We start from the raw sequence: 57,671 nt of genomic DNA, 5'->3' as shown, positions 1-57,671 counted from the left end.
GGGATGCATTTTGCCGGTTAATGACCCCGATCTGTTCCGGCTCAGTAAGTCCACGATCCAGTATTCCGCGCACAATGGCCTCGGCCATAGAACCCGCGCCGTAGAAGCATAATTGAAGAGCGCCGATTCCTGATTGCACTCCGGATGAAGAAAGCATCGTCACTATATATGAACCTCCCAAGTTGACAATCTGTCGTGCCCGATTGTCGGTGTTAGTTATTATAAGTATAGTATCAAATGAAAGGATTAACCGCGAACTTGCCCACTGCCATAAATGCGGTATTTGGTTGAAGTCAAAGCAGGCAGCCCCATAGGCCCTCTGGCATGCAGCTTCTGTGTGCTTATGCCGATCTCAGCGCCAAAACCGAATTCGAAGCCATCTGTAAACCGGGTGGAGGCGTTGTGGTATACAGCCGCTGCATCTACATCCTGCAGAAAACGGGCTGCATGCTCATTATTCTCTGTTACAATACATTCCGAATGCTGTGTTCCGTATTGTCTGATATGCTCCAATGCTTCATCGAGACCGGAGACAACCCGGATGTTCAGAATGTAGTCATTATATTCAGTCGCATAATCCTGCTCCGTTACTTCTCCCGCTTCAGGAATAAGCGCGATTGTCCGCGGGCAGCCGTGCAAGACTACATTAGCAGCCAGGAACCGATCTGCAATGGCCCGCAGATGCTGGTCGGCGAATGTCTCATGAACAAGCAGGGTTTCCATCGAATTGCAGACGGAGGGACGCTGAACCTTCGCATTGAAGGCGATATCCGAAGCCATTGCGAATACGGCGCTATCGTCGATATAGGTATGGCATATACCGGCCCCGGTTTCAATAACAGGAACGGTTGCGTTCGCTACAACGTTGCGGATTAGAGATGCGCCTCCACGCGGGATGACGACATCAAGCAGTCCGTTCAGCTTCAGCATTTCATCTACTGATGCGCGATCAGCATCTTCGATTAGCTGCAGAGCTTCGCTAGGCATCTCACTGCTCTCAAGCGCCTGCTTCAATACTTCGACGATTCTGCGATTGGATGCCAACGCGGCGGAGCCTCCGCGCAATACGACGGCATTGCCGGTCTTGAGACACAATCCAGCGGCATCTACTGTTACATTGGGACGCGCCTCATAGATCATTCCGATTACGCCGAGCGGAACTGAAATTTTTTCTACCCGCAAGCCGTTCGGACGGTCGAATTGCTCCAGTATTCGTCCTACTGGATCAGGTAGCTCCACAATCTCCCGCAAACCATCAGAGATAGCGGCAATACGGTTTTCGTTCAAAGTCAGACGGTCGAGCAGCGATTCACTTGTTCCATTCTCCCGACCGCGCTTAATATCAATCTCGTTGGCAGCGATAATGGACTGCTGTTCATTCACCAGCGCATCTGCCATAAGAAGCAGCGCTGCATTTTTCTGCTCTGTAGACAGCGAATTCAGGATTGCGGCAGCTCCTTTGGCTAAAGCGGCTTTCTGACGGACTTCACTCATCTATAATTCCTCCTAAGCAATTATGTTAAACTTTCAGGCTGACCCATTCATCGCGATGGATCACTTCGATCCGGTTAACCTCCACACGGCGGCGAACCTCGGAGGTGCTCAGGCCGGCGACTGCTTGAACCTCCCAAGCGGAATAGTTGACAACACCGCGTCCGAGCGTCTGCTGCTGCAGATTAACGACCTCTACTACATCACCGGGATGAAAGTCGCCTTCGATTGCCCGCACACCTACCGGCAGCAGACTTTTTCCACGCTGCAGCAGGGCGGACTCCGCGCCGTCATCGATTACAATCTTGCCTTTCGGCTGTGAATGGAAGCCGACCCATTGCTTCTTCATGGGCAAATTGTGCAAGCTCGTATCAAAGTATGTACCCTTGCCAGTTCCCTCTATGGCAAGCGCCATATCGCCAGGCTCCTGCACACGGCCGATAAAGGCAGGAACGCCTCCCCGCATCGCCATGCGTGCAGCTTCGATCTTGGATCGCATTCCTCCAGTACCGACAGAGGACCCGGAGTCTCCCGCGAACCTCATAATTTCCTCAGAGATCTGCTCGACACGGTCAATCCGCTTCGCATCGGGATTAAATCTCGGATCATCTGTATAAAGACCGTCCGTATCTGTCAGAATAAGCAAATGCTTCGCTTTGGCAAGATTGGCGACCAGAGCGGACAGCATATCATTATCGCTGAATTTTAGTTCATCCGTAGATACGGTATCATTCTCATTAATGATGGGGACAATACGCTGTTGAAGCAGCTCTTCTATTGTCATGAGCGCATTGGAAATTCGTTTGCGATTAGAGAAATCAGCACGAGTGAGCAGAATTTGCGCCACACCAATGCCGCCTTTATCCGGGCCATAGCTTGCAAAAGCTTCCTGATAGGCTTGCATGAGTAGCGCTTGGCCGACTGCCGCCGCCGCCTGCTTCTCGTGAATCAGCTTAGGCCGCGATTGATAGCCGATTCTGCGAAATCCTGCTGCTACAGCACCAGATGTAACGAGCAGCACCTGATGGCCTGCCCTATGAAGTCCGGCTATCTCATGGGAGAAGAATGCAATCCGTTCGCGGTTCAATCCGCCTTCATCGGATGTTAACGAGCTGCTCCCGATCTTGACGATGATACGTTCTGTCATGTCCCTTCACTTACCCTTTCCCAAGTAGAAAATAAAAAAACTTCCGCCCTTCATTAATACAAAGGGCGAAAGTATAACTTCCGCGGTACCACCTTTATTAACGGTCATGTGCTTCATAGTCGAAGTTCATGCCGCGTTCGCTTCATCAACCTGATAACAGCAGGCGCTGTTCGGCTCATCGCCGACCGTTCCGGGGTGGGTTCAGCTTCGTTCGCGGCAAATTCTTACAGCCAATGAAATTTGCTCTCTGGGCGCGATTCCTGAATGCTTACTAGCCCCTTCATGACGTTAATTGTTCAATTATGAAATCCTCATAATCATACCATGTCAGCAGGATAGGTGTAAAGTTAGCGGAATAATCCCAGCTGCCCGATGCGCATCACTGCTTCCTGGAGCCGTTCCTCGGGAGCCAGCAGGCCAAGCCGGACATAACCCTCGCCATGGCTCCCAAAGCCGATCCCCGGGGCGACGACGACATTCGCCTGTTCCAAGACAAGATCGGCGAATGAAGAGGAGGAATGTCCTGCAGGGACAGGAAGCCAACAGAAGAAGGAGCCGCCCGGCTTGGCCGCCTGCCAGCCAATGGTATTCATCGCGCCGAACAGTGCGTTGCGGCGGCGCTCGTAGGAAGCGGCAAGCTCTGCAACACAGTGCTGCGGTCCTGTCAGTGCGACAGCGGCAGCAGCTTGAATGCCGCCAAAAAGACTGCAGTAATAATGATCCTGGATCAAATTGATGAGCCGGACCACTTCCTTATTGCCGAGGGCAAATCCGACCCGCCATCCCGCCATATTATACGTTTTGGACAAGGTGTAGAACTCTACGCCGACTTCCTTCGCGCCGGGCGTCTGCAGAAAGCTGACGGGCTGCTGGCCATCAAAGCCGATTGCGCCATAGGCAAAATCACTAGCTACAACAATGCCGTGACGGGCAGCGAATTCAACTGTTCTTGCGTAGAATTCCGGGCTTGCGACTGCTCCGGTCGGATTGTTCGGATAGTTGATGAACATAAGCTTAGCTTGATCAGCAACAGATGCCGGTATGGCATCATAATCGGGCAGGAATGCATGATCCTTCAGCAGAGGCATATATTCCATGATGCCGCCTGCCAGCGCAACGCCCGACCAGTAATCGGGATATCCGGGATCAGGCACGAGGCAAATATCGCCGGGATTGAGCAGACATTGATTAATTTCAATAAGGCCTGTCTTGCCCCCGAACAGGATGGCAACCTCCGTCTCAGGATCCAGCTCTACACCATAATCCTCCTTATACCGCCAAGCGACTGCTTCCTTGAGGAAGGGATGGCCGCTGAAGGGCGGGTAACGGTGGTAGACAGGATTGGGTGCAGCTTCCTGCAGCGCTGTGACGATATGAGGCGGTGTTGGCCGATCTGGATTGCCTTGACCGAGATTAATGACATCATGGCCTTTGGCGACCTGCGTATTGGCTTTGCGAACAAGATCAGCGAAAAATTGCTTGGGCAGATCATTCATGCGGCTTGCCGGTCGTATGAATCGTTCAGTAGGGTTCGTATTCATTCTCTTCACTCCACATGTCTCGGGCTATATTTGGCATTATCTATGCCTAAATGTAGCATGATTCCGAATAGGTGTCGAGAAGCGGATGAACTGGCGGAAGGTACAAATGATGAAATCGTCAAGGGATCGCGATTGTTTTCAGAAACGGCCCGATATCGGCTTTGAACAGAAGCAAATACGGCTTTCGGTTCTCATCGAATATAAGCAGCAGCGGAGGCTTGTTCGGGCAATAAAATAGGAATACATCGCTTGTCTGCACAGCGAGGCCGGTTGTCTTGACTGACACAGGTTCCATTAATGGAATACGGTATACATAACCGCACTTTTCATTTGCACTGATCTGGGGCGCGAGGCCAGTTACTGAGTCCAGCCAAGACTTGGCAAAGGCTTGATATTCTTTGCTGTTGGGCACCGTCTTGACGACCTTGCCAGCTTCCACATCGAAAGCCTGAACGGGCTTGGGCTGCTCGGTTCCCTCACTTCCCGCATGCGCGGCAGCGGAATAAGGCAACAGCAGGCAAACCGCCAGTGAGAACAGAATCAATATTTTTGCTTTCATCGCTCATTCTCCTTCGAAAATGCCATAATGGTTACATCGATTAAGCTACCCATCTTGACAGTGAAGCATGAGGGGGTATCATAAGGGAAAACATTCTTCTTCGATTGCAGGAAGGAATGGTTGGAAGAGATGGAGGTTATTGCGTGAAGGCTCAAGGGAACAAGCTGAAGCTCGCTCTCGTGCAAATGCATGTAGAAGCGGGCAATCCGGATTACAATTTCGAGAAACTGGAAGAGAGGCTGGAGGAGGCGGTATCCGCCGGAGCGGATAAGCCGGATCTCATTATGCTGCCGGAGATGTGGAATACAGGGTATGCTCTGGAACAGATTCAAGAGCTTGCTGATGATGCAGGGGCAAGAACGAAAGCGATGCTGTCGGCATTCAGCCGCAAGCACGGCATACAATTGTTAGCAGGTTCGATAGCCGAAGGCAAACCTGACGGTGTATATAACACGAGCTACGTATTTGACGGGAATGGCGAGATTGGGGCGGAGTATTCCAAAATCCACTTGTTTCGGCTCATGGACGAGGAGAAGCATCTTCAGGCAGGGGACAGATTAGGCAAGCTGAACGTAGCTGGATCCCATGCCGGAATGATGATCTGCTACGATATCCGGTTCCCGGAGCTGGCCCGCAAGCTGGCGCTTGACGGCGCCAAGCTGCTATTCGTGCCAGCCCAGTGGCCCAATCCACGGCTCCATCATTGGCGGACGCTTCTTATGGCGCGGGCTATCGAGAATCAGATGTTCGTCATCGCTTGCAACCGCTGCGGGACAAGCGGCGCAAGCAGCTTTTTCGGCCACTCCATCATTATCGATCCTTGGGGCGAAATTGTTGCGGAAGCAGGGGAAGATGAAGTCATTGTCCGAGCCGAGATCGACCTGTCACTGGTGGATGCCGTGCGGGCCAAAATACCGGTATTCGAAGACAGAAGACCGTCGTTGTATTAGTCAGCTAGCTGAAATGCTGCTCCACCGTTGATTTCATTGTATCTATAAAAGCCTCGGCCGCCTTCGACAGATAGCGGCCTTTGCGGCTTGCGATAACAAGTGTCCTTGAAGGGGTCGGCGGGGCCAGCGACAAATAGACAGGAGCAAATTCACTCCACTTGGCGCGCGTAACCATCTTGGGCACGAAGGCGATGCCCATCCCGGCAGCAACAAGCGACTGGACGGTCTCGATATTGCCGCTCTCGAAGACGATCCGCGGCTCGAAGCCGGCTCCTTCGCACAGCTCCAGCACGATTTGCCGAAAGCCCTGCCCCTTCTTCAGAATAATGAAGGGTTCCGCAGCAAGATCGGTTAATTGCACGGGTTCGCTGCGATGAGCAAGACTATGCTCCGGCGGCACGGCCAGATTAATCTCCTCGTCAATGATCGGTTCCCAGGCCAGCGAGGGCTCCTGCAGCGGCAAGGAAAGCAGGCTGAGGTCGGTCTGGCCGCTGGCGGTCAGCTGCTCCAGCCGCGTTGAGCTGTCCTCGACAAGGACGACCTCGATCTCGGGATATCGTTTGCCGAACACGGGCAGCACGAGGGGAAGCACGTGCGATCCGGTAATGGGCAGACTTCCGACGACGAGCTTGCCTTTGCGCATATGGGCGAGATCGTCAAGCTCCTGCTTGAGCTGCTCGATGTTGTCTAGTATGTTTTGCGCTTTCTCCACGAAGACAGAGCCGGCATGAGTCAGCTCGACGGAATTAGTCGTGCGGCGGAACAGCAGCACGCCGATCTCCTTCTCCAGCTTGGACAGCTGCTGGCTTAACGAAGGCTGCGCGATGTGCAGCTTCTCGGCTGCTCGGGAGAAGTTCTTCTCCTTGGCGATTTGGATTACATATTGTAATTGGCGAAATTCCATAATGAGCGGCTCCTCGGGACATATTTTCCTCTATTGCCTGTCATAGGCCATACCTATTGCAGTTATAGATATTATATCTTGGTTCAATGAAGAAAGAAATGCTATGATGACATTATCAACTTTATTGATATCGACATTATTGAAATTTATAAGAGGTGAATCCAATGTCTAAAAAGACGATGTTTGAGAAAATTTGGGATAACCACGTTATTCATTCGGAAGAAGGCAAGCCGAGCATTTTGTATATCGATTTGCAATTGGTCCATGAAGTAACGTCCCCGCAAGCTTTTGAAGGGCTTCGCTTAAGCGGACGCAAAGTGCGCCGTCCTGATCTGACTTTTGCTACAATGGATCATAACGTTCCTACGAAAGACCGCTTCAACATTAAGGATCCGATCTCCAAGCAGCAGATCGATACGCTGACACAGAACTGCAAAGATTTCGGCGTAACGCTGTTCGACCTGGACAGCATTGATCAAGGCGTTGTACACGTTATGGGGCCTGAGCTTGGCTTGACGCATCCTGGCAAAACGATCGTGTGCGGCGACAGCCATACGTCCACGCATGGCGCGTTCGGCGCTCTTGCATTCGGTATCGGAACGTCCGAGGTTGAGCATGTAATGGCGACGCAATGTCTCCAGCAGGCGAAGCCTAAGACGATGGAAGTGAAGTTCATCGGCAGCCGCAAGGCAGGCGTTACAGCCAAGGATATGATTCTTGGTGTTATTGCGAAATATGGCACGGACTTTGCTACCGGTTATGTGCTTGAGTTCACAGGCGAAGCCATTCGCACCTTGTCGATGGAAGAGCGCATGACGGTATGTAATATGTCCATTGAAGCTGGTGCGCGTGCAGGTCTTATCGCGCCGGACGAGACGACGTTCAACTACCTTCGCGGCCGCGAGTACGCACCGCAAGGCGAAGCTTACGACCGCGCAGTTGCGGTATGGCAGCAATTAACGACTGACGAAGGCGCAACTTACGACGCTGTTGTTGACTTCGATGTTGATTCGCTGATCCCGCAAGTAACCTGGGGTACAAGCCCGGGCATGGGTACGGACATTACGTCCCGCGTACCTGTACCGTCCGAGCTGCCTACTGAGAACGAGCGCAAAGCTGCGGAAGCGGCATTGGAATACATGGGTCTTGCTCCAGGCACGCCAATGAACGAAATCGAGATTGACTATGTATTTATCGGTTCCTGTACGAACGGCCGGATTGAGGATCTCCGCGCCGCTGCAGAAATCGCCAAAGGCTATAAAGTCAGCGACCGTGTTACAGCAATCGTTGTACCGGGATCCGGCCGCGTTAAGATTCAAGCCGAGAAGGAAGGACTGGATCAAATCTTCGTTGACGCAGGCTTTGAATGGCGTGACGCAGGCTGCTCCATGTGCCTCGCTATGAACCCGGACGTGCTTGAGCCAGGCCAGCGCTGTGCTTCGACATCCAACCGTAACTTCGAAGGCCGTCAAGGCCGCGGCGGACGTACGCATCTTGTATCGCCTGCTATGGCTGCTGCTGCAGCAATTATGGGTAAATTTACTGACGTTCGCGACTGGAAGATCAAGTCCGAAGTATTGAACTAATAAGTTTGCTGTTATTTCGAGAGGAGCTGCAATTCGTATGGAACCATTCAAAAAGTTAACGGGCCTCGTTGCCCCGGTTGACCGTGTCAATGTTGATACCGACGCTATTATCCCCAAACAGTTCTTGAAGCGCATCGAGCGGAGCGGCTTTGGCCAATTCCTGTTCTTCGAATGGCGCTGGGACGAGAAGGGCAATACAATCGATGAGTTCAGCCTGAACCAACCGCGCTACCAAGGATCAAGCATCCTTATTTCCCGCGCGAACTTCGGCTGCGGCTCTTCCCGTGAGCATGCGCCATGGGCGATTCTTGACTACGGCTTTCAAGTTGTAATCGCGCCTTCGTTCGCTGATATTTTCTACAACAACTGCTTCAAGAACGGCATTCTGCCGATTCGCCTGAGCGAAGAGCAGGTAGAAGACCTGTTCCAGCGCACAGCTGCTACAGAAGGCTATCAATTGACGGTTAATCTGGAGAACAAGACGATTACCGACAATGCTGGATTGGAAATTGCGTTCGATCTTGACGAGCACCGCCGTCAGTTCCTGCTGCAAGGACTTGATGATATCGGTCTGACACTGCAGCATGAAGACAAGATCTCTGCCTATGAAGCGAGCCGTGTTGCTTACTAATAGGTGCTGATATACGGGTGCCGCGTTTGAAGCCCCGCTGTTAATGATGAAGCCTCCAGCCCACTTGTATAGTGGTTTGGAGGCTTCTCTATTTAGTTTTGCAGATAGGGTAGGTGAGGTGGAGTCGGAAGCCTGCGAAAGTGCGGGAATTTTGGTTGAAAGAGGCCGTTGGTGGTAGAATGCCTGCGAAAGTGCAGGAATTGGAGGCTGAAATCGCGGATATAGGGGGAATGCGGCGAAATTCCTGCGCTCTGGCAGGCATTTGCTCTTCAAGAGGATATAACGGGAAAAAGGATGCACTCTGGCAGGCATTTGCTCTTCAGGAGGATGCAACGGGAAAAAGGATGCACTCTGGCAGGCATTCGGTCTTCAGGAGGATGTAACGGGAAAAAGGATGCGCTTTAGCAGGCATTTGGACTTCGGGAGGATATAACGGGAAAACAGGATGCATTATCGATGGCATTCGGTCTTCAGGAAAGGAGGATGTAACGAGAGAAAGGGTGTACTCTGGCAGGCATTCAATCATCAGGAGAGGGAACGAAATAAAACCTGCATGTACGCAGGCACTTTCGTTTATAAAACTACTATTATTATGGGTGTTGGTGTGAGATCAGTTGGTTTCGGAGGCCCAATTGCCTCTCTATCTTGAACGATACATACGAGAGCTACAATATTCCTGTATTCGCAACTTTTTCTGTTTGTTTGCGTCTAATGATCGTCTGAGCGCATCGGCTAGTTCGGTCTGTTTTGAGGCGAAAAATCAGTCATCGAGGTGAAAGATGAAGAAGTTTGTAACCGCTGTATTGTTGTTGTCATTCCTTATCTCTATGCTTCCAAGTGTTTCCTTGGCCGCTGTTGTAACCCCTAAGCTTTATCTGAACGGGATCCAATTGCAGACGAAAGCAGAGCCTAAGTTGATTGGACAATCCACCTTTGTACCGATCCGAACAGTGACGGAAGGGCTGGGTTTCGATGTGACCTGGCAATCTCCACATGTCACGATCTTCAACGGAGAGACGAACATGAGGCTGACGATTGGCAGCAAGAAAGCGATTGTCAACGAAGCAGAGGTGTCACTCGACGCACCTGCCATCAATACTAACGATACCACGTTAGTACCGCTTCGATTCGTTAGTGAGCAGTTCGGGCTTGACGTGAATTGGGACAAGCAGACCAAATCCGTCTATCTCAATGAAAAGCAATCAGAAGTACTTCCTCCGGTGACCGAAACGGGGCCAGACGGTGACGGCTCCAGCGGCGAATCGCCTGCTCCGGACGGGAATGGAACCGGTAGCAATCCGGAGAATGGCGGAGAGACTCCAACTGGCGATACTGCCACATTGTCATCGATCAGCTACGACGGTCTAGGGAGCATCCGGTTGGACTATACGGGCCAAGCCGGACAAGTGAAGACTGAGGTGCTGCACAATCCGGAGCGGGTTGTCGTCGATGTGCCGAATATGAAATTCGATACCAACTTTTCTCCCGGCTTTCTGTCTTCTGCAAGCAACAGCACCAAGCTGGGCGAGATGCTGACAGACGGTCATGCTTCATTGCTCAAGGTGCGCTTTTCGCTTTATTCCCAGGAGACTTCCACGATTCGGGTCGTAATGGATTTAAATGCCCCGACGGCGTTTAATATTGTGGAAGAGGAGGGGGCGCTCCGAATTGATATGCTTGAGCCGACAGGGCCTATTACCGTGCCTGATCCTGGTACAGTTATCCCGCCGATCCCTGTAGAGAAAGGCGTGTATAAGGTTGTTATCGATGCAGGCCATGGCGATCATGACCCCGGTGCAATCAGTGTGAGCAAGCGGAAGGAAAAGGACTTCAATCTGGCTATTGCTCTTAAGGTACAGGCGCTTCTGTTGAAGGAGTCGAAGCTGAAGCCTTATTTGACAAGAGTTGACGATACGTTCATTCCGCTCGATGATCGGGTAAAATTCGCAAACGATTTGAAGGCGGATCTGTTCATCTCCATACATGCCAACAGCTACAAGCCGGAGACGAATGGAACGGAAACCTATTATAATCGGGATAACAGCAGGGCGCTTGCCGATATTATGCATAAGCATCTGGTTAAAGGCACTGGTCTTGTAGATCGCAAGGTGCGCAAGGCTTCCTTTAAGGTTATCAAATATACGACAATGCCAGCGGTTCTGCTTGAAGCAGGCTACCTGTCCAGCAAGAAGGACGAGCCTGTTCTATTCAATGAAACGACACAGAATCGAATTGCTGCTGAAATTGTAGCTGGGATAAAAGAATATTTAAAGATACAATAGAGTAGACAGATGCAGATAATAGAAATAGACCCAGAGTTAGAGAGCAGTGAAGGCTCACGCTATTTATTACCGTTTTCTGCGCTTGCTGAATCTGAGTGAAGAAGAAACGGCAGAAAACTTCTTAGGAGGGTGTCAATGAAACATTCATCGATCAAACGTTTATTGCTTCTTGGTCTTCTCGTCGTTATTGTCGCTATGCTGGCTGCTTGCGGAACTAATAAAGAAGAGAATACAAACAAGAATGCAGAAGTAAGTGCAGGGGGAAGCACACCGACAGAGCAGCCTCCAGTCACGGACAATGAACCAGTAGAGCCTGAGAAGCCTGAGGCAAAGACGGAGAAGATTAAAGTCTATTATCCTGATAACGAGCTTATCGAGCTTGGCGAGCAGACTGTGGAAATCCAATACGAGGATGATAGTAAACGGGCCGAAGCCGTTTTTCTGGCGCTGCAGAAGGATGGAGCCGGCGGCGAAGTATCGCTGTGGAAAGGCATTGAGTTGTTGAGCGCGAAAGTAGAGGATGGCGGAGCTGTCATATTGGACATCCATATCCCCGATGAAGCGCGTCTGGGTGCTCCGGGCGAGGTGCTGGCGATTGAAGCGATCCAGAAAACATTTTTCCAGTTCGATGCATTCAATTCACTGGATATTCTGGTAGACGGCAAGCAAATCGAAAGCTTGATGGGCCACGATATATTAGAGCATCCATACAAAAAATAAAGGAGGAGCCTCATCCATGCCACAGCAGCAGAAATGGTTCAAATTGATCACAACAATGATCGTATTCTCTCTATTATCGGGAATGTTCCTCTTTACAGGGAGCAGCGAGGTGTCGGCAGCGTCAAAAGGCCGCTTCTCGGATGTGCCGGTAACGCACTGGGCAGACAAGCATATTACGAAGCTGGCTCTTCAAGGCATTATTGAGGGCGGTACTGACGGTACCTTCAAGCCGGGAGACAATGTATCCCAGCAGGAAGCGGTCGTGATGGCGATCCGCTTCATGGGCAAGAAGAGCGAGGTTCAGCAAGACAGCCTGTTTGTCGGCAATGAGCATTTTAAAGTGGGCAATTTCTTTAAGCCTTATATCGCATATGCATTCCAGCATGGACTGCTCGATGAAGCCGAAGAATACAAGATTGCCGAAGCGGATACCAAGATTGAATGGGGCGCTCGCAAGGCGTCCAGGGAATGGATTACGAAGCTTATGATTCGGGCGATTGGGCAGAAGAAAATGGCGGATTCACTTGCAACGTCTCCAGTTGCGTTCAGTGATGCCAAGCAAGTGGCCGCAGCCTACCAGGGGTATGTCAATGCGGCGGTTTCACTCCAGCTTGTCAAAGGCATTACTGCGGACAAGTTCGATCCTAAAGGCTCTATTACGAGAGCTGCGCTCGCAACGATGTTCAGCCGTGCAGAAGGGCAGTTCGAGGTCGATTACATCGGGCAGCAAAGTGGAATTGCATCTGCTCTGAGCGGCAGCTCGCTTACTCTGTACAGGGGAAATGGCGAATCGACGTTCGGAATTACTTCCGATACCCGGATCTACCGTCATGATTCCGAGAAGGCAGTCTCTTTGGCCGATCTCAATCCCCATACCAATGTGATGATTATTGCCGATGGAGCTGCAGTGCTCTATGTGGAGCAGCTGGATAATGATGTGCAAATCGAGAAATTCGCTGCAACCTTCGATCGTCTGCTGCCTAACGAGCACATTATGTATGTATGGGTGGATAATAAGCCGGTGGAGATTGTCTATGACAACACACTTGTTGTGAAGGATGCCTCTGGCACGGCAATCGCAGTATCTGCGTTAACGAAGGACAGCAAGATCGAAATTACCCGCGACAAGTATCGTGCCAAGCCTTTGGCGGCATCGATAACGGTTCAGTCGGCGCCTGTCAACAAATCAGGGAGCGGCAAGGTGCAGTCCGTTCAGGCCAGCCCTCCGGCGTTAACTGTAGTTGATTCCGTGTATAACAAGGCAGAGACGCTGAATGTATCGGCTAACGCTGATATCATCTGGCAGGGTTCCATTCTGCAGGGCGGCATCACGCAAGTGCGCCAGGGAGATACGATCGCTTACGAGATGAAGGATAGTGTCGTTACCCGCATTGCGATTCAGCAGACGACTGCCAAGTCGGCGCAGGGCCATTTCTATTCCGCAAGCTCGGACAGCAAGACAATTCAATTCGTGAAGAGCCAAGGAACAGCGCAGGAAGCGCTGGAGGCCAAATTTATCGCGGATTCCATTGAAGTAACGATCGCAGGCCTGACGAATGCGACCATTGCCGATCTGGTGAAGGGCGATCAGCTTGAGTTGACGCTGAATGACCGTGATCAGGTTAGCGCTATTAAAGTGATCAGCCGCAAGGTTGAGATCATTAACGGAGCGGTTGTCGTCAGCTATGACGCGGATCTTAAGCTGCTTGTCGTGACGAACAATCTTAAGAAGCCTATTCCGGTCTATCTGAGCGACAAGACCAAGATCGAGTTCAACGGCAACACGATGACAGTGGATTCGATTGGCACTATGCTGACAAAGAATCGGAAGCTGACGCTCGGTTACACAGATGACAAAGCAGTGCTGCTGCAATTTGTATACCGATATACGGGTACAGTGTCAACGATCAATACGACCAGCAGTCAAATTACGATGGCTGTCAATGGAACTCCGGTAACGCTTGGGCTGGAGAGCTTTATGAATGTCGAGATCGCAGGCAAGACAACGGCTGCATTAGCTGATGTCAAGTCCGGCGATACGGTTACGGCGCTGCTGAATGCGAATCAGGATAAGACCTCGTCTATTCTGGTGCACACCTACTCGCAGTATGAAGTGACTGGCGTCGATGCCGCTGCAAAAAAAGTCAAGCTGAAAGGCTCGGATCAAGTGACAACTGAAGTGCTCGTCACCTCTGTTGATCTGTTCAATGAACGCGGAGAGAAGATTACAATCAACAACCTGTCGGCCGGACAAATTGTCAACGCCGCATACGTTGGCAAAACATTGTCATCGCTCAAAACCGTTGCCGTTTCCATAGGGACGCTGACCTCTCTTGCAGCGGACAAAATCGTGGTGACCGACTACAACGGCTCGTCCTTGACGGTGCCGCTCGGAGCCTCTTATTCGGTCATCAAGGATGGCGCAACGGGCGGTTCGGCATCGGTCTTGAAGATCGGCGACCGGATAGAAGTGCGCAATGATGCGAAGGATGCTGTCGTCATTACGGTTATTAGCGGACAGGCGAAGAAGTTCTGGAAGTATGACGCATCCAGCAAAGTTCTCTCTGTCAGACGGGCCAACGTGTCGGATAACAACTATCAGTTTAATGTAACGGATAATACGAAAGTAACGAGCGGTGGAACAGCAAGCAGCCTTTCCGGAATGAAGGACGGGGACAGTATTACCGTTTATGTGTACAAAGGTACACTTCTGGAGGTTGTAAAATAGCAATTTACCGAATTTTTACGAGGTTGTTCCGGTTATTTGGCTGGAACAGCCTTTTTACTGTTGCGCATTGTGACATTTTTCGCTACACTTTGATTCGATAGCCCAAATAGGGGAGAGAGATGGTTGAACGCAAAAGAGAAGACGAAGCATATTTTGCGAGTTATCGGAGAGATGTTTCCGGATGCTCATTGTGAGCTAAACCATAGCAATCCGTTTGACCTGACGATCGCTGTGCTGCTGTCTGCACAATGCACGGATGAGACGGTCAACAAAGTGACTGCCGATTTGTTTCAGAAGTACCGGTCGCCTGAGGATTATTTGGCTGTTCCGTTGAGTGAGCTTGAGCAGGACATTCGCAGAATCGGTTTATTCAGGAACAAAGCGGCGAACATTCAGAAGTTGTGCCGTATGGTCATCGATGAATACGGGGGCGAGCTTCCGCAGAGACATGAGGATTTGACGAGGCTGCCCGGTGTCGGACGCAAGACGGCCAATGTGGTCGTATCCAACGCTTTCGGCGTTCCGGCGATAGCAGTAGATACTCATGTTGAGCGTGTCTCCAAACGGCTTGGACTTGCAAAAAGTGATGACAGCGTGCTTGAGGTGGAGAAGAAGCTGATGAAGCTTGTTCCCCGAGAGCAGTGGACTGATACGCATCATCGTCTGATTTTCTTCGGAAGATATCATTGCAAAGCGCAAAATCCACAATGTCCTCTTTGTCCGCTTCTGGATTTATGCAGAGAGGGCAAGGGGCGCATGAAACCTGCCACAAACCGGCAGGCTAAGGAAATAAAGAAAAAACTAAACAGTAAAGGATGATCCAACCATGAAATGCATCTCCGTATACACCAGGGACTTTGCTTTGTTTTCCGATATCTATGAGCAGGTGATGGAAGCTCCGCCAGAAGAGAATGAAGAGATCATTATTGAAGGCGTTACTGTAAGCGGTGCGGGCGATGTGCCGGATCAATATATCGAACGGATGCGTCTGAAGCCTGAGGTTGTTGTGATGAAGGAGAAGGAACGGAATATTATGATCTTGCAGCATGGCGAAGTGTTCGAAATTTGCATGCCTTCCGATCAGTCCGCTTAGGGTTGGAAGTGGAATAACGGTTTGGAGTAGGGAGAGAGAGAAATGAACCACACGATGGAAACAACCGCTCATCCGCTCGATACCGCGCTTGACAAGATTGCGACAATGATGGAAGCCGCCGGGGACATGCTTAATGCCGAGCGGCTTCTTGAGCTGCGCAGCAAGCTATCGGAAGGCCAATTGACGGTCGCGTTCTGCGGTCACTTCTCCGCAGGCAAATCGACGCTGGTCAATCGGCTATGCGGTACGGAATTGCTGCCTTCGAGTCCAATCCCGACAAGCGCGAATGTAGTATCGATCATGAATGGAGAATCAAAAGCGACGATAAAGAAGCTGGTGGGCGGAGAAGAGCAAACGCTTGAAGTGCCTATTGCGGATATCAACAAGTATTGCAAGGACGGAGAGACGGTTCTGTCTGTATCGCTGTCCTACCCGATTCCTCGTCTGGGCGACCATACGGTGCTGCTCGATACGCCGGGCATCGATTCGACGGATGATGCGCACCGGATGTCTACGGAGTCAGCTCTTCATATGGCGGATGCCGTCTTCTATGTGATGGACTACAACCATGTGCAATCGGAGATTAATTTCACCTTTGCGAAGCAATTGAAGGAATGGGGCAAGCCGCTTTATCTGATTGTGAACCAGATTGATAAGCACCGTGACCGTGAGCTCAGCTTTGCCGAGTACCGCCGCAGTGTTGAAGAGGCGTTCGCCAATTGGCATTTGGAGCCAAGCGGGATCGTCTATTTGTCGTTGCGCGAACCGAATCATCCTTACAGTGAGTGGGGGAAGTTTGAGGAGCTGCTCGAGAAGCTGTCCGTGCTGCGTACCCCGCTTGCTCTGTGCAGTGTTGACGCATCGTCACGGCATCTTATACGAACCCATGGCAAAGTGATGGAGGATACTTCCCGGCAGGAACGCGAGCGTCTGCTGGAAGCCGCGGGCGGAGAAGGCGGTGCGGAGCAGGTCAGAGCGGAGATCGCGGGGATTGAAGAGAAGCTGGCTGCGGGGCTTGCGGAAGTGGACGGTTTGCGAACCCGGCTTCGGGTCGAGATGCAAAGCCTGCTCGACAACGCGAATATTACGCCAGCGCCGACACGGGACTTGGCGCAGGCGTTTCTGGAGAGCCGCAAGCCTGGCTTTAAGGCGGGGCTGCTCTTTGCGGGCGCCAAGACTGCTGCGGAGCAGCAGCGGCGTCTGGAGGCGTTCCGTGACGATCTGGCCGCACAAGTGAAGGCCGGGATCGAATGGCATTTGAATGATCTGCTGCGCAAGGCGGCAGATGCGATCGGCTGGCGCGATGAGTCGCTGGAGCGCCAGCTTGAGGCGGACATCCATTGGGAGATGGAGCCGGAGTTTCTTCTCTCGCACGTGAAGGCCGGCGCCGTGTTCGGCAATGAGTATACGATCAATTACTGCCGCGAGCTTGCCGCGGATGTGAAGGGGCTGTACCGCAAGCGGGCGATGTCGTGGATCGACACGCTTGCGCAGCGGGCTGCAGCGGCCGGCGAAGCTGCCGCTGCGCCACTGCGCGCGCGGCTGGGCGAGCTTGCCTCGCAAGCGGCGGCGCTGGCGGGGCTGGCCTCGCTGGCGGAGCGCGAGGCCGCGCATTTGGCGCGGCTGGCGGCGCTGCTGCCGCCAGCGCCGCCGCGCCCTGCGCTGCCGCAGCCGCAGGCAGCGGAGAGCGCTGCCGCCGCTGAGGCGGGCGCTGCAGCGCATGAGCGCAGCGCGGCGGCTGAGGCTGCTCCCGTGCAGGAGAGGCAGGCGGATGGCACATCCGCCCTCCCTGGTGCCGGAGCAAACGCAGAGCATGCCCGAACGAGCCAGCCGCCAGCTGGGCTGGTCGTTGACCACTCGGGCGAGAACAGCGCACTGGGGCCGCAGCGTGAAGCAGCTGAACGGCTGAGGCGTGCGGCCCAACTGCTGGCGCCGCATCCGGCGCTTGCCTCGACCGTCACAGCAATGCGGGACAAAGCGGACCGGCTGAGCCGCAGCCGCTTTACAATCGCCCTGTTCGGCGCGTTCAGCGCAGGCAAATCCTCGCTTGCCAATGCATTGCTTGGGGATTCGGTGCTGCCGGTATCGCCCAACCCGACAACAGCGGCTGTAAACCGCATTGTACCGCCCACTGACAGCCGTCCAAGCGGAACGGCGACCGTTCGGATGAAGTCACGGGAAGCGATGCTGGATGACCTGCGCTATTCACTGCAATTGCTTGGCGAAGATATGAGCCGAATTAGCGAGGACGGACTGCTGGATGTGATCGAGAAGCTGTCGCCGGACAATGTTCATGCAGGAGGAAGGCCTCATTACAGCTTCCTGAAGGCAGCGCTCAAAGGCTGGCAGGAGCATGAACCGCTGCTGGGCCGCCAGCTGGATGTCGATGGCGCACAATACCGCCGCTATGTTGCGGAAGAATCCCGTTCATGCTTTGTCAGTGAAATCGAGCTCTATCATCATAATGCTTTGACGGCGCAGGGCATCGTGCTTGTCGATACTCCCGGTGCCGATTCCGTCAATGCGCGGCATACAGGCGTCGCTTTCAACTACATCAAGAATGCGGACGCGATCTTGTTCGTTACTTATTACAATCATGCGTTCTCGCAGGCGGATCGCCAGTTTCTTCTGCAGCTTGGCCGTGTCAAAGATCAATTCGAGCTGGATAAAATGTTTTTTATCGTCAATGCGGCTGATCTTGCCTCAAGCGAAGAGGAGAAACAAGGCGTTCTGGCGCATGTCGAGCGCAATTTGCAGCAGCATGAAATCCGCTTCCCTCGCATGTACGCCGTATCGAGCATGGGGGCCCTGGAGGGCAAACAGGGCGGCGACCTTGGGATGGTTGAGGAATCAGGGATAGCGGCATTTGAAGCTTCGTTTATCGATTTTACGCGCAATGATCTGGGCAGGCTTGCTGTTGCATCTGCGGAGCAGGAGCTTGATCGGGCCAGACGCACCATTGAGGAGTGGCTGGATGCGGCATCTGGCGATGCGGCCACCCGCGAAGAGGAGCGCACGAAGCTTCTGGCTGATGGGGACAGGGCTCGCGGGCTTGCTGATGTTCTGCAGCAGCAGGGCAACCCGCAGCTTGAGCAGGAGCTCAAGGAGCTGCTGTTCTATGTCATTCAGAGGGTGCAGTTCCGCTTCGGCGATCATTATAATTTCGCCTTCAACCCCTCCTCGCTGCAAGATGACGGGCGGGATCTGAAGAAAGCGCTATGGACGTCATGGCTGGAGCTTCAACGGCTGCTGCAAATCGAGCTGGCGCAGGAGCTTGAAGCAACATCGCTTCGGCTGGACAATGCGGTTAACCGGCTGGCAGCCAAAAGATTCACCGACACAGCGGAAGAGGCTGCGGCGATCCTCTCGGGCTTCAGCCCCTCCGAATATAACCAAATGGAAATTGCAACCCCGGAGCAAGCAGAGCCTTGGCAAGCGAGCGTCGTGGAGGCCAAGTGGCTGTGGAGCCGGTTCAAGTCGCCGCGCCACTTCTTTGAAGGGGATGGCAAGGCTGTCCTGCGCGGAGCGCTGGAGGCGGAGCTGTCCGAGCCGATTCAAAGCTGGATTGCGTCTGTACAGCAGCAATGGAGCAGCCGGTACGAGCAATTGTGGAACGAAACCGCGCAGCTCTCGGCCGATCAGCTTCGCAAAGATATCAACGCCTTTGCCGAGGGCAAGCTGGCGTCGCTTAGCGGGGATGCCGATGTAGCGCAGCTTCAGCAGCTGCATTCGGCGTTGACCAGTCTGTAGCCGTATTGCAAGCTCTGGCAGCACCAACCAAGCACGCTAACCTTGCTGCCACAAGCAGCGCAGTGTAATGCTTTCATCTGCACGCCATTATTGAATTTGTTCAGAGGCCCCTGTTCTTTTGCCGCAGCGGGCCTCTTTTTGCTGTGCAATTTAGCTGCGTTCGATTTTTATCGGCATCTTTCTTGATTTTTCGATTCAGAACCTCCACAATAAAAAGAAAAACGAAATCGTCTGGTCAGCTGGAGAGAACATCTCCGCCTGCCATACACCGTTTCCAGGAGGCTCTAATTCTTATATGTCCTACGGATCACCACTATCGAATCAGGCTCGAAAAATTATGCTGCTAGGCTCCGGCGAGCTGGGCAAAGAAGTCATTATCGAAGCGCAGCGTCTCGGCGTGGAGACGATTGCTGTTGATCGTTATGCGTTGGCTCCGGCGATGCAGGTCGCCCACCGCTCCTATGTAATCGATATGCTGGATGCGGCAGCGCTGCGTGAGCTGATTGAGAAGGAGAAGCCCGATCTGATCGTTCCGGAGATCGAAGCTATAGCGACTGATGCGCTTGTCGAGCTGGAGAAGGAGGGCTTCCGGGTTATTCCGACTGCCCGTGCAGCGCGGCTGACGATGGACAGGGAAGGAATACGCCGTCTTGCGGCAGAAACGCTGGGACTTCCCACGGCGCCATACTTATTCGCCGATTCGCTGGAGGAATTGCAGCAGGCTGTTCGACAGCTGGGAACGCCTTGCGTGATCAAGCCGATCATGAGCTCATCCGGCAAAGGACAGAGCGTTTGCCGCTCAGAGGCGGAGATTGAAGGCTGCTGGCAGTATGCGATGGACGGCGGACGTGCGAAGAAGCAGCGTGTCATCGTAGAGGGCTTCGTTCATTTTGAATCGGAGATTACACTGCTGACGGTCCGTTCCGTCTCAGGAACCTCCTTCTGTGCGCCTATCGGCCATGTTCAGAAGGATGGGGACTATATTGAATCCTGGCAGCCGCATGTCATGAATGAAGGCCAGATCGAAGAAGCGGAAGCCATTGCGCGGACGATTACGGAGGAATTGGGCGGCTACGGCATTTATGGGGTGGAGCTGTTCCTGACGAATGACGGCGTGCTGTTCAGTGAAGTATCGCCAAGGCCGCATGACACGGGCATGGTTACAATGGTTACGCAAGATTTGTCGGAGTTCGCTCTTCATGCGCGCGCGATACTCGGGTTTCCGATTCCGACGATCCGCCTTCTCACACCGGGCGCTTCGCATACGCTGAAAGCCGACCGTGAAGCGGATGCGTTCCGCATTGAGGGGGTAGAGGCGGCTTTGGCGCTGCCGAATACGGGGGTGCGTCTGTTCGGCAAGCCGGTCACAAAGCCGGGCCGCCGCATGGCGGTTGTGCTCAGCACAGCTGACGATACGGAGCAAGCGCGAGACCTGGCACGGCGCGGAGCGGAATCGCTAAGCATCGCATACGAATAGAGACATGACCCGGACGTATCAGGTGTATCAGGTTGCTAATGGACTGCAAGCGGCAAGCCTGACCGTGAGATGTTCGGGTTTTTCTGAAAATGCTTGATGTGCCATTTATTTGCAAATACTGCGAGAAACCATTATTTTATAATAGATATCCCCGTTACATAATATTTACATGATTGATTACGATGTGGAAGGAGAGAGAGAAGAAGAATGCGGAGCAATCCATCTGGCGGGTTATGGAAGGCGGTCAGTATTACGGCACTGTTATCGACTTTGCTGCTGCTGTTCGGCTTCGGCTATTCGGTGAAGGACATGCTGTGGCCTCAGCAGGGAACGTATGTGGGCGAGGATCTCAGCGCGAAACCTCCCGAGAGGTCGAAGCTTGGGCAAAGCAAGGAGATTCTCATTACGGCAATTGGGGATTCCTTGACGAAAGGCACAGGAGATGCGACCGGAGAGGGCTATGTGAAGCAGTTGATCCCTCTTCTGAAGGAGAAGTTCAACATTCCGGTCAGGCTCAACAACAATCTGGCTCTGAACGGGATGCGGGCGGATCAGCTGGCTAACAATCTGGGCAAAGAAAAAGGTATCCGTTATTCGCTGTCTCAAGCGAATCTTATTGTATTTACGATCGGCGGCAATGACTTATTCCAGATTGCGACAGGACAATCGGCCAGCGAGGCAACAGGCGAGCTCAACATGGAGAAGCTGAAGAAGGAGCTTCCGGTCGGCTTGGCCAGACTGGAGCGTGTAATCAAGGAGCTTAATGAAATCAACCCCAATGCGCAGATTGTATATGTGGGGATGTACAACCCTTTCTATGATCTGAAGGGCTTGCGCGAGGGCAGTCTTGAAGTTCAGAAGTGGAACCAGCAAGCTTACGAAATGATTTATAACTATCCTAATATGACGATGGTGCCGACATTCGATCTATTTGAAAAATCGACAGAACGTTACTTGTCCTCGGATCATTTTCATCCGAACAATGAAGGGTATGCGCAGATCGCAGCCCGGATCGTTCAGTCATTGGAATAGGAGGCTGTACTTGATGAACACAACGACTTCAGTTCCGCCCTTGAAGGAGAAGCAAGCCGCAAGCCTGCCGGCCAATAGAGAAACCGTGCTGTCTGTCAAAGATATGAAGAAAAAAATCGGCGGCAAGATGATTATCCACGACGTTTCCTTTGATGTGCAGGCAGGGGAAATATTCGGATTTCTCGGGCCGAACGGCTCCGGCAAAACGACGACCATCCGCATGCTTGTAGGGCTGATCAAGCCGACGCAGGGCAAGGTTCTTATATGCGGCGACAACATCCAGGAGGATCCTGAGGAAGCGCTGAAGCATGTCGGCTGTATTGTTGAGAATCCCGAGGTGTACAGCTACATGACGGGGTGGGAGAATCTTGAGCATTTTGCCCGCATGCAGCGCGGCATTGATGTGGCCCGAATCGAGGAGGTTGTGGCGATTGTCGGCCTGGAGCAGCGGATTCACGATAAGGTGAAGACGTATTCGCTCGGGATGCGGCAGCGTCTGGGCATTGCGCAAGCGCTGCTTGGCCGTCCCAAGCTGCTCATTCTGGACGAGCCTACCAACGGGCTGGATCCCAAGGGCATCAAGGAGCTGCGTGAATTCGTGCGCATGCTGGCCAATCAAGGGATGAGCCTGTTTATTTCCAGCCATCTGCTCAGTGAGATTCAGCTTATGTGCGACAGGGTTGCCATAATAAGCCAAGGGCGTGTGCTCGCAGTTGGCACAGTGGATGAACTGGTCAATCAGGCGGGCGAATATGTCGTCTGGCAATTCGATCAGCCGGAAGCGGGCAGGAAGCTGCTTGCCAGTGAGAGCGGGCTCCAATTCATCGGTGACGACAAGCATGCGATTGATGAGGGGATTTTGGCCGGATTGAAGGGGGCTATCGTGACGACTATGGTGATCGAGCGTATTCCATCTGTTGTTGAGAAAGCGGTTAGAGCGGGTATAGGTGTCCTGTCCGTTCAGCGCATTGCGCCAACATTAGAGGAGCTATTCTTGAAAATGACTGAGGGGGAGAGCATTGGATAGATTACTGCCACTCATACAGAATGAGACATTGAAAATATGGAAGAAAAAAAGATTTTACGTCGTCATCCTTGTCCTTCTTGTGCTTATCCCGATTTTTACTTATGCCCAGATGAAAATATCGGAAAACAATGCTAAAAACTTCAAAGATTGGCGCAACCAGCTGGTTCAGCAGATCAACGATATGCAAAATGCGCTTTCGAGCGACCGCATACCAGAGGAGTGGAAGAGATTCCGCCGAATCGCTGTCCAGCAGCTGCAATATTATTTGGATCAGAATGTAAATCCGAATTCTCCGGATGGCGTTACTTTTACACGCGAGTTTATGTCGAATTCAGTTACTCTGTTTTACCCGCTGCTCGTGCTTGCGATTGCATCTGATCTCGTATCGGGCGAACGTTCGACGGGTACAATCAAGATGCTCCTGACAAGGCCGGTGCGAAGGTGGAAAATATTGTTCAGCAAGCTGGTCGCGCTAACGCTGTATGTCTCGCTGATCGTTATTGCGAGCGGAATACTCTGCTATTTAATATCAGGCGCATTCTTTGGATACGGCGGCTGGAATATGCCGATATTCACCGGGTTTCTTATTAATGGCGCTACGGTAGACAGCACCTATGTGCATGCAGTGCCGCAATGGCTCTATATGCTGATGCAATCGGGACTGATCTGGTTCTCCTCCATGACCGTAGCTGTGCTGGCACTGATGGTATCGGTGCTGGTGAGAAGTACGGCTGCAAGCATTGTAACGATGATGGCGGCTGTCATTGCAGGCACGATTTTGTCCAGTATGTCCTCTTCCTGGGAGAGCGCCAAATATGTCTTCGCGGTCAATCTGCAATTGACCGATTATTTGCAAGGCTCGCCGCCTCCAATCGAAGGCATGACGCTAACCTTCTCGCTCATAACGCTTGCCCTTTGGGCTGTCGGTGCGCTGATCGTTTCTTTCAGAGTCTTTACGAAACAGGACATCTTGAATTAAAATAGGCTGGGTAGCGACAAGAGAACTGTAATTGTTGATGGCAAATAGAGCTGTACGTCTATGGTTGGGGCAAGCTGGCGGAGTTCGGCATAATACTCCGGGAGGCTGCCCCAACTTCACTGCGAGCTTTACCATTCTCATAAAGTACTATAAGCTTATTGAGATTGAAGCAAATCGCAACTTAAGCAGAAAACAAAGGGAATGCTTACGAAGCCAGTTTTCTGCTCACACACAGAAGATTACTCACGAAGCTAAGCAGAAAACTTTTAGGAGGACCTGTAATGTCTGAGCAAGTGGATTTGTTTGCGAGGGAGTCTTCTACTGCGAATAATCGCAATTACGAAGCCGATGACATTCAAGTGCTGGAGGGACTTACCGCTGTTCGCAAACGGCCGGGGATGTATATTGGCAGTACAAGCAGCTCGGGATTGCACCATCTCGTCTGGGAAATCGTCGATAATGCGGTCGATGAGCATTTGGCAAAGTTCTGCTCTGCCATTGAAGTCGTTATTCATAATGATGGCTCGGTGATGGTTCGGGATAATGGACGCGGTATTCCTACAGGCATTCATAAGACCGGTATTCCGACACCGCAGGTCGTGTTTACGATTCTGCATGCGGGGGGCAAGTTTGGCGGCGGGGGATACAAGAAGTCAGGCGGTCTTCACGGCGTTGGCGCTTCCGTTACGAATGCCCTGTCCGAATGGCTGGAAGTGGAGATTTTCCGCGATGGCAAAATACATAAGCAGCGATTCGAATACTGGATCGATGGTAATGGCAAGGAACATGTCGGCGAACCAACAACCGGGTTGGAGGTTATAGGCAATACGAACCGCACAGGCACCAAGGTTACTTTTAAGCCGGACGCCCGTGTATTCCACGGCAATATCGCGATCAATTACGATACGCTTTCTGAACGGCTGCAGGAAATTGCTTTCCTCAACTCCGGGCTGAAGGTTACGGTGAAGGACGAGCGAAGCGGCAAACAGGATGTCTTTCATTATGAGGGCGGAGCCCGTCAATTCGTCCAGTTCCTGAATGAGGAGAAGACGGTGCTGCATGATGTGATTCATTTCAGCGCTGAACGGGATGAGATTGAAGTAGAGGTCGCCTTGCAATATAATGACGGCTACACGGAAACGATGGCGTCTTTCGTCAATTCCATACCGACCCGCGGCGGCGGAACGCATGAGACGGGCTTCAGAACGGCGTATACCCGTGTTATGAACGACTATGCCCGTAAAAACTCGCTTCTGAAAGAGAAAGAGAAGAATCTTGAAGGCAATGACTTGCGTGAAGGCATGATGGCTGTCATTAACATCAAAATGGCAGAGGTTGAGTTCGTCGGCCAGACGAAGGATCAGCTTGGCAGCGCATCGGCACGCAGTGCAGTTGATGCCATTGTATCGGACAAGATGCAGGTTTTTCTGGAGGAAAATCCCCAAGTAGCGCAAATGCTGCTGAAGAAGTCGATTCAGGCCTCCAAAGCGCGTGAGGCAGCGCGCAAAGCAAGAGAGGAAATTCGCAGCGGCAAGAAGAAGAGCGAGAGCTCCAATCTGGGCGGCAAGCTGACGCCTGCACAATCGAAGGATGTTACACGTACGGAGCTGTTTATCGTCGAAGGCGATTCCGCCGGGGGATCGGCCAAGCAAGGCCGGGATTCGAAATATCAAGCGATCTTGCCGCTTAAAGGCAAGCCGATGAACCCGGAGAAGGCGAAGCTCATTGATATTCTCAAAAACGATGAATACAAGGCGATTATCGCAGCAATTGGAGCCGGCATCGGTCCGGAATTCGACGCGGAATCGTGTAACTATAGCAAGATTATTATTATGACGGATGCCGATACGGACGGTGCGCACATACAGGTGCTGCTGCTGACGTTCTTCTACAGGTATATGAAGCCTTTGATTGATTCTGGCAGGGTATTCATTGCTCAGCCGCCGCTTTATAAGATATCGCGGAAGTCCGGCAAGCTCGTTACGGTACGATACGCATGGACAGACGAGCAGCTTCAGAATTACTTGAAGGAATTCGGCAAGCAATTCGAATTGCAGCGCTACAAAGGATTGGGCGAGATGAATCCCGACCAGCTATGGGAGACTACGATGAATCCGGAATCAAGAACACTGCTTCAGGTTCAGATCGAGGATGCGGCCAAGGCTGAGCGCCGTGTATCGACTCTTATGGGCGACAAGGTTGATCCGCGCAAAAGATGGATCGTCGAAAACGTTGACTTTACGGAGTATGAGGAATAAGATAGGCTTCGATGTGACGAAGCGGAAAACTTGGTTAATGCTTTAGAATTCGTTCTGCTTGCGGGCAGGAATTGCAACGAAGTTAAGCAGAAAACGTTTAGGAGAGATAAGCGGTATGAGCATCCTGGAACAGTTTTTGCCGGCGTTTCTGGAGGAGGTTGTTGGTGACCGATTCGGACGCTACTCCAAATACATCATTCAGGACCGTGCCATTCCCGACGTACGTGACGGATTAAAGCCGGTACAGCGGCGTATTTTGTACGCTATGTATGATGCAGGCAACACGCCTGATAAACAATATCGCAAATCGGCCAAAACGGTCGGTGACGTGATGGGTAACTACCATCCGCATGGTGATTCCTCGATCTATGAAGGAATGGTTCGGATGGCGCAGCCATGGAAGATGGGACATGTGCTTGTTGACGGTCACGGCAACTGGGGTTCTCTCGATGATGATCCCGCTGCTGCGATGCGTTACACAGAGGCGCGGCTATCGAACATCGCGATGGAGCTGCTGCGTGATATTGAGAAACGAACGGTCTTATTCAAAGACAATTTCGATAATTCAGCGAAAGAACCCGTTGTACTGCCTGCCCGTTACCCGAATCTTCTCGTGAATGGGGTTAGCGGTATTTCGGCTGGCTTCGCCACTGAGATTCCGACCCATAATCTGCGCGAGGTCATTGATGCGTGTATCGCATTAATGGAGAAGCCGGATCTTGCACTTGAAGATCTGATGAAGATTGTAAGAGGACCGGACTTCCCGACTGGCGGCCTTATTATGGGTGAGGAAGGCATTCGGGAAGCGTATCAGACCGGCAAAGGCCGTATTTATATTCGTTCGAAATCATTTATTGATGATCTTAAGGGCGGCCGCCAGCAAATCGTCATTACGGAAATACCTTATCAGGTGGTCAAGGCGCGGCTTGTAACTGCAATGGAGAACATCCGGCTGGAGAAGCGGGTCGAAGGAATCGCAGAGGTGCGCGACGAGAGCGGACGCAATGGGCTGCGCATCGTTGTAGAACTGAAGAAGGACGCTGATGCGCAAGGCATTCTTGCCTATCTGCTCAAGAAGACAGACCTTCAGGTGACCTACAACTTCAATATGGTGGCGATTGTCAACAAAACCCCCCGGCAGCTCGGCTTGAAGGACATTCTGTCCGCTTATATTGAGCATCAACGGGAAGTCGTCACTTACCGTACCAAGTTCGATCTGGAGAAGGCGGAGGATCGTGCCCACGTCGTTGAAGGGCTTGTCAAAGCGCTCAACTTGCTGGATGAGATCATTGCGACGATCAAGGCTTCGAAGAACCGTCAGGATGCCCAGAATAATCTGGTCGAGAAATTCACCTTCTCCGAGCGACAAGCGGATGCGATATTGACACTCCAACTGTACCGTCTCACGAATTTGGAAATAACGTCGCTTGAGAAGGAATTGAAGGAAGTCATGAAGCGGATCGCTTACTTGCGCTCCATTCTCGACAGCGGGAAGAAGCTTATCGGTGTCATAAAGGAAGAGCTGCTTGAAATTCGGGAAAAGTATGGGATAGACCGTCGCTCGGATATTCAGGGCGAGGTAGAGGAGCTCAAAGTCAATCTTGAGGTGATTGTGCCGGCCGAGGATGTATTCGTGACGCTCAGCCATGACGGGTATATCAAACGGACATCGAAGCTGTCCTTCACACGTTCCGGAGGCGAGCTTGGCAATGCCGGGGTGAAGGAAGGCGACGTCATTCGCAGCCTGCTCGATGTTAATACGATAGACCAGCTCCTGCTGTTCACGCGCAAAGGCCAATACTACCAGCTTCCCGTCCATCTCATTCCCGAGTTTAAGTGGAAGGACACGGGGACGGCTGTCGTTAATGTTGTGCCTATACCTAAGGATGACAGCATCGTCAGCATCATTCCGGTCAAGGATTTCGAAGAAGCCGAACGCTCTATTGTATTTGTTACGAGGCGCGGGCAGGTCAAGCGGACGGAGCTGAAGGAATACAAGTCAACCCGCTCTACAGCAATTGCTGCTGTGAAGCTGGGCGAAGGCGACGAAGTGATACGGGTGGGCATCAGTGACAATAGCAAGGAATTGATTCTGGTCAGCTCGCAAGGCATGTGCATCCGCTTCGCCGAGAATGAAGTGAATGCAATGGGCCGTGTAGCGGCAGGAGTAAGAGGCATTCAGCTGAAGGATGAGGATGAGATCATTGCTGCTGAATGGGTATCGGGCGATGAAGGAGAAGTGCTTGTCCTGACCGAGCTGGGATACGCGAAGCGGTCGCTCTTGCTTGAATATCCTGTACAGGGCAGAGGCGGCAAGGGCGTGGCGACCTTCGAGTTCAAGGAAGGCAAGCGAGTCCGTTCCAACGGCGAGAAGCTGATCGGCGCATTTTATTGCAAGGAAGAGCGTGAGCTCGTGTTCATTACGGCTTCAGGAGCGCATCTGACTGCATCTACCGAGAAAGCTCCGATTGAGGACCGCAAATCAACGGGCAAGTCCATCGCAGCAGTCGATAAGAAGGATATTATTGCTGCAGTATTTGCGAGAACGGACGTCTAATTTTTATTAATCAAACGGCTGATGGGGCGGGTCGATCCGCTCCAGCACCTTAACCATCATTTCCAGTACAACCCACAGTGGGGCCGGCTCATCAAGACGGTCCAACCACTGTGGGTCTTTTATTAAACCGGCACCTAGAAGTTTCTGTATCAGCTCCTGTTTATGGTGTTCCATCGCGTTCACTCCCGTCTTCTTTTTCGCGCTTGTACAGCAGCCTATAGGTACAGTTTATGTCTAACAATGTCAATTGGTTCGATATTATATCAATTAATAGCGCATAATATTAACTGTATTAATCTTTAATTCGACATCTCGCAATGGTATAATGAACAATAAGAGAAAAGCTGACAGGGAGCGGGTGTTTGTTATGGTAGCGGTTGAATTTGGACGTTTGTGGTCAAAGCTAACGAAGGATTGGAAGATGCATTTGGAGGAAGCTTTAGCGCCGGGTCTGACGGAAGGGCAGTTGAACGTATTGGAGCTGCTGCTGCAGCATCAGCCAATGAAGCCTTCTGATTTGCTCGCTTATTTATCGACGACACCCGCAGCGATTACTACTTTGCTTGATCGTATGGAGCGGGGAGGTCTGGTGTCCCGCAGCCGGGATGATCAAGATCGCAGGATCGTGTGGGTCACTGTAACGGAGAAAGGCAATACCGAGGCCGCACGAGGAATGGAAATTCGTGATGCGTACATAACAGAGGCGCTTGACCGTATTTCCCTGCACAATCAACAACTGCTCGTTTATTTGCTGGGCAAGGTGGCCAACTCATAGGGCAGAAGGTGCGGGTCTCCGATCGCTGTTGTTCCCGGATTTCTTGAATTGTTACCGATCCATCGGTTGAAATCCAGGAACAAAGACGAACGCTACCGCTTCTCCAACTCCACACCTTCCTTAGTCAAAATACATCCGGAGCTGTCCAGAATGTCCTTCTTGAACAGCTCAACTGCCAGTTTAAGAGCTGTACGATGTGGCATGCCTGCGATCATGGCACTGTTGACTTACTCTCTGCAGAGTACGGTCCGTTGTTCAAACGCCGAGACATGCGTGATGCGAGATTTCAAGTGCTAGGTACGAGATGCCAGTGAGGCGAAACATGCGAAACGGCATTTATTTGCCCGTTTCTGGCCCCATGAAGGTGAAATGCCTGCCAGAGTGCAGGTATTTCACCTTCGTTTCTCCTTAACGGCCGATTTTTGCTCAAATTCATGCATGATCGCAGGAATTGTATCATTATGGTGTCTTGTAGCCGAAATTCCTGCACATTCGCAGGCTTCTTACTCCGTCACTCTACCTTCAAAACAGTTGGAGAACGGGGGCAGAAAGTTGTTTGATGATTTCAGGTTCCCAATAACTCCCTATATACGGCGAAAAAGATGCTTCCAGTTCCATTTTTTAGTGGCTTGGAGGCATCTTTTCGCATCATATGGGACTGACCCATTAGATATTGGAGTTTTCGGACAGCTCCCTCAGAAAAAACGTTCCCTCAGGGTCACAACTCCCTGTGGGAACGTTTTTCTTTTTCAATATAGAGTTGAATGAGAGAGCGAACAAAAGAGCGGAGCAGCGGGAATGATTCTGGAGAAGCGTGAGCGCTCGCCTTTGTTACCGGAATTCCCCAATGACCAATCTGAAATCAAGAATTCCGGTAACAACAGCGATCGTAAGAACATTCCCCTGCGCAGCGGCCCTTTGTTCCTTCTAATTCATTCAACAGGGGCCTCCGCATTGAGCATGACGGGCTTCGCTGACATGGATTGGAGACGCTTGCTGAGTACGGACAGGTTGCGCTTCATTTCTTTATAGTCGGCGGCTGACAGGCCGTCTGTTGTTCCGTGCTTGATGGCCTGCTCCATAGGGATTATCTGATAATGATTGGCTTTGTTCTTCTTCACCCGGTGAACCCATGTCGGTATGGCTTCGATATCGCCGATTGCCGTTATGCCGGATGCATGATCTTTATGAATATGGACCTTGAAGATGACGCCGCAATCCTTCGTTTCCCCCCGTTGATTAGAGATGAAGTTGCCCATGGAGTAAATGATAAGGCCACGTCTCAGTGAACCGTCAGCCTCTGTCACATCTACTGTTTCGTACGGCTGAACGACGTGTGGATGGGCTCCGGCAATGATGTCGGCACCTGCCGCTATAAGCTTGCGGGCAAGTTGTTTCTGCGTATCATTCGGAACGGTCTGATATTCTATGCCAAAATGGAGTACGACGGTAATAAAGTCAGCCCCCGCCTCCCGTAATCGATTGATATCGCGAATAATGGCTTTCTCATCTATGATCGCGACTGAATAGGGCTTGTCCTTTGGCAATGGAATGCCATTCGTGCCATAGGTGTATGCAAGCAGGCCCATCCCTATCCCTTGCCGCTCAATAATCGTCAGCGCTTCGGCCTCTGCTTTGGAACGTGCCGTCCCTTTCGTACTGAACCCCTGCTCCTCCAAGTGCCGGAGTGTTCTTGCAATTCCCTCCGCACCGCGATCGAGGGAGTGGTTATTCGCGTTCGTCACGATGTTAAAACCGGCGTACTTAAGCGCTTCAGCAAGCTCGCTGGGCGCATTGAAACGGGGAAAGCCCGAATAACCCAACTCTTTGCCGGAGATCGGTGTTTCCAGATTGGCGAGCGACCAGTCTCCCTGCTCCAGCAGAGGCTTGACCTCTGTGAAGTAGGGGTTGAAGTCGTATCGTTTCGCGCTCTTGTCATAATACGCAGGCAGCTGCGGCATGTGCATCATAATGTCTCCGACTGCCACCCAGAGGGCATCGGAGGTGCCGGATTGCAGCGGCGGCTCGGACGTATCCGGCTTGGTCACAGGGTCTTCGCCGACCGCAGCGTCAGGGTCTTGCTCTTGACCTTGCTCTTGACCTTGCTCTTGGTCTTGACCTTGTTTTACCGTATCTGTTGTTAGTCCCGGTTTTTCCGTTCCCTGCCTCTCAGCATTCAAGGGCTCTGTGTTCATGCATCCGGCTAACAGAGTGATCAGGATTGCGGCTGCCGCTAATAATCGCAGGATTCTCATCAGCTGTTGCCTCGGGATGGCCAATACTGCAGTGCATTCCTGTAGTCGTCTCCACTAAACCTTGACCATGGAGAAGCAAGGGGAGGCGTGGATTGAAAGGTCATCCATTCTTTCGTTATGGGATGGGCCACTCCGACTGAGGCGGACCAAAGCGCGATATCCAGCTCTCCATCCACGGCGGGAGCTCCATATTTGCGGTCGTGCACCAGCGGGCAGCCGATTGCGGCCATCTGTGCCCGAATCTGATGAGAGCGTCCTGTCAGCAGCTTGACTGCGACGAGGGTACAATTTTGATGCTTGGCTACAACGACATAATCGAGCACCGCCTCTTTGGCCCCCTCAACGGGGCTGTTGTGGACGGTCACGATATTGCGGGCAGCATCCTTGCGCAGGTAATGCCGCAGGCGATCCTGCGGCTTGCCGGGAGTATGATGGACAACAGCGATATATTGCTTGTCGAAGGAGCGGCTGCGAACCGATTCCGACAGCCGCGAGGCCGCCTTGGAGGTTTTGGCGAACAGCATAGCTCCGCCGACAGGCCTGTCCAGCCGATGAACCAGGCCAACGAATACATTGCCCGGCTTGGAATAGCGATCCTTCAGATCCTGCTTCAGCAAGGTCACCATGTCCGGCTCTAATGTATCGTCGGCTTGAGACAGGATTCCCGGCGGCTTCACAACGGCAAGGAGATGATTATCCTCATACAGGATCGGCATTATCCCGGCGGATGGGGACCGGTCTTCACTCGCCATCCTACTTAGCCTCCCAGCGACCCAATATACCGCAAGGCAATGTAAGGCCTGAAGCCGTGATCGGAAGTCCGATCTCGCCGCAATGAATTTCGCCGCCGTACTTGCGCCCTACCGTCATATGAAGCAAGTTGTGCAGGACGGAAGGGGAGAGACCGGTCGTATAGGAGTTAATTAACAGGAAGAGCGGGTCAGGAGACAGGATGGTGGAGCAAAATTCAAGAAACGGATATAAATCCTGCTCCAGCTTCCACATCTCGCCGTTAGGGCCGCGGCCGTAGGAAGGCGGGTCCATAATGATGGCATCATATTGGCGGCCGCGACGCTGCTCGCGCTGCACGAATTTGAAGACATCATCGGTGATGTAGCGGATCGGCCGATTCTCAAGGCCCGATAATTGGGCATTCTCCTTCGCCCATTGCACCATGCCCTTCGCTGCATCAACATGGCATACTTCAGCGCCCGCAGCAGCAGCGGCCGCGGTCGCTCCGCCTGTATAGGCGAATAAATTCAAAACCCGAATCGGCCGACCGGCGCTGCGGATCTTGTCCATCATCCAGCTCCAGTTCACTGCCTGCTCGGGAAATAGTCCGGTATGCTTAAAGTTAGTCGGCCGGATATGAAATTTCAGTTCACCGTAGGATACGGTCCAGCGCTCCGGCATCTTCGTCCGGAACTGCCAGTCGCCTCCTCCGGCGGAGCTCCGGTGATAGTGGCCGTCAGCGGTCTTCCAATGGCCGGTCTCATTCGTTATCGGCCATATGACCTGCGGGTCTGGTCTTCTCAATATGTAAGAGCCCCAGCGCTCAAGCTTCTCTCCGTTGCCGGTGTCTAGCAATTCGTAGTCTTTCCATTGATTAGCGATGTACATGAGGTGATCCTTCCTTGAAGCAGAATTTATAGCCGACACCACGAACCGTAATGATATAGAGCGGATTCGTAGGGTCTGCCTCGATTTTTTTGCGCAAATTACTGATATGTACCATTAGTGTCCGCGTATCGCCCATGCTTTCGTGCCCCCAGACGACGGTATACAAGTCATCCAGTGAAAAAGCCCGGTTAGGTGCTTGAGCCAGCTGCACAAGCAGATCGAACTCCTTGGTGGACAACGCGATCTCCTTGTCCCGCACATGGACGGACCGGGCGGGAATGTCGATGATGAGGCCGTCAAAGACAAGCACTTCCTCCAGCTCGACAGCAGCCTTGCTCTGGTCGATCACCGATTGTCTGCGCAGATGAGCTTTCACACGGGCGACGAGCTGACTCGGACTGAAGGGCTTGGTCATATAATCATCGCCCCCGACTGTCAGACCGTGTATAATGTCGGTATCGTCGCTTTTACAACTAATGAATAAGATGGGAACCTCAGAGCTTGCACGAATATTTTGACAAACTTCGATGCCATCGATGTTCTTCAGCTGGATATCCAGTATAATCAAGTCGGGCTTCAATTCCGCAGCAAGCCGAATCGCATCTTCCCCGTTATCTGTGTAATGAACGTCGAAGCCATCGCGTTCGAGATAAAGCGAGATCAATTCGATTATGTCTGGTTCATCGTCAACGACTAATATTCTACTCGTATTCATCATCTGACCCCCTACCGCAGCAAAGTGCCGCTTCTCTATTCCGGCATTCTTTACATTTGTTCCTCGAACTATTATATCCAATGGAGGGACAGATGGGCAATCGACGTTTTTTATAGGAGGGAATTGCAATTCGCCATCTAATCGCACTCATCATTATGATCATCCTCATCCTTGCCATGTGCAGCGGCTGCGTCATGCAATCAGGGCCAATGAAGCCTGCTGCGGCAGAGGGAGAGCTGGATCTTCGCGACTGGTCGTTCCAGCATGACGGAGCACTGACTTTGTCCGGCGAATGGGCCTTCTATAGCCACCAGCTTCTAGGCGCCAGAGACAGCTTTGAGCATGTGAAGAAAAGGTATGCTATCGTTCCGCGATCATGGAACAGCTATCCGGACAGCTATGGCGTGAAGAACGGCCAAGGCTATGCCACTTATCGGCTCTCGGTAAGGATTGAACCGACTTCCCGCATTCTTGCATTGCGTATGCCGAACATCTCAAGTGCCTACAAGCTATGGATTAACGGGAATTTGTTGGCTTCTGTAGGGAAGGTGGGGACGAGCCGGGAGACTGTCAGCGCAGAGCAGTTCCCGCGTATTATTTCGTTCGACGGGAGGACGGATCGCCTGGACATTATTATTCAGGTTGCCAACTTTCAGCACCGCAAGGGCGGCATTTGGGTAGATATCAAGCTGGGCGACAGCAATGAGCTAGTCGGTTCGCAGATGCGGACAACGGCCCAGGAGATGATTATACTAGGCAGTCTGTTCATCATCGGCATTTATCATATCGGCTTATATGCCTTTCGCAGGCGGGAGCAGTTTACCGTATATTTCGGCCTGCTTTGCCTGCTGGTCGCTGCACGGATCGGTGTTACCGGCGAGGGGTACCTTATGCAGACCTTCTCATTCATTTCGTGGGAAGCCGGGCTCAAGATTGAATACATATCGTTCGCTTTCAGCGCGGTGACAGGATTTTTGTACGTCTATACGTTGTTCCCGCCTGATATGTCCAAGCTGGCCAAACGGCTGACCCTAACATTTGGCCTGCTGCTGTCCATTTTTGTGCTTGCAGTACCGGCTATCGTATTCACGAGATTGCTGGTGATCTATCAGTTGTTCGTGCTGGCAGCGGGGGTTTATGCGCTCATTGTGCTGATCAAGGCAGTGGTGCGCAAGCGTGACGGGGCTCCCTTTGTACTGGCAGGGCTGCTTGTCTTCGTTCTGACCGTATTGAATGACATTCTGTTCTATAATGAATGGGGCTTTTATAATCAGCAGCTTGTTCCGCTAGGCTTGTTTTTCTTCATTCTCATGCAGTCGTTTATTATATCGACACGCTTCTCGAGCGCTCTGTTCCGGGTTGAGCAGGTATCCAAGGAGCTTAGAGAGCTCAATACGCATCTGGAGGATCGGATCGAAGAGCGTACGGAAGCGCTGAGAGGAGCTAATGAAACGTTAGAGAAGGCCAATAAGGAGCTGGCGAAGATGGAGAATTCACGCCGGCAATTAATGACGAATATATCGCATGATCTGGGAACGCCGATGACACTGCTGCAGGGCTATCTGGAGGCAATGCAGGACGGGATGGTAACAACCGAGGAGCAGCGGAGCAAATATGTGCGAATGATGCTGGGCAAGGTTGGGGGAGTAAATCGGCTTATCCGTGACTTATTCGAATTGTCGAAGCTGGAGGCCGGGCAACTAAGGTTTCATTATATCGGCGTTAACTTGCAAGATTGGATCGAGCGGCATCGTGAACAATACGAAATGGATGTGCGGGGCAAGGGGCTGCTATTCGAGAGCAAGTATATACAGGGGGGAGGGAATGAGGGGGAGCTTCATCCTGAACGCATTGTGCTTCAGCTTGATTTGTTCCGTATGGATCAGGTGGTTGCTAATATTATTTATAATGCGATCAAGCATACAGGCGAAGGGGGCAAAATAACACTGGCCTACTCCTTCGAGCGCAGCTCCGGCCGTGTATCCGTAAGGGTAAAGGATACGGGCAGCGGCATTGAAGCCGAGCATTTGCCGTACATCTTCGACCGCTTCTACAAGAAGGAGATGTCGCGAAATTCGGCAGATGGGGGCAGTGGACTGGGGCTTGCCATTGCGAAGGAAATCGTTGAAGCGCACAGCGGAATGATTGGCGCGGAAAGCGTGCCCGAAGAAGGGACTGTCATCTGGCTGTCGCTGCCTGCATCCCTGCAATAAAAGCTATTCGGCTTGCCTGAGCACAGCCATCATTTTCTCAATGGATCGTTTGCGCTTATCATAGTCCATACTATTGAGAATACGGATAATCTCAATTGTCTCCGGCAATATATGCGTATCCGTGACAGGGGGATCGCCGCCGCCGATAATATAATCGAGCGAAACGTTGAATAAGACGGCCAGCTTCTTCAACGTTTCGTAGACGGGCTGACGGTTATTGATTTCGTAGTGACTGTAAGCAGAGCGAGTAATGCCTATTTGCCTGGATACTTCCTCTTGAGAAAAGTTTTTTCTCAGTCGAAGCTCTCTCAAGCGGTCTCCCATCGTCATGGTCATAACTCCTTACATTCATTCTAATTATCAAGACCTAGTACTGTGAGATGATATGTTACTCTACTACTAGTAATTTATGATACGAAGTGTATCATTGTCAAGTGTGCATATGGAATCCACTGAAAAAAAGCGAGGTATTGTCCGATGATACTAACATTTACCTGTCAATGCAGCAACGAAGTGCAATTATATGCAGCCGGAGATCGGGATGAGCATGGGCGGTATTGGCTCGACGTTGAGGATGACGATCGGCTGACGATTATAAACGGCGAGGGCGGCTCGGTGTTTCGCTGCGAATTCTGCAAGCAATCCTACCGTCTGCTAGCCACATAAGGGGCATGAATAACGGCTCCATTGGACGGAAATTGGACAGAAAATAATTTCTCCTTGATAAAGATGCGGTGAAGTCGTACAATAGACTCATCCAAGTTGTACGTACAAGTAGGGGCTATATCAATGGAATACAGACATAATAATGCAGACATCTTTGATTTTCATGCATATATTCGCTCTTGATTGTTCGTACAAGTTGGATGGTTACAAGGTTTTGAACAGCATGACTGTCAACCTGTTGTCTATCTTCGTCTTCAACGGTTGCATCCAGGGAGGAGATTATTCGTGTTAACTGTTAAGCCCTATCAATTTTGGTTCGTTACAGGCAGCCAGCATCTGTATGGCCCGGAAACTTTGCTTGAAGTGGCCGATCATTCCCGTATTATTGCGGAGAGCTTGAAAGGCAATGATCTGATCCCTTTTGAAGTGGTATTCAAAAAGGTACTTACAACAGCTGATGAAATTTATAAGCTTTGCATAGAGGCTAATTCTGATGAGCGCTGCGGGGGCATCATCACCTGGATGCATACCTTCTCCCCGGCGAAAATGTGGATCGCAGGCCTTTCTGAGCTGCGCAAGCCTTTGCTGCACCTGCATACGCAGTTCAATCGCGATATTCCATGGGATACGATGGACATGGACTTTATGAACACGAATCAATCGGCGCATGGCGATCGTGAATATGGATTTATCGGTGCCCGCATGGGAATCGCCCGCAAAGTCGTGGTTGGATATTGGGAGGATCGTGACACCTGTGGACGCATTGGCGGCTGGATGCGCACGGCAGCAGCTTTTACCGAGGGACGAAGTCTCAAAATTGCACGTTTCGGCGATAATATGCGCCATGTTGCCGTTACGGAAGGCGATAAGGTAGAGGCGCAGATCAAATTCGGCTGGTCGATAGACGGTTATGGGATTGGGGATTTGGCAGACCGGATGGCTGCTGTCGCTGAAGATCAGGTGAATGCGCTGACCGATGAGTATGAAAGGCTGTATGAGATTTCACCAGAGGTGCGCGGCTCGGCCGAGCAGTGGGAAGCGATTCGGGAGCAGGCGCGTATCGAGCTGGGACTGAAGGCTTTTCTGCAGGAGGGCGGCTACTCTGCATTCACGACCACCTTCGAGGATCTGCATGGCATGAAGCAGCTTCCGGGACTAGCTGTTCAACGCCTTATGGAAGCAGGCTACGGCTTTGGCGGAGAGGGCGATTGGAAGACGGCAGCCTTGACCCGCATGATGAAGACGATTGCCGACAATAAGGGAACTTCCTTCATGGAGGACTACACCTACCACTTCGAGCCAGGCAACGAGATGATTCTCGGCGCTCATATGCTGGAAGTATGCCCGACCATTGCAGCGAGCCGTCCGCGGCTGGAGGTGCATCCGCTTGGTATCGGCGGCAAGAGCGATCCCGCGCGAATGATCTTTAACGGCCGCAGCGGGCAAGCGGTGAATGCTTCAATTATTGATATCGGCAGCCGCTTCCGCCTCATAATCAATATCGTTGACGCAGTGGAGCCAGATCGGAATATGCCCAAGCTTCCGGTCGCCCGCGTATTGTGGAAGCCGCAGCCGTCTTTGAAGGATTCTGCCGAAGCATGGATTCATGCAGGCGGCGCTCACCACACTGTATTCTCCTATGAAGTTACTGCTGAGCAGCTGGTGGATTGGGCAGAGATGACAGGAATCGAATGCGTCATTATTGACAACGCTACGAACACACATGCTTTCCGCAATGAGCTGCGCATGAATGAAATGTATTGGAGAATGCGTGCCTGAAGCCGTCCTGTGCGGCAGCAATTGCGGATATCCGAAAGGCTGTGCGGCAGTAAACGCGCTAGATGTTTACAGCGTCCCTGGTGGGGCGCTTATTTTTTGTGCTTAGAAAAGAAATTTTTAATGAAAACAGCACTGTATTTCTTGCTGATAATGGTTGTAGAGAGGATGTTATTATGTGTAAAATGGAGAAGGTATAGCTTCTGGCTGCGAACCGGAAGCGGTTACATGAAAAAGGTGTCTAAAGGAGATTGGCGTCCGATGGAACCAATTAAAGTGCTGTTAGTAGAGAGGGATCGTTTCTGGATCAATACGCTTCATGAAGCGTTCGAGCGGGAGCGGGATATTACGCTGGTTGAAACGGTATTCACAAAGAAATCTGCTATTGAGGCCGCCAACAACTATGAGGTTGATATTGTACTGATGGATATTAATTTGACCGAAACCTATGATGACGGGATGGAGACGATCAAGCTTATATCCGGAATGGGCAAGATCAAAGTTATTGTACTTACGAATGCAACGAATAAAGGCGTTATTATCGAGACGATTGAATCCGGTGCAATGAATCTCATCCACAAGCTGAATGTGAAAGATATCGTTACGGCGATCCGGGAATCCCATATGAACAAATCATCGATTCACTCAGACTGTGCGGAGGTGATACGAGGCGAATTGATAAAGATGAAGAAGCTGTCCAATCTAACACAGGCGGAGCGTGAGGTTTATAATCTGAATGAGGCGGGGCTGAACAAGAGCCAAATTGCCGAAGCATTGAATAAATCCTATTTCACTATAAAAAATCAGCTCAAGACGATCAGGCATAAATTAATCGATTAGGGCGTAGGAGAGGAAGTTTGGTTCAAGATGGCTAAATATGCATTCCTGTTCCCAGGACAAGGCTCGCAATATTCAGGGATGGGCAAGGCGATGGTTGATCAATATGCTGCAGCCCGCCGTACCTTTGACGAAGCAAATGATGTGCTGGGATTCGATTTGAAGGAACTGATCTTCAACGGCAGCTCCGAGCAGTTGACGAGAACGGAGAACACTCAGCCTGCCATATTAACGGTAAGCGTTGCAGCGTTTCGTGTGTTCACCGAGATGTTTGATATCAGGCCCGACTATTGCGCCGGCCACAGCTTGGGGGAATTCTCGGCGTTAACTTGCGCGGGCGCAATATCGTTTGCAGATGCATTGCGGATCGTACGCCAGCGGGGCAAGTTTATGGGCGAGGCTAGCGGAGGCGCGATGGCAGCTGTTGCCGGAATCGACCAGGACGTTATCGAGCAGGAATGCCGCAACTGCAGCCGGGACGGGCAATCTGTCGTCATCTCCAACTTGAATGCGCCGGATCAAATTGTCGTATCAGGCCATACGGAAGCGATCGGCAGAATGCGAGAGTCGCTCTCTGCCAGAGGCGGTATCGTTATCCCGCTTCGTGTAAGCGCACCGTTCCACAGCCCGCTTATGGAGCCGGCAGCAATCCGTTTGAAGGAGGAGCTGATTAAGTACAGCTACACTCCCATGCAATACGGCGTGCTCTCCAACGTAACGGCCAAGCCCTATGAGCGGGAGAGCAGCGAAGAAATGATAGAGCTGCTGACTGAGCAGATGACGTCTGTCGTCAGGTGGACGGAGTCCATGAGGCTGCTTCAGGAGCAAGGGGTTACACATGCCATCGAGCTTGGCCCGGGGATGGTGCTGCGAAACCTGATGAAGAAGAACGCTCCTGGCATTATCACCTATTCCTATGACAATGAAGAGGATGCCGCTGCTCTGCAAGCTGTTCTGCAAGGCGCAGCCCGGAAGGAAGAGCAGCCGGACAACGGCTTGCTGCTAATGACCCGCTGCCTGGCGATCGCAGTATGCACGCGCAACGGGAACGAGGATCAGGCGGCCTATACACAGGGAGTGGTGGAGCCTTACCGCCGCGTTGTGAAGCTGGTGGAAGAATGCGAAGAGTCGGGGCGCAAGCCTGACAAGGAGCAGGTCCGGGCAGCGGTGGATATGCTCCATTCGGTATTCGAGACGAAGCGGACACCGCAGGCAGAGAGAGAGGAACGCTACTGCCAGCTTCAAGAGGAGACGGGAATATTGGAGCTGTTCTTGAACGATGAGCGGCGCGTTCCTCGTACCGCAGTCCATCAGTAGCTATTAGGTATGAACATGCACCTCGCAATTGGCATTGTGGAGCGATTCTGTCACTCCATTCCCCGCTAATTGTGATGGTGCATTTTTTTGTGCTGCAGGAATTGGAAATCTGTTGCCGTACTCCACGCGCCAGAGGACGAGATCCGTCACTTAAACGCCGAGACCAGCGAGCTGCAAGCTGCGAGCCAGGTGAAAGATGCGAAACGGCATCTATTTGCTCATTTCTGGCCCCATGAAGGTGAAATGCCTGCCAGAGGGCAGGTATTTCACCTTCGTTTCCCCTTATCGGTCGATTTTTGCTCAAATTCATGCATGATCGCAGGCATTGTGCCATTATGGCGTCTTGTAACCAAAATTCATGCACATTCGCAGGCTTCTTACTCCGACTTCTTCACTTTCAGCTCATCTGGCGACTGGAATTGGAGGCGAGTCCTGACCTGCAGCCCGGCAACCCGACAATTTAGTGTGCTACAGCAGCAAATAGTCCCGTTCCAATCCAGTACAGGAGGGACAGGAACGATCAATTACGAAATCTTGCCGAGCAAATGGGGCAGCATATCGAGCAGCTTTTCTCTAATTAGCGCGTCTCCGAAGTTCCACTCTGCGGCTTTAACGATATAGACATGCCCGTTGCGAACGGCGGGAAGGCTTTGCCAGAGCGCGCTTGTCATCAATTGCTCCATCGCATTTCTGGATACTGCCTGCTCTGGAGCCAGCATGAAAATCCGGTCACCCGCATAGGAAGGAATGGCCGTCTCCGGGATTTCGATAAATCCCTGGCCTGCATTCAGCATATCCTGAATTTTATCTACAGGCTGAAAGCCTTGCGGATGATAGAGCGCAGAAGAGAGGCCCGCGGTTCCCATAACAAACAGGCGGCTGCCATGATCATAAACGAATACAGATGCTGTCTCTCCCGGCTCGATATGATAGCGGCGAAGCTGCTGCCACATGTAGGCCGCCTTGGCGTTGTATCTGTCCAGCCAATGCTTCGCCTCAACCTTTCTGCCCAGCAAATCGCCAAGGATGTGCAGCCGCTGCTCAAGCGGGGCAAAGGAATTGAAGGTGACAGTGGGCGCGATATGGGCGATACGCTTGTAAGCTGCCTCATCTGCATTCGCAAATATGATCAAGTCGGGCTGCAGCTCCGTTGTCTGATCCGTATTGACCGGCCAGCCAATACGCTGTCCATTCCGATCATGGCTGGCGGATTTGCCGTCTATGAAGCTGACCTCGCCGATCGGTTCCACACCTAGAGCGAGCAGGTCGCCGAATGTTTCGCCATGGCAAATAATACGTTTAGGCTGAACGGGGATATCGACCTGATGGCCCGTCCAGTCATGGACGCTGATACGGCTCTGCTTGAGGCGTGCATATTGTTTGGGGGTTAAGCCGGTCGTTTGACGAAAGCGCCGATTGAAGTAATACTCATCCGCAAACCCGACTTGACAGGCGATCTCGCGCAGTTGATAGCTGGACTCTGCAAGGAGATCCTTGGAACGGTTGATCCGCAGCTCGTTCAAATAGTTCAGCGGCTTCTTGCCGGTCAATTCCCGGAAGACGGTACTATACTGCCAGTAGGGGACATTGGCCAATTGCGCCAGCTGCTTCACTGTTATATTCTCCATATAATTGTTCTGCATATATTGAATCGTGCTTTCCACGGATTGGGTAACATTAAAGGCATGCTCGGAATGATGATTTTGTTCAATGAGAAAACCCAGCAGCTCCTGAAAGCGAATATGGTGATTAAACCGTTTAATTTCGCAAAGCTCCTGTCGCCCTGCATGCAGATCTTCGGTGAGCCGGAGCAGTCGGGAGAAGGGATAGGCAGTCATCTCATGCCGATTGTCGAGAATGCTCCTGTTATAGGCAACGGGCCCGGACGGGGCGGTATGTATGACGTTAAACGCGATCCGGTAATAGCCGATTGGACTGAGGCTGCCGGACTCGTTCACGATCTCGATGTAATCTCCGGGGGACAGCGAATAGCATCGATCAGTGGATAATTGAAAGAACTGGTCATTGATGGTTAGACGGCCAGTGCCGCTTGTGAACACGAATAACAGGTGTGAATCAACCCGCTCCTCAGCGGATCTGCTGCCGCTTGGCTGCGTGATCAGTTCAATGTCCGACAGATGAAAGAGCAGGGTGCGAAGTGCAGCAGCAGTCGGGTTACGGTCAGCCACGGGGAGGATCACCTTCCTTGAATGAGAATGATTATCAACTTCTTTCATTGTATAAAAAATAGAGAAGCTTTTCAACGGTTAGCTGAAAAGCTTCTCTGATAGAGGGCTCGCGATTTGAGCAGGGAAGGAATGCTGTTACTGCTGAAGCATTCTCGCCAGCTCTTGCAAAAGCCATTCTCTTGTAGCCGCATCACTGTTCGATTTCAAGATATCGATCGTATACACACGGTTGTTCTTGACGGCGGGCAGGTTCTTCCAAATATTGCTCTGGAATAAAGCATCCGTCGATTGCTGGGCTTCCTTATCAACGGCTTTCAGAATGAAAATCCGGTCACCCGCATATTCCGCCAGCGTTTCCATGGAAATTTGCTCGAAGCCTTTTTTATCATCCAATATTTTTTGTATAGCAGGGGTAGGCTTCAGGCCATCCGGGTGATACAGCACTTGTGAAAGTCCTGTAGCAGCCATTACAAACAGGCGGTCGCCGGGATAATAAGTGAAGACCGAAGCCGTCTCGCCCGGTGTCAGTCCTTTCTCGTACAGTTCTTTCCACATCTCGCCTGTGCTGGCGTTATACTTGGCAATCCACTCCGCAGCCTGCTCCTTCTTGCCAAGCAGGTCGCCGAGCAGTGTCATTCTGTCTTCCAGCGGGGCAAAGGTATCGAACATGAGCGTAGGGGCGATTTTGGACAGCTGCTCATAATCCTTTTCCTCCGTGCTGCCTGTTATGATCAGATCCGGCTGCAGCTCCAGCGCTTTCTCAAGATTGATCGGGAAGCCAACATCGGCAACATCCTTCAACCGATCCACATAGACACTCCCCTGCACCCAATTATGCGGCGTGCCGATTATAGGCGCATCCAGCACGATTAAATCGCCAATGGTTTCACCCGCATAGATAATACGCTGCGGAGCGGTCGACAGCTCAATCACATGGCCTTTATAATCTGTATAGCTGCGTGTGCCGTCTGCCGTCTCTTCCGCTTCATCAGATGCTTGGGCTGGCGGGACGGTTGTGCTGCCTTGAGCCGTCCCTTTATTGTTAGAGCCTCCATCGCTGCTTGATTCTCCGGAATTGCTGCCGCATGCCGTTAGCAGGGCCCCCAATAGTGCCAGTATACATAGTGCGGTCATCATCTTTCTAAATCCGTTCATTGCATCTCTTCCTCTCAGCCAAGTTGTGTTGATAATCGTTCTCATTACTCCCCTATGTTAAAGGACGATTCAGGATTGCTCAATGGACAAAATGAAATGCCAGAATTAACTTTGTACAAAAAATTAGTGGTGTTTGTCCATTGCCTTTTCAGCAGAATGTGACTTATGATGTGATAATGAGAATCAGTATCACGATAAAGGTGGCGCTTATGAGTCAACATGTACATCCGTTAAAAGATGAAGCAGCAGAAAAATCGTTCAAATTACGTTCCCGTCCATGGGCGGCGACATTCCTATTAACGGGCGGACTGGTCGCATTGGTGCTTGGATTAGGACTGTCCGTGTCATTTGGCGCCAAGGCAATCCCGCTTTATACGGTATGGCAAGCTGTCTTCAGCTTTAATCCTGATGTAACAGAGCATCAGATTATTCAGGAACTTCGATTGCCGCGTGTGCTTGGAGGAGCGATGGTCGGAGCCTGCTTCGCGGTTGCAGGTGCGATTATGCAAGGAATGACCCGCAATCCGTTAGCTGATTCCGGATTGCTTGGCCTGAACGCGGGGGCCGGATTTATGCTGTCGCTTTGCTTCGCGTTCTTCCCGGGCCTTCCTTATATGTACCTCATTCTGTATTCATTCCTTGGCGCAGCGCTTGGTACGGCTATTGTATTCGGGATTGGCGCCCTTGCGAGAGGGGGATTGACGCCGGTCCGGCTTGTGCTCGCAGGAGCGGCTTTGAGCGCGCTTCTAGGTGCGTTAAGTGAAGGTATTTCATTATATTTCCGAACCGGACAAGATCTCGCCTTTTGGTATGCGGGAGGCGTGGCCGGCACGAAATGGCCACAGCTCAAAATCATGTTTCCATGGGTCGCAGCAGCCATTGTCGGAGCGATTGTCCTCTCAAGATCACTTACAATGCTCAGTCTCGGCGAAGATATCGCCAAGGGGCTGGGTCAGCGAACGAAGCTGGTGAAGCTTGTCTGTGCCGTCATTGTGCTTATTCTGGCAGGCTCGGCGGTGTCGGTAGTCGGAGCTGTCGGCTTCGTTGGCTTGATCATCCCGCATCTGACCCGATATTTGGTAGGGGTCGATTATCGCTGGATTATTCCATGCTCTGCGGTGCTTGGCAGCTTGCTCGTCATCCTCGCTGATCTGGCGGCGAGAATGATTAATCCGCCTCAAGAGATACCGATCGGTGCGCTCATAGCGCTGCTTGGGGTACCGTTCTTTCTTTACCTTGCACGCAATGAAAGGAGGTCGCTATAAGTATGGGCAGCGCATCCTATTCGTTATACGAACGCCGCAGCAAGCGTCGTGGAATAACAGTGCTCGCCATACTGGGCGCTCTCATTGTTGTCACCTTCATCATCAGCGTTAATACAGGCTATATTCGGCTCGGTCCGCTCGATCTGATTCGAACTTTATTCGGCAGCGGTACGGACAAGCAGGAGCTTATCCTGTTTGAATTCCGTCTTCCGCGAATCGTTATATCCGTGCTCGTCGGCGCAGGGCTGGCCGTATCCGGCTGTGTGATGCAGGGAATTTCCCGCAATGCGCTGGCTGATCCGGGCATTCTCGGCATCAATGCCGGAGCGGGCCTGATGGTCATGCTGTTTGTTGCCTTCTATCCTGCGACAGCTGCGGCTCCTGTATTTCTGCTGCCATTATTGTCATTGCTCGGGGCAGGCTTGACTGCATTGCTCATATTTACGCTGGCGTACAAGCGCCATGAAGGGCTGTCCTCGACACGCCTGCTGCTGACCGGTATTGCAGTTGCAGCGGGAATCAGCGCGGCAACCATCGTTCTGACGCTCAGTCTTTCTCCCGAGAAGTATCAGTTCGTCGCTACCTGGATGGCGGGCAGCATATGGGGATCGAACTGGAAATTCGTCCTTGCGCTGCTGCCCTGGATATTCATTCTGCTGCCATTCGTATTCTACAAGGCCCGCGTGATGAATGTGCTCAATCTGGGCGATACAACGGCGACAGGCCTTGGCGCCTCAGTGCCCAGGGAGCAGCTGGTTCTGCTTGCCGCAGCAGTCGGGCTTGCCGCTTCCTGTGTCTCCGTAAGCGGCGGGATCGGCTTCGTCGGGCTGATCGGGCCGCATCTGGCGCGCCGCCTTGTCGGTCCCAAGCACCAGATGCTGCTGCCCGCAGCCGCGCTGGTCGGCTCCTTGCTTGTCATTGTCAGCGATACGATAGGCCGCTGGATTATTCAGCCTTCAGAGATTGCTGCAGGCATTATCGTTGCAGTTCTCGGTGCGCCGTACTTTCTATACCTGCTGGCCCGCGCCCGGTCATAAGCGAAGCAGGCGGCGGTACATCTATTTACTTAACGAGAGAAGGGATTAACCATGCTTCGACGTTTTTTTGCTTACTACCGGCCCTATAAAGGGCTGTTTATTCTGGATTTCACCTGTGCAATTTTTGCAGCGCTGCTGGAGCTTGCTTTTCCGGTGGCGGTTAATCGGGTAGTAGACGATCTGCTGCCGAGCGGCAAATGGGATTGGATTCTGTACGGCTGCCTTGCGCTCCTTGGCATTTACATCATTAGTGCGGGACTGCACTTTGTCGTCACTTATTGGGGGCATATGCTCGGCATTAATATTGAAACGGATATGCGCAAGAAGCTGTTTGACCGGGTGCAGAAGCTTTCCTTCCGTTTCTTCGACAACAATAAGACCGGACATCTGGTCTCGCGGATGACGAATGATCTGATGGATATCGGGGAGATTGCCCATCATGGGCCGGAGGATCTGTTCATCGCCTTCATGACGCTGGCGGGCGCTTTTGGCATTATGCTCGGAATTAATTGGCAGCTGGCGGTAATGACGTTCATTATTGTTCCGCTCATGATCTATCTGTCCCTCTACTTCAGCCGCAAGATGTCGCGCGCCTTCAACCGGATGTTCGCAGATATTGCGGATTATAACGCCCGGGTAGAAAATAATGTAAGCGGCATTCGTGTTGTCCAAGCCTTCGCGAACGAAAAGCACGAGATGGAGCTGTTCAAAATCAACAATGGCCGCTTTCGGGTGACGAAGCTGATTGCTTACCGGATTATGGCCTGGAACTCTTCCATCAGCTTCGTTCTGATGAAGCTTGTATCCCTGTTTGTGCTTGTCTGCGGCACATGGTTTGTCATTGAAGACCAGATGACCTATGGGGAGTTCATAGCTTTTGTCATGCTGTCCAACGTCTTCCTCGGACCGATCAAGCAGATTAATGCGGTAATCGAGACGTATCCCAAAGGAATTGCCGGATTCAAGCGGTATTTGGAGCTGCTCGAAACGGCGCCTGATATCGATGATGCGCCTGATGCGCAGGCCGTGGAGAGTCTGAGAGGGGATATCTGTTTTGCCGGAGTGGGCTTCAGCTATGAGAACAAGGAGCAGGTGCTCCGCAACGTCAATCTGTCTATTCGCGCCGGAGAGACGGTAGCGCTGGTCGGTCCTTCAGGCGGCGGCAAAACGACGCTGTGCAGCCTGCTGCCTCGTTTCTATGATGCGGATGCAGGCACCATTACGATCGACGGCATCGACACCACCAGGATGACGCTGGAATCGCTGCGCTCGCATATCGGAATCGTACAGCAGGATATATTCCTGTTCGATGGCACGATCCGTGACAATATTGCCTATGGCAAGCTTGGCGCGTCGGAAGAGGAGATATGGGAGGCGGCCAGGAGAGCGCAGCTCGAAGAGCTGATTCTGTCACAGCCTGAAGGGCTGAATACGATGATCGGCGAACGCGGCGTGAAGCTGTCGGGAGGCCAGAAGCAGAGAATGTCCATCGCGCGCATGTTTCTGAAGAACCCGCCGATCCTTATTCTTGATGAAGCGACCTCCGCACTGGATACAGAGACGGAAGCGGCAATCCAGCAATCTCTTAATGAGCTGTCGCAAGGACGCACGACACTTGTCATTGCCCACCGCCTTGCGACGATCAAGAATGCGGACCGGATCGTGGTAGTTGCGGATCAGAGCATTGCCGAGCAAGGCGATCATAATGGGCTGCTCCAAGCAGGCGGAGTGTACAGCCGATTGCACAGCGCGCAGTTCGGAGCATAATACGGTTGAATAATAATCATAAATTTGACAATAATCTCATGTAACAAGTAAAGCTGACGAGGTTTCACTCACATGAGATTTACTACCGAAGAATCATCCTTGCAAGGAGAGCTGCCAGCCATAATGGAGCAGCTCAAGCTCAAGCTTGGCAACAGCCCTGATTTGATTATGCGTCATATACGGATTGCGAGCAGCCCGGTCGTTATTGCAGCCGTGATCTATTTCGAAGGATTGATTGATCGACAGCTGGTCAACGATTTGGTGCTTTGCTCGAGCCTGTCAGCGAGCAGCGGCGATGCGTCGCCGCAGGATGCCTCTGCGCAGGAGCGGGCTTACGGGCTTCTGTTCAATCATGTGTCCGCCCGAGGTGAAGCCAGCGTTGTCCGTACTCTGGACGGAGTGCTGGAGGCCGTATTATCAGGATGTACGGTTCTGATTGTGGACGGGATCGGCGAGGCGATCAGCTGCAGCACGAAAGGCGGAGAGAGCAGGGGCATAGAGGAGCCTACTACCCAGGTTGTTATTCGCGGGCCCAAGGATAGCTTCAACGAATCGTTATCGACGAATATTGCCTTGATTCGCCGCCGAATTAAAAATCCGGATTTGTGGCTGGAGAAGCTGAAGCTTGGCGACAAAACCCGGACCGATGTTGCCATTATGTACATGAAGCACACGGTTGATGACGGACTTGTTGAGGAGGTCAAGCGTCGCCTGCAGCGGGCGAATTTGAGCGTGGTACTCGAAACCGGCGCAATCGAAGAGATGATTCAGGATCAAACCGCTACGTTCTTCCCCACCATCTACAATACGGAGCGGCCTGATGTCATTGCAGCGAATCTGCTGGAAGGCTGCGTTGCTATTCTGGTGGACGGAACACCGTTCGGTCTCCTTGCACCGACTGTATTTGCCCAATTCTTTCAGTCGCCTGACGATTATTATTACCGGTTTGACGTTGGCATTTTTCTGAGAATTCTCAGGTATACCTGCTATTTGATCTCCTTACTGCTGCCCTCCGTCTACATTGCGGCGATTACATTCCATCAGGATATGGTGCCGACAACGCTTCTCATCAGCATCGCCTCCGCCCGGGAAGGCATTCCATTCCCTGCTTTCATTGAAGCGATGCTGATGGAGCTTTCCTTCGAGGTGCTTCGCGAGGCTGGCGTTAGAATGCCGCGGGCAATGGGCCAGGCGGTATCCATAGTTGGCGCCCTCGTGCTTGGCCAAGCGGCTGTGCAGGCTGGCATCGTATCCACCGCGATGGTCATTGTCGTGTCCATTACCGGAATCGCCAGCTTCTCCACACCGGCCTACAATGTTGCGATTGCTGCGCGATTAATTCGATTGTTCATTATGGTCTTGGCGGCAACATTAGGATTTTACGGCATTCTTCTCGGATGCATCGTTCTGCTCGCGCATATGTGCAGCTTGCAATCCTTTGGCGTTCCGTATATGGCTCCTTTCGCACCGTTTCGCCTCATCGACCAGAAGGACACCATCCTTCGCATGCCCCGTTGGCCGTTCATTAAGCGTGACCGCAAGATCTATGAGGAGCAAGCAGCAGAACCATGGTTGCAGCAGCAGAAGCGAAGCGGCTCATCCGATCCTGCAAAAGGGGAGTAGCAGCCGACTATGAAACGGAAACCGATCCTGCTGCTATGGCTGTTATTAATTGTCGTCGTGCTGTCAGGCTGCTGGAACAGCAAGGAATTATCCCATCTTGCCATCGTCTCTGCAATCGGAGTGGATAAGCTGCCGGATACAGCGCATTACCGGATTTCCTTCCAGGTGGTCAACCCGTCGGAAATATCATCAGATGTGCAAGGTGGCGGAGGGAAGACGACAGCTATTACCGTATTCGCGGATAATGGCAAGACGTTGTTCGAGGTGATACGCAAAGCATCGCGCAAAGCGCCGCGGGAGCTGTTGTTCTCCCATGTGAAGGTGCTGGTCATCGGAGAGCCTTTGGCGCGGGAAGGGATTACGGAGCTGTTCGATACATTCGAGCGTTTGAATCAAACCCGTCTGACAACGAAAGTGCTTGTCGCAAGAAATGCGACAGCGGAAACTGTGCTGGGCGTCGTTACGCCGATGGAAGAAATCCCGGCTGATGCGATGGCAGGCAAGCTGCAGTTCTCCGCCAGCCTGTGGTCCGAGAATGTGGAATACACCATTGATGACATTATACGGGCACTGGTAAGCATGGGAAAAGAACCGGTCATATCAGGTGTTGTTATTCAAGGTGAGCCTGAGCGGGGCGCAACGCAAGCAAATGTGCGAAGAACAACTCCTGATGCCACCATTATGATGCGCGGGCTTGCTATGTTCAAGGAAGGCAAAATGCAGCGCTGGCTGGATGGCGTGGAAGCCAGGGGGACTGTACGTCTGCTCGATAAAGTGAAAAGCAGCGCTGTAGAACTGGAATGCGCGGAAGAGAAGAACGTACTGTCCATTGAGCTCACTCGTTCCAAAACGAGCAAGAAGGTGAGCATTCATAATGGCAGGCCTAAGCTTGAGGTCTCCATCATCCAAGAGGGCAATCTGGTCGAAATGAAATGCGCCATCGACCTGACCCGGATGCATGAGCTGATGAAGCTGGAGAAGAAGTGGAGCCAGCAGACGGTCAAAGATGTGACAGCGGCTATTCAAGCAGCCCGGAAGCAGCAAGTCGATATATTCGGCTTCGGGGAATCCTTGAACCGCAGCAATAATAAGGAGTGGAAGCGGGTTGTAAAGGACTGGGATGCATTATTCGCCCAAAGTGAGATCCAGGTCAAAGCAGATTCGTTCATACGAAACACAGGCAACCGTATCAAATCCTACATGCAGCAGCAGCCTTAGCACAACTACAGCTTCGAACGGGGTGAACAGAGACATGAATACACCCAAAATCAGCGCCGGGCAATTATTTGCCCTGATCATCCTATTCGTCTTCGGCACAGCCATTGCTGTTAATTATGGACTGGATGCGAAGAAGGATGCATGGATTGCAATCCTGCTGGGGACCTTTAGCGGTTGTCTGCTGTTCATGCTCTTCAGCTATTTGTATCGGCAGTATCCGGATCTTACCTTGACCTGCTATACGCAGCGGATAATGGGGAAATATGTTGGGTGGCTGCTGGGCATGATCTTCGTCCTTTACTTTATATACGATGCGGCAAGAGATGTGAGGGATGCGGGGGAATTATTGAATACCTCTGTCTATGATGCGACACCAATCTTCGTACTTAATGCTGTTATGCTGCTTGCGATTGCCTATGTGCTTGACAAAGGCCTATATGTACTGGCCCGCCTGAGTGAAATTTTTATCGTTATTATTGCTGCCTCAGGCATTGTGGGGAGCATTCTCGTATTTGCCTCCCGCATCATTGATCTCAATAACCTGCTGCCCGTGCTGGAATATGGCTGGAAGCCGATTCTGACGACAACCTATCCCAGTACATTCATCTTTCCTTTCGGCGAGATGCTCTGCTTCTCTATGCTGTTCCCGCTTCTGAAAAACCCGGAGCTTCAATTAAAGACAGGCTTGTTGGCGATCGTGCTTAGCGGCCTGGCGCTTAGCTATACGATTGCAATCGATATAGCGGTTCTTGGAGCTGATATATCCTCCCGTTCGATCTTTGCCCTGCTGACGATGGTGAGCAAAGTGAACATTGCAGACTTTCTGCAGCGCTTGGATCCAATCGCTCTTTTTACAATGCTGATCGTCGATTTCTTCAAGATCGCCATGCTGTATTATGCTGCTGTAATCGGGACTGCAGATTTGTTCCAAGTGAAGCCGTCCCGCAAGCTGGTCGTTCCCGTCGGCTGTGTTATTCTTATTACCTCGATGTCGATCACAGGCAGCTTTAATGAGCATCTATTGGAGGGAAAGCTGTCGATCAGCAATTTCCAGCTGATGGTCGTTGTTGGCATTCCGCTGCTGCTTGCTGCTGTTCATCTTATCCGCAAATATATCGGCAAAGGGCAATCCGTTGACCCTTAATTCCGCTTCTTCTTCCTCGAATCAGCTATCCCGCTGATTAACGGCAGCACAATAAAGACCGCCAGCAGCATATAAGCCGGTATCCCCATAAATCCCCAATAAGATTTTAAATTCCGTATTGAGGAGGCCAGGGGGATGCCAGTAACAATATCCAGAAATATACTTAGCCCAAGGCTCAAGGAAAGCAGCAGCACAAATATCGCTAAAATTTTCATCCGATTGCCTCCGTTCTTCTATTTTTGCTACCTATTTTGCCCGATCGCTGCAGCAGCATACTGTAGTGGCAGGGCTTTTGTGTGAGATCCCGCATGAACCCTGGAAGAGCAATCAGCGCTTTTCGGGTTCAGATCGATGCTCTTTTGCAGGCTTTAGGCTAAGAATGATAATTTCTCAGGGAAATACCTGCGCTTTAGCAGGAATGCTTGTACAACAGACATAGAGGCTGGAACAAGTAGGCGTGGATCTTTCCGGGATTTTGGCGGGTGCATATCGCGTAACATTCAACGTTGACTCTGTTATGAGGCAAAGTGTCATAGCCGTTGCGAGGCAAATAGTGAGATTTAATAGGGGCAGCCGTATTGGGCGATCCCTATTTTTTGTTTCCTGGAAAGAAGAAGTTCCTCCAAAACATCATGTCGAAATGTGTATAAAAATGTCATTAATTGCTATGTATTCTAAATTCGCCGGATCACGAGTTGGCAAGACAGCAATGGACAAGTGATGGTAAAAACGTCCCGATTAGTGGTCGTCAAAATTACAATTTTCATATGGGGATCAGTCATCGCTGCTTATCGGGCAAATTTGTTGATAGGCAGTATTCATATTTTGTAAAAACCATACATATATTTTGCAAGCAACATGGCTGCGGAAGGAAGGATCACTACGAATATGGAAGGGGGAGTGAGAAAGGGCGAAATTGCATGAAATTGTAAATATAGTAGTTCGGTATGATCAAAAAGCGGGCTGACCGTAAAGAGCATTGATGTTCCATGACTGCTGGCACCTTAATGAAATTGTAAATCACTGCTTCAAAATAAAGTTTTTAAATACCAAATATTACTTGTAATATCGAATCGATCAAGCGAAAAAAGTAAATTAAATATATTATTGTTAATAAATAACTTCATAAAAAATGCTGAGATGTTACTGGATTCTTACAAAAAAATTCTTCCATAATTTGATCGTTATTGATAGAATACTCTTTGAAACTATGGAAGCAAAAGTGAATACATGCGATATATGATGATTGTGAACATATCAATTTATTTGCAAACGGCTTAATACATCCATAGTTCATTGTACCTAATCGTTGGGGAACTGGCTGAAATTTGTAACCCCGGCAATGTCAGTAAGGAGTGGTAGGCGAGATTTGTCGAAGCAGAAGAAAACAAAGTTGAAAAGGAGATTGAGAAATGACCAGAACGTTGCATTTTGAACTTGTATCCGGCTCAGCGAAAGCGAATGAGAAACTTACGCTGCACATTGGTACAGACAAGTATGAACTGCAGGCACACACTACCCAAACGCTGCTCGAAGCGTCCCGCACCAACAAGGCATTGGGACTTATTCCTGAAGAACACCGTCAACGCTTCACTCACTATGTAGTTGCGCCTGAAGCGCATTTCCCAACCGATCGTTTACTTCGTATTCGCGTAACCTCTCCTGATGATGACGAAAATATTTACCTTCCCAAACTACATCATATGTCCATACATATTCCTAAGATTCACCGTGAAAAGCACATTCAAAACAAGCTGAAAAGCAATGCAGCGCATGTTCATGCCAAGCTGTCGCATTTCGGCGTAACGAATCTTAGCGACGAGCATGCGCTTGAAGCGAACGTAGATGCCGATAACCTGCAAAGCCCATGGGATATCGCTACGTCAATATTATTCCATTATCCTGAGCTGTCCTCCAACAAGCCATATACCGCTAACGTTGTTATGAACGACCACATTGCTCCCCCACAGAATGTTAATCCGGCCCAATATAACGCAGTGTATAATCTGGCAACTATTATAAGCAAGCAAGGTCCGGCGTCCTCTACAGGCGGATGGGCAACCATTAAAAGTTCCGTCGATCAATACGGCAATCCGCTGACTTACGGATACGATATGGGTACACGCAAAGCCGGCGATCCGATCTATATCTACAGCTGGTCGGACTTGACCGTGCAGAACGCAACTTCGCCTATGACCAGCGCTATGCAGTCGGCAAGCAATGATACCACCTTGCAGAATCAGACATGGACTGTGAATCAAGGGAAGACTGCGTATCAGCAGGACGACGTCACCTCCAGCAACGCGCTGCACAAGTCGTACGCGGCGAAGAGAACGACGCTGGCGGCAGCAGCCCCTACGTACAAGTGGACGGTTAAGGAAGAGACGCCGAACCATGGCTTGAACATCTATTCCGATACGCTGTCATTTAACAGCGACAAAACCTTTTCGATCGAGGTAAAAAATACATTCCTGCGCTCGCTTACCGCCTATGCGCAATTCTTCAATGAGAAGGGCGACCCGATCTCAAATCCGGCAGGCTGGCAGGAGCGTCTTCCATCTGCTATTCAGAGCTGGTTCGAGACCGACCAGAAGAAATTCATCTCCAGCGTCTCGGCCGTTAATACGATTCTCGGCATTCCGATGCCGACAGATCCGACGAAGCTGTCATTCGTATTCCCGGATGACGCAACTTCATTAAAGCTGCTGTTCGGCTGCCTTGGCACGTCGAGATGGGATGGCGATGTCGATCCGTCCGGTGCAATACTGACAGGCATATTCCAGTACGGCATCCCGTCGATATTCCTCATTGCAGGAGCGGCCATTACTAACTCGAAGTGGTTCAGCGATTTCGTAAAGGATATTGATAATGTGGTCGCCGCCCTTGCTGTAGCATTCCCGATTGTAGGGGGAGGCGTAGCGACTGCAGCCGCTTTGACGAATGCCAAGTCCGTGCTGTTCGCCTTTGCGGACGCAATGGCAGGCATCCTGCTTGCCAAAGGGCTTGAGAAGCTGGCGCTCTATGTAACCGAGCAAATTACGGTTGCTGAGCTTGAGGACAATGTGCCGTTCGTCGGCTGGGCATTGCGCGCTGCGAACATGGCGATTAACTTTGCCGAGATGGCGGTATCGACAGGCGAGATTCTGTCTTCTCCAGCTACGCTGACGGTAGACATTTCGCGTGCGATGGATCTGCAATTCAATCTGCATCCAGATCCTGCGCATGGCGAGGCTGGCAATCCGGATACTGCTGTATGGCCTGCTGTATCGGATCATTATCAGGTTACGGTTCAATATCAGGGCGGTACGAACTTCGTGCTTCGCGGCAAGATGCCGGAAGTAACTTCAAACACGCCTTTGAATCTGACCTTCTCGAATCTTCCGGTAGGCGGCAACATTCAAATTATTGCAGGCATCTATTCCAGCAGCGGCTGGCTGTGCGGCAAATATCAGAGCGATTGGATACCGGCCTTCCCGGACAGCGGTTCCACCTCATTGACGCTTAACGAGAACATCACGGAAATTCTGGTTCCGCTCACGCAGGATACCCAGTACGACTATAAGGAAAAAATCATCTACGATGCGGCTTTGGATAAGCATATCTGGCATGCCGGAGATCTGCCGACGGCTACCGTTGCCAATCTTGATTGCAGCAGCGGCGGCAACTATATCTGCAAGCCTGTAGATATTACGCTGAACGGCCAGGCCTTCGAGATCGGCTATGTGTGGAGCGCTTCCGGACAAAATTACCGGGCACAGAACCTGTCGGTGCTTGCGGATCCGCAATCCCGCTTCAAAACATCTGAAGTGCAATTTACTGTTCAGCCGTATATTGCCTACGACCAGTTCGGCCTTCAGCCTGATGGCGGTGCAGATCAGCCGATCAGCACGAACAATTTCGTCCTTGATACGCGGAACAATCAGTTCAATCTGCGTCAAGTCAATTTGATGGACGGAGAGAGCGGCTTCGGCTTGAACGATCCGAATCTGAAGAGCTGGGGCCGATTCAACCTGTCGAACATGGATGCCATGGTTGTCCATCCGCAGGGATCGGTTATCGGCGTGAGCTGGAAGGACAGCAAGATGGAAATTTTGCAAATTCCGAGTGAGCCATCCGATGATGCACATGCGCAGGATGCGCAGATGGTATCCGGAATGGGTGTCAGACAAGGCTTGCTGCAAGGGCCAAAAGCGATTGCGGTAACCCCTGACGGCCGTGTTCTCATTCTCGAAACGCTGAACAGGCGTATTCAATCCTTCGACACGAAGGGCAATCCGGTAGCCAGCTTTATGGGTGAGTCGCTGTTCACGCTGAGCGCTGCGGATTATACGGCTGATCTGGACAATGGCGTCTTCTCTGCGGCTCTTCAGCAGCAATTCCAGAATCACGGCTTGACGCATATTTTCGATTTGAGTTCGTCTCTGTCAACAGATCTGGACAGCGCGACGCTCACGACGAACATCATTAACGCTTTTGCCAATCAAGGCGTGTATCTGTCGTATGACAGCAACGATATGAATAATCATGCGATCAGCTCTTATGTAACGGTCGTAACAGCCGGCACGGAGTGGTCGATCACGGATCCAAGCAGAAATGCCGTCTATAACATTACTAAAGCGACTTCGGTACTGAATGTATTCGATGTGCTGAACAACGTGACCGTCGATGTGCGTGCGAAGGGCAGCATCTGGGTTGTTGAGGATTGGAACGGGGCGCAATCCTACTATATTGCCGCTGATCCGGTCAACAGCTCGGTGCTTAATGTAAACCGCTATCTCTCGTATATGGCGCTGTACAATCCGGACAACCGCACGGACATTACGTATCTGGATGTGGCGGTGGAAGCGAAGGGCTACATCTACGTCCTGTCCTATGTGGCGGGCGGTAAAAATCCGAGCGACTACACGCTGGATCTGTACAATCCGGACGGCTCATTCCTTGTGAGAACGCCTGATTCCCGCTTGCAGCCAACGAATCCGCAGTATGTGAGCGCAGCCCGTCTCGTCGTTGATGTATGGCGCAACGTGTATACGCTCAATTACGAGCCGACTATTGGCCCGAACAAAATAACCGAGCCGTCCATCAGTCACTGGGTGCCGACTCCGCCGCTGTTTGATCTGGATCTTAGCAAGCAGCCGGATTTCGAGAATGCGAATACGGCTGCTGTTCAGGCGGATTTCGCCGCTAACGGCATCACGCTGGTGAACCCGATCGTAATTACAACCGTCAGCCAGAGCGGTTATTGGACGGTTAGCGATCCGACACAATCTTTTGATGTCATTCGCAGCGGTTCCAGCCTTGAGGTTTATTCCATACCAGTCAATTAATCGTTAAGGGAGCCACAGCCCGCAAAGGTCTTGAACCGATGCGGGCAGGCATACCCGATT

The 57,671-nt window shown here is 51.6% G+C and carries 43 protein-coding genes (1 of these 43 running past the window's edge); 28 read left to right on the top strand and 15 right to left on the bottom strand.

Annotation, left to right across the window (positions count from 1 at the left end; genetic code table 11):
• The 5 genes from proC to K0T92_RS05215 all read right to left on the bottom strand — a co-directional run.
• Window positions 1-157, bottom strand: partial view of a pyrroline-5-carboxylate reductase gene (gene proC, locus K0T92_RS05235; RefSeq protein WP_219871568.1) — the beginning only. Its footprint begins 719 nt before the window's first position; only the first 157 of its 876 coding nucleotides appear in the window; it begins with the start codon at window positions 155-157; the stop codon falls past the left edge of the window.
• A gap of 89 nt (window positions 158-246) precedes the next feature.
• The gene (locus K0T92_RS05230) at window positions 247-1,494 is read right to left on the bottom strand and encodes a glutamate-5-semialdehyde dehydrogenase (RefSeq protein WP_219871380.1); all 1,248 of its coding nucleotides are present in this window, start codon (window positions 1,492-1,494) and stop codon (window positions 247-249) included.
• A gap of 25 nt (window positions 1,495-1,519) precedes the next feature.
• Window positions 1,520-2,638 (bottom strand): glutamate 5-kinase, encoded by a 1,119-nt coding sequence (proB, locus tag K0T92_RS05225; RefSeq protein ID WP_219871379.1) that lies wholly within the window; start codon window positions 2,636-2,638, stop codon window positions 1,520-1,522.
• A 347-nt stretch (window positions 2,639-2,985) separates the two neighbouring features.
• Window positions 2,986-4,179, bottom strand: coding sequence for a pyridoxal phosphate-dependent aminotransferase (locus K0T92_RS05220; protein ID WP_219871378.1), 1,194 nt, complete (start codon window positions 4,177-4,179; stop codon window positions 2,986-2,988).
• Window positions 4,180-4,297: 118 nt separating this feature from the next.
• Window positions 4,298-4,738 (bottom strand): hypothetical protein, encoded by a 441-nt coding sequence (locus K0T92_RS05215; RefSeq protein ID WP_219871377.1) that lies wholly within the window; start codon window positions 4,736-4,738, stop codon window positions 4,298-4,300.
• Window positions 4,739-4,881: 143 nt separating this feature from the next.
• Between K0T92_RS05215 and K0T92_RS05210 the strand changes: the two genes are divergently transcribed.
• Window positions 4,882-5,688, top strand: coding sequence for a carbon-nitrogen family hydrolase (locus K0T92_RS05210; protein WP_343223627.1), 807 nt, complete (start codon window positions 4,882-4,884; stop codon window positions 5,686-5,688).
• 4 nt (window positions 5,689-5,692) lie between these two features.
• Here the strand turns inward: K0T92_RS05210 and K0T92_RS05205 are convergent, their stop codons facing one another.
• The gene (locus tag K0T92_RS05205) at window positions 5,693-6,592 is read right to left on the bottom strand and encodes a LysR family transcriptional regulator (protein WP_219871375.1); all 900 of its coding nucleotides are present in this window, start codon (window positions 6,590-6,592) and stop codon (window positions 5,693-5,695) included.
• Between the two features lie 164 nt (window positions 6,593-6,756).
• On the opposite strand from K0T92_RS05205, the gene leuC reads away from it, so the two are divergent.
• The 14 genes from leuC (at window position 6,757) to gyrA (ending at window position 28,712) form a co-directional block, all read left to right on the top strand.
• Window positions 6,757-8,178 carry a 3-isopropylmalate dehydratase large subunit gene (leuC, locus tag K0T92_RS05200; RefSeq protein ID WP_219871374.1) on the top strand — a complete coding sequence of 474 codons (1,422 nt, stop codon included), beginning with the start codon at window positions 6,757-6,759 and terminating at the stop codon, window positions 8,176-8,178.
• A 37-nt stretch (window positions 8,179-8,215) separates the two neighbouring features.
• Complete coding sequence (gene leuD / locus K0T92_RS05195) at window positions 8,216-8,809, top strand: 3-isopropylmalate dehydratase small subunit (protein ID WP_219871373.1); 594 nt, start codon at window positions 8,216-8,218, stop codon at window positions 8,807-8,809.
• A gap of 779 nt (window positions 8,810-9,588) precedes the next feature.
• The gene (locus tag K0T92_RS05190) at window positions 9,589-11,091 is read left to right on the top strand and encodes an N-acetylmuramoyl-L-alanine amidase (protein WP_219871372.1); all 1,503 of its coding nucleotides are present in this window, start codon (window positions 9,589-9,591) and stop codon (window positions 11,089-11,091) included.
• Between the two features lie 135 nt (window positions 11,092-11,226).
• Window positions 11,227-11,811 (top strand): GerMN domain-containing protein, encoded by a 585-nt coding sequence (locus tag K0T92_RS05185; RefSeq protein WP_219871371.1) that lies wholly within the window; start codon window positions 11,227-11,229, stop codon window positions 11,809-11,811.
• A gap of 16 nt (window positions 11,812-11,827) precedes the next feature.
• Window positions 11,828-14,539 carry an S-layer homology domain-containing protein gene (locus tag K0T92_RS05180; RefSeq protein ID WP_219871370.1) on the top strand — a complete coding sequence of 904 codons (2,712 nt, stop codon included), beginning with the start codon at window positions 11,828-11,830 and terminating at the stop codon, window positions 14,537-14,539.
• Window positions 14,540-14,662: 123 nt separating this feature from the next.
• The gene (gene nth / locus K0T92_RS05175; RefSeq protein ID WP_219871369.1) at window positions 14,663-15,358 is read left to right on the top strand and encodes an endonuclease III; all 696 of its coding nucleotides are present in this window, start codon (window positions 14,663-14,665) and stop codon (window positions 15,356-15,358) included.
• A 7-nt stretch (window positions 15,359-15,365) separates the two neighbouring features.
• Window positions 15,366-15,632: an NAD/NADP transhydrogenase alpha subunit gene (locus K0T92_RS05170; protein WP_219871368.1), complete on the top strand. Its 267-nt coding sequence runs from the start codon at window positions 15,366-15,368 to the stop codon at window positions 15,630-15,632.
• A gap of 42 nt (window positions 15,633-15,674) precedes the next feature.
• A complete protein-coding gene (locus K0T92_RS05165; RefSeq protein WP_219871367.1) occupies window positions 15,675-19,382 on the top strand; it encodes a dynamin family protein in 3,708 nt (1,235 codons plus the stop codon).
• 295 nt (window positions 19,383-19,677) lie between these two features.
• Window positions 19,678-20,859 carry a formate-dependent phosphoribosylglycinamide formyltransferase gene (gene purT / locus K0T92_RS05160; RefSeq protein WP_219871366.1) on the top strand — a complete coding sequence of 394 codons (1,182 nt, stop codon included), beginning with the start codon at window positions 19,678-19,680 and terminating at the stop codon, window positions 20,857-20,859.
• A gap of 207 nt (window positions 20,860-21,066) precedes the next feature.
• The gene (locus tag K0T92_RS05155) at window positions 21,067-21,891 is read left to right on the top strand and encodes a GDSL-type esterase/lipase family protein (RefSeq protein WP_219871365.1); all 825 of its coding nucleotides are present in this window, start codon (window positions 21,067-21,069) and stop codon (window positions 21,889-21,891) included.
• 13 nt (window positions 21,892-21,904) lie between these two features.
• A complete protein-coding gene (locus K0T92_RS05150; RefSeq protein ID WP_425517619.1) occupies window positions 21,905-22,918 on the top strand; it encodes an ABC transporter ATP-binding protein in 1,014 nt (337 codons plus the stop codon).
• On the top strand, window positions 22,911-23,897 hold the full coding sequence (locus K0T92_RS05145; protein WP_219871363.1) for an ABC transporter permease: 987 nt from the start codon (window positions 22,911-22,913) through the stop codon (window positions 23,895-23,897). The genes K0T92_RS05150 and K0T92_RS05145 overlap by 8 nt, the downstream gene beginning before the upstream one ends.
• Window positions 23,898-24,178: 281 nt before the next feature.
• A complete protein-coding gene (parE, locus tag K0T92_RS05140; RefSeq protein ID WP_219871362.1) occupies window positions 24,179-26,155 on the top strand; it encodes a DNA topoisomerase IV subunit B in 1,977 nt (658 codons plus the stop codon).
• Between the two features lie 115 nt (window positions 26,156-26,270).
• Complete coding sequence (gene gyrA, locus K0T92_RS05135; protein ID WP_219871361.1) at window positions 26,271-28,712, top strand: DNA gyrase subunit A; 2,442 nt, start codon at window positions 26,271-26,273, stop codon at window positions 28,710-28,712.
• Window positions 28,713-28,718: 6 nt separating this feature from the next.
• On the opposite strand, the gene K0T92_RS05130 is transcribed toward gyrA, so the two are convergent.
• Window positions 28,719-28,886 (bottom strand): hypothetical protein, encoded by a 168-nt coding sequence (locus tag K0T92_RS05130; protein WP_219871360.1) that lies wholly within the window; start codon window positions 28,884-28,886, stop codon window positions 28,719-28,721.
• 193 nt (window positions 28,887-29,079) lie between these two features.
• Between K0T92_RS05130 and K0T92_RS05125 the strand changes: the two genes are divergently transcribed.
• Window positions 29,080-29,487 (top strand): MarR family winged helix-turn-helix transcriptional regulator, encoded by a 408-nt coding sequence (locus K0T92_RS05125; RefSeq protein WP_219871567.1) that lies wholly within the window; start codon window positions 29,080-29,082, stop codon window positions 29,485-29,487.
• 932 nt (window positions 29,488-30,419) lie between these two features.
• Here the strand turns inward: K0T92_RS05125 and K0T92_RS05120 are convergent.
• The 4 genes from K0T92_RS05120 to K0T92_RS05105 are packed head-to-tail and all read right to left on the bottom strand — an operon-like array spanning window position 30,420 to window position 34,077.
• Window positions 30,420-31,742, bottom strand: coding sequence for a CapA family protein (locus K0T92_RS05120; protein WP_246627895.1), 1,323 nt, complete (start codon window positions 31,740-31,742; stop codon window positions 30,420-30,422).
• Window positions 31,742-32,494, bottom strand: coding sequence for an RluA family pseudouridine synthase (locus tag K0T92_RS05115; RefSeq protein ID WP_219871359.1), 753 nt, complete (start codon window positions 32,492-32,494; stop codon window positions 31,742-31,744). The genes K0T92_RS05120 and K0T92_RS05115 overlap by 1 nt, the downstream gene beginning before the upstream one ends.
• Window position 32,495: 1 nt before the next feature.
• Window positions 32,496-33,362: a class I SAM-dependent methyltransferase gene (locus tag K0T92_RS05110; RefSeq protein ID WP_219871358.1), complete on the bottom strand. Its 867-nt coding sequence runs from the start codon at window positions 33,360-33,362 to the stop codon at window positions 32,496-32,498.
• Complete coding sequence (locus K0T92_RS05105; protein WP_219871565.1) at window positions 33,349-34,077, bottom strand: response regulator transcription factor; 729 nt, start codon at window positions 34,075-34,077, stop codon at window positions 33,349-33,351. The genes K0T92_RS05110 and K0T92_RS05105 overlap by 14 nt, the downstream gene beginning before the upstream one ends.
• Window positions 34,078-34,271: 194 nt before the next feature.
• Between K0T92_RS05105 and K0T92_RS05100 the strand changes: the two genes are divergently transcribed.
• Window positions 34,272-36,290, top strand: a complete 2,019-nt coding sequence (locus tag K0T92_RS05100; protein ID WP_219871357.1) for a sensor histidine kinase — start codon at window positions 34,272-34,274, stop codon at window positions 36,288-36,290.
• Window positions 36,291-36,293: 3 nt separating this feature from the next.
• Here K0T92_RS05100 and K0T92_RS05095 read toward each other — a convergent pair whose 3' ends face one another.
• On the bottom strand, window positions 36,294-36,620 hold the full coding sequence (locus K0T92_RS05095; RefSeq protein WP_219871356.1) for a helix-turn-helix domain-containing protein: 327 nt from the start codon (window positions 36,618-36,620) through the stop codon (window positions 36,294-36,296).
• Window positions 36,621-36,767: 147 nt separating this feature from the next.
• On the opposite strand from K0T92_RS05095, the gene K0T92_RS05090 reads away from it, so the two are divergent.
• The 4 genes from K0T92_RS05090 to fabD all read left to right on the top strand — a co-directional run bounded on the left by K0T92_RS05090 (window position 36,768) and on the right by fabD (window position 40,886).
• Complete coding sequence (locus K0T92_RS05090; RefSeq protein WP_219871355.1) at window positions 36,768-36,956, top strand: hypothetical protein; 189 nt, start codon at window positions 36,768-36,770, stop codon at window positions 36,954-36,956.
• A 285-nt stretch (window positions 36,957-37,241) separates the two neighbouring features.
• Complete coding sequence (araA, locus tag K0T92_RS05085; protein ID WP_219871354.1) at window positions 37,242-38,735, top strand: L-arabinose isomerase; 1,494 nt, start codon at window positions 37,242-37,244, stop codon at window positions 38,733-38,735.
• Between the two features lie 258 nt (window positions 38,736-38,993).
• Window positions 38,994-39,572: a response regulator transcription factor gene (locus K0T92_RS05080; protein ID WP_219871353.1), complete on the top strand. Its 579-nt coding sequence runs from the start codon at window positions 38,994-38,996 to the stop codon at window positions 39,570-39,572.
• A gap of 27 nt (window positions 39,573-39,599) precedes the next feature.
• Window positions 39,600-40,886, top strand: coding sequence for an ACP S-malonyltransferase (fabD, locus tag K0T92_RS05075; protein WP_219871352.1), 1,287 nt, complete (start codon window positions 39,600-39,602; stop codon window positions 40,884-40,886).
• 524 nt (window positions 40,887-41,410) lie between these two features.
• Here fabD and K0T92_RS05070 read toward each other — a convergent pair.
• Both K0T92_RS05070 and K0T92_RS05065 read right to left on the bottom strand, forming a co-directional pair.
• Window positions 41,411-43,075, bottom strand: coding sequence for an ABC transporter substrate-binding protein (locus tag K0T92_RS05070; protein WP_343223625.1), 1,665 nt, complete (start codon window positions 43,073-43,075; stop codon window positions 41,411-41,413).
• 135 nt (window positions 43,076-43,210) lie between these two features.
• Window positions 43,211-44,230, bottom strand: coding sequence for an ABC transporter substrate-binding protein (locus K0T92_RS05065; RefSeq protein WP_219871351.1), 1,020 nt, complete (start codon window positions 44,228-44,230; stop codon window positions 43,211-43,213).
• A gap of 209 nt (window positions 44,231-44,439) precedes the next feature.
• Here K0T92_RS05065 and K0T92_RS05060 point away from each other — a divergent pair, with 209 nt between their 5' ends.
• From K0T92_RS05060 to K0T92_RS05035, 6 genes are all read left to right on the top strand, one after another.
• On the top strand, window positions 44,440-45,495 hold the full coding sequence (locus K0T92_RS05060) for a FecCD family ABC transporter permease (RefSeq protein WP_219871350.1): 1,056 nt from the start codon (window positions 44,440-44,442) through the stop codon (window positions 45,493-45,495).
• 2 nt (window positions 45,496-45,497) lie between these two features.
• Complete coding sequence (locus K0T92_RS05055; protein ID WP_219871349.1) at window positions 45,498-46,532, top strand: FecCD family ABC transporter permease; 1,035 nt, start codon at window positions 45,498-45,500, stop codon at window positions 46,530-46,532.
• Between the two features lie 51 nt (window positions 46,533-46,583).
• Window positions 46,584-48,299 carry an ABC transporter ATP-binding protein gene (locus tag K0T92_RS05050; RefSeq protein ID WP_219871348.1) on the top strand — a complete coding sequence of 572 codons (1,716 nt, stop codon included), beginning with the start codon at window positions 46,584-46,586 and terminating at the stop codon, window positions 48,297-48,299.
• Window positions 48,300-48,371: 72 nt separating this feature from the next.
• Complete coding sequence (locus tag K0T92_RS05045) at window positions 48,372-49,922, top strand: spore germination protein (protein ID WP_219871347.1); 1,551 nt, start codon at window positions 48,372-48,374, stop codon at window positions 49,920-49,922.
• A gap of 9 nt (window positions 49,923-49,931) precedes the next feature.
• On the top strand, window positions 49,932-51,140 hold the full coding sequence (locus K0T92_RS05040; protein ID WP_219871346.1) for a Ger(x)C family spore germination protein: 1,209 nt from the start codon (window positions 49,932-49,934) through the stop codon (window positions 51,138-51,140).
• Window positions 51,141-51,174: 34 nt separating this feature from the next.
• Window positions 51,175-52,284 carry a GerAB/ArcD/ProY family transporter gene (locus K0T92_RS05035; protein WP_219871345.1) on the top strand — a complete coding sequence of 370 codons (1,110 nt, stop codon included), beginning with the start codon at window positions 51,175-51,177 and terminating at the stop codon, window positions 52,282-52,284.
• On the opposite strand, the gene K0T92_RS05030 is transcribed toward K0T92_RS05035, so the two are convergent.
• Window positions 52,281-52,499, bottom strand: a complete 219-nt coding sequence (locus K0T92_RS05030; RefSeq protein WP_219871344.1) for a YczF family membrane protein — start codon at window positions 52,497-52,499, stop codon at window positions 52,281-52,283. The genes K0T92_RS05035 and K0T92_RS05030 overlap by 4 nt on opposite strands.
• 1,197 nt (window positions 52,500-53,696) lie before the next feature.
• On the opposite strand from K0T92_RS05030, the gene K0T92_RS05025 reads away from it, so the two are divergent.
• Window positions 53,697-57,611, top strand: a complete 3,915-nt coding sequence (locus K0T92_RS05025; protein ID WP_219871343.1) for a hypothetical protein — start codon at window positions 53,697-53,699, stop codon at window positions 57,609-57,611.
• Window positions 57,612-57,671: the final 60 nt, after the last annotated feature.

The sequence above is a fragment of the Paenibacillus oenotherae genome (assembly GCF_019443105.1).
Lineage (GTDB): Bacteria > Bacillota > Bacilli > Paenibacillales > Paenibacillaceae > Paenibacillus_Z > Paenibacillus_Z oenotherae.
The sequence above is the reverse complement of the archived record's forward strand: the minus strand, read 5'-3'. Positions and strand labels throughout refer to the sequence as shown.

What these genes read in the sequence shown, in the direction of transcription:
- K0T92_RS05230 (WP_219871380.1), bottom strand. Translation starts at nt 1,494, where the DNA reads ATGAGTGAAGTCCGTCAGAAAGCCGCTTTAGCCAAAGGAGCTGCCGCA.
- proB (WP_219871379.1), bottom strand. Translation starts at nt 2,638, where the DNA reads ATGACAGAACGTATCATCGTCAAGATCGGGAGCAGCTCGTTAACATCC.
- K0T92_RS05220 (WP_219871378.1), bottom strand. Translation starts at nt 4,179, where the DNA reads ATGAATACGAACCCTACTGAACGATTCATACGACCGGCAAGCCGCATG.
- K0T92_RS05215 (WP_219871377.1), bottom strand. Translation starts at nt 4,738, where the DNA reads ATGAAAGCAAAAATATTGATTCTGTTCTCACTGGCGGTTTGCCTGCTG.
- K0T92_RS05205 (WP_219871375.1), bottom strand. Translation starts at nt 6,592, where the DNA reads ATGGAATTTCGCCAATTACAATATGTAATCCAAATCGCCAAGGAGAAG.
- leuC (WP_219871374.1), top strand. Translation starts at nt 6,757, where the DNA reads ATGTCTAAAAAGACGATGTTTGAGAAAATTTGGGATAACCACGTTATT.
- leuD (WP_219871373.1), top strand. Translation starts at nt 8,216, where the DNA reads ATGGAACCATTCAAAAAGTTAACGGGCCTCGTTGCCCCGGTTGACCGT.
- K0T92_RS05190 (WP_219871372.1), top strand. Translation starts at nt 9,589, where the DNA reads ATGAAGAAGTTTGTAACCGCTGTATTGTTGTTGTCATTCCTTATCTCT.
- K0T92_RS05185 (WP_219871371.1), top strand. Translation starts at nt 11,227, where the DNA reads ATGAAACATTCATCGATCAAACGTTTATTGCTTCTTGGTCTTCTCGTC.
- K0T92_RS05180 (WP_219871370.1), top strand. Translation starts at nt 11,828, where the DNA reads ATGCCACAGCAGCAGAAATGGTTCAAATTGATCACAACAATGATCGTA.
- K0T92_RS05170 (WP_219871368.1), top strand. Translation starts at nt 15,366, where the DNA reads ATGAAATGCATCTCCGTATACACCAGGGACTTTGCTTTGTTTTCCGAT.
- K0T92_RS05165 (WP_219871367.1), top strand. Translation starts at nt 15,675, where the DNA reads ATGAACCACACGATGGAAACAACCGCTCATCCGCTCGATACCGCGCTT.
- purT (WP_219871366.1), top strand. Translation starts at nt 19,678, where the DNA reads ATGTCCTACGGATCACCACTATCGAATCAGGCTCGAAAAATTATGCTG.
- K0T92_RS05155 (WP_219871365.1), top strand. Translation starts at nt 21,067, where the DNA reads ATGCGGAGCAATCCATCTGGCGGGTTATGGAAGGCGGTCAGTATTACG.
- K0T92_RS05150 (WP_425517619.1), top strand. Translation starts at nt 21,905, where the DNA reads ATGAACACAACGACTTCAGTTCCGCCCTTGAAGGAGAAGCAAGCCGCA.
- parE (WP_219871362.1), top strand. Translation starts at nt 24,179, where the DNA reads ATGTCTGAGCAAGTGGATTTGTTTGCGAGGGAGTCTTCTACTGCGAAT.
- gyrA (WP_219871361.1), top strand. Translation starts at nt 26,271, where the DNA reads ATGAGCATCCTGGAACAGTTTTTGCCGGCGTTTCTGGAGGAGGTTGTT.
- K0T92_RS05130 (WP_219871360.1), bottom strand. Translation starts at nt 28,886, where the DNA reads ATGGAACACCATAAACAGGAGCTGATACAGAAACTTCTAGGTGCCGGT.
- K0T92_RS05125 (WP_219871567.1), top strand. Translation starts at nt 29,080, where the DNA reads ATGGTAGCGGTTGAATTTGGACGTTTGTGGTCAAAGCTAACGAAGGAT.
- K0T92_RS05120 (WP_246627895.1), bottom strand. Translation starts at nt 31,742, where the DNA reads ATGAGAATCCTGCGATTATTAGCGGCAGCCGCAATCCTGATCACTCTG.
- K0T92_RS05115 (WP_219871359.1), bottom strand. Translation starts at nt 32,494, where the DNA reads ATGGCGAGTGAAGACCGGTCCCCATCCGCCGGGATAATGCCGATCCTG.
- K0T92_RS05110 (WP_219871358.1), bottom strand. Translation starts at nt 33,362, where the DNA reads ATGTACATCGCTAATCAATGGAAAGACTACGAATTGCTAGACACCGGC.
- K0T92_RS05105 (WP_219871565.1), bottom strand. Translation starts at nt 34,077, where the DNA reads ATGAATACGAGTAGAATATTAGTCGTTGACGATGAACCAGACATAATC.
- K0T92_RS05100 (WP_219871357.1), top strand. Translation starts at nt 34,272, where the DNA reads ATGCAATCAGGGCCAATGAAGCCTGCTGCGGCAGAGGGAGAGCTGGAT.
- K0T92_RS05095 (WP_219871356.1), bottom strand. Translation starts at nt 36,620, where the DNA reads ATGACGATGGGAGACCGCTTGAGAGAGCTTCGACTGAGAAAAAACTTT.
- K0T92_RS05090 (WP_219871355.1), top strand. Translation starts at nt 36,768, where the DNA reads ATGATACTAACATTTACCTGTCAATGCAGCAACGAAGTGCAATTATAT.
- K0T92_RS05080 (WP_219871353.1), top strand. Translation starts at nt 38,994, where the DNA reads ATGGAACCAATTAAAGTGCTGTTAGTAGAGAGGGATCGTTTCTGGATC.
- fabD (WP_219871352.1), top strand. Translation starts at nt 39,600, where the DNA reads ATGGCTAAATATGCATTCCTGTTCCCAGGACAAGGCTCGCAATATTCA.
- K0T92_RS05065 (WP_219871351.1), bottom strand. Translation starts at nt 44,230, where the DNA reads ATGAACGGATTTAGAAAGATGATGACCGCACTATGTATACTGGCACTA.
- K0T92_RS05060 (WP_219871350.1), top strand. Translation starts at nt 44,440, where the DNA reads ATGAGTCAACATGTACATCCGTTAAAAGATGAAGCAGCAGAAAAATCG.
- K0T92_RS05055 (WP_219871349.1), top strand. Translation starts at nt 45,498, where the DNA reads ATGGGCAGCGCATCCTATTCGTTATACGAACGCCGCAGCAAGCGTCGT.
- K0T92_RS05050 (WP_219871348.1), top strand. Translation starts at nt 46,584, where the DNA reads ATGCTTCGACGTTTTTTTGCTTACTACCGGCCCTATAAAGGGCTGTTT.
- K0T92_RS05045 (WP_219871347.1), top strand. Translation starts at nt 48,372, where the DNA reads ATGAGATTTACTACCGAAGAATCATCCTTGCAAGGAGAGCTGCCAGCC.
- K0T92_RS05040 (WP_219871346.1), top strand. Translation starts at nt 49,932, where the DNA reads ATGAAACGGAAACCGATCCTGCTGCTATGGCTGTTATTAATTGTCGTC.
- K0T92_RS05035 (WP_219871345.1), top strand. Translation starts at nt 51,175, where the DNA reads ATGAATACACCCAAAATCAGCGCCGGGCAATTATTTGCCCTGATCATC.
- K0T92_RS05030 (WP_219871344.1), bottom strand. Translation starts at nt 52,499, where the DNA reads ATGAAAATTTTAGCGATATTTGTGCTGCTGCTTTCCTTGAGCCTTGGG.
- K0T92_RS05025 (WP_219871343.1), top strand. Translation starts at nt 53,697, where the DNA reads ATGACCAGAACGTTGCATTTTGAACTTGTATCCGGCTCAGCGAAAGCG.